82 protein-coding genes and 1 pseudogene are annotated in these 47,859 nt (G+C 38.5%); 76 read left to right on the top strand and 7 right to left on the bottom strand.

The annotated features are described in order from the left end of the window. Positions 1–209: pseudogene (locus BMZ99_RS26785) on the bottom strand (hypothetical protein); the annotation flags it as partial. A 255-nt stretch (positions 210–464) separates the two neighbouring features. On the opposite strand from BMZ99_RS26785, the gene BMZ99_RS26460 reads away from it, so the two are divergent. Continuing rightward, on the top strand, positions 465–605 hold the full coding sequence (locus tag BMZ99_RS26460) for a hypothetical protein (protein ID WP_175490619.1): 141 nt from the start codon (positions 465–467) through the stop codon (positions 603–605). A gap of 12 nt (positions 606–617) precedes the next feature. Here BMZ99_RS26460 and BMZ99_RS18655 read toward each other — a convergent pair whose 3' ends face one another. Next, entirely contained in the window at positions 618–1,019 is a 402-nt protein-coding gene (locus tag BMZ99_RS18655; RefSeq protein WP_090940941.1) for a helix-turn-helix domain-containing protein, read from the bottom strand. A 153-nt stretch (positions 1,020–1,172) separates the two neighbouring features. On the opposite strand from BMZ99_RS18655, the gene BMZ99_RS18650 reads away from it, so the two are divergent. After that, positions 1,173–1,409 (top strand): helix-turn-helix transcriptional regulator, encoded by a 237-nt coding sequence (locus BMZ99_RS18650; protein ID WP_175490618.1) that lies wholly within the window; start codon positions 1,173–1,175, stop codon positions 1,407–1,409. A 2-nt stretch (positions 1,410–1,411) separates the two neighbouring features. Here the strand turns inward: BMZ99_RS18650 and BMZ99_RS25990 are convergent, their stop codons facing one another. Next, positions 1,412–1,585: an Arc family DNA-binding protein gene (locus BMZ99_RS25990; RefSeq protein ID WP_139214797.1), complete on the bottom strand. Its 174-nt coding sequence runs from the start codon at positions 1,583–1,585 to the stop codon at positions 1,412–1,414. Between the two features lie 96 nt (positions 1,586–1,681). Between BMZ99_RS25990 and BMZ99_RS18645 the strand changes: the two genes are divergently transcribed. From BMZ99_RS18645 to BMZ99_RS18635, 5 genes are all read left to right on the top strand, one after another. Further along, entirely contained in the window at positions 1,682–1,957 is a 276-nt protein-coding gene (locus BMZ99_RS18645) for a hypothetical protein (protein WP_090940935.1), read from the top strand. After that, a complete protein-coding gene (locus BMZ99_RS26455; RefSeq protein ID WP_175490617.1) occupies positions 1,950–2,099 on the top strand; it encodes a hypothetical protein in 150 nt (49 codons plus the stop codon). The genes BMZ99_RS18645 and BMZ99_RS26455 overlap by 8 nt, the downstream gene beginning before the upstream one ends. 132 nt (positions 2,100–2,231) lie before the next feature. Further along, positions 2,232–2,786: a hypothetical protein gene (locus BMZ99_RS18640; RefSeq protein ID WP_090940932.1), complete on the top strand. Its 555-nt coding sequence runs from the start codon at positions 2,232–2,234 to the stop codon at positions 2,784–2,786. Positions 2,787–3,203: 417 nt separating this feature from the next. Continuing rightward, a complete protein-coding gene (locus BMZ99_RS26450) occupies positions 3,204–3,374 on the top strand; it encodes a hypothetical protein (protein ID WP_175490616.1) in 171 nt (56 codons plus the stop codon). Next, positions 3,367–3,600, top strand: coding sequence for a hypothetical protein (locus BMZ99_RS18635; protein WP_090940929.1), 234 nt, complete (start codon positions 3,367–3,369; stop codon positions 3,598–3,600). Before BMZ99_RS26450 ends, BMZ99_RS18635 begins: the two co-directional genes overlap by 8 nt. Here the strand turns inward: BMZ99_RS18635 and BMZ99_RS18630 are convergent. Further along, a complete protein-coding gene (locus BMZ99_RS18630) occupies positions 3,557–3,868 on the bottom strand; it encodes a hypothetical protein (protein ID WP_090940926.1) in 312 nt (103 codons plus the stop codon). The two genes, BMZ99_RS18635 and BMZ99_RS18630, sit on opposite strands and share 44 nt — an antisense overlap. Before the next feature lie 64 nt (positions 3,869–3,932). Here BMZ99_RS18630 and BMZ99_RS18625 point away from each other — a divergent pair, with 64 nt between their 5' ends. After that, positions 3,933–4,154, top strand: a complete 222-nt coding sequence (locus BMZ99_RS18625; protein ID WP_090940924.1) for a hypothetical protein — start codon at positions 3,933–3,935, stop codon at positions 4,152–4,154. 16 nt (positions 4,155–4,170) lie between these two features. Continuing rightward, the gene (locus tag BMZ99_RS18620) at positions 4,171–4,572 is read left to right on the top strand and encodes a hypothetical protein (RefSeq protein WP_090940921.1); all 402 of its coding nucleotides are present in this window, start codon (positions 4,171–4,173) and stop codon (positions 4,570–4,572) included. On the opposite strand, the gene BMZ99_RS27425 is transcribed toward BMZ99_RS18620, so the two are convergent. Then, complete coding sequence (locus BMZ99_RS27425; RefSeq protein ID WP_281246843.1) at positions 4,565–4,699, bottom strand: hypothetical protein; 135 nt, start codon at positions 4,697–4,699, stop codon at positions 4,565–4,567. The genes BMZ99_RS18620 and BMZ99_RS27425 overlap by 8 nt on opposite strands. A gap of 197 nt (positions 4,700–4,896) precedes the next feature. Between BMZ99_RS27425 and BMZ99_RS18610 the strand changes: the two genes are divergently transcribed. From BMZ99_RS18610 to BMZ99_RS25985, 52 genes are all read left to right on the top strand, one after another. Next, entirely contained in the window at positions 4,897–5,211 is a 315-nt protein-coding gene (locus BMZ99_RS18610; RefSeq protein WP_090940915.1) for a hypothetical protein, read from the top strand. Next, positions 5,204–5,929, top strand: a complete 726-nt coding sequence (locus BMZ99_RS18605) for a hypothetical protein (protein WP_090940912.1) — start codon at positions 5,204–5,206, stop codon at positions 5,927–5,929. The genes BMZ99_RS18610 and BMZ99_RS18605 overlap by 8 nt, the downstream gene beginning before the upstream one ends. Before the next feature lie 58 nt (positions 5,930–5,987). After that, positions 5,988–6,239, top strand: a complete 252-nt coding sequence (locus BMZ99_RS18600; RefSeq protein ID WP_090940909.1) for a hypothetical protein — start codon at positions 5,988–5,990, stop codon at positions 6,237–6,239. Between the two features lie 7 nt (positions 6,240–6,246). After that, the gene (locus tag BMZ99_RS18595; RefSeq protein WP_090940907.1) at positions 6,247–7,272 is read left to right on the top strand and encodes a DnaD domain protein; all 1,026 of its coding nucleotides are present in this window, start codon (positions 6,247–6,249) and stop codon (positions 7,270–7,272) included. After that, positions 7,253–7,615, top strand: coding sequence for a hypothetical protein (locus BMZ99_RS18590; protein ID WP_090940904.1), 363 nt, complete (start codon positions 7,253–7,255; stop codon positions 7,613–7,615). The genes BMZ99_RS18595 and BMZ99_RS18590 overlap by 20 nt, the downstream gene beginning before the upstream one ends. 2 nt (positions 7,616–7,617) lie before the next feature. Next, positions 7,618–7,926 carry a DUF7768 domain-containing protein gene (locus tag BMZ99_RS18585; RefSeq protein ID WP_090940901.1) on the top strand — a complete coding sequence of 103 codons (309 nt, stop codon included), beginning with the start codon at positions 7,618–7,620 and terminating at the stop codon, positions 7,924–7,926. Between the two features lie 9 nt (positions 7,927–7,935). Further along, a complete protein-coding gene (locus BMZ99_RS18580; RefSeq protein ID WP_090940898.1) occupies positions 7,936–8,328 on the top strand; it encodes a single-stranded DNA-binding protein in 393 nt (130 codons plus the stop codon). Between the two features lie 200 nt (positions 8,329–8,528). Beyond that, on the top strand, positions 8,529–8,942 hold the full coding sequence (locus BMZ99_RS18575; protein WP_090940896.1) for a hypothetical protein: 414 nt from the start codon (positions 8,529–8,531) through the stop codon (positions 8,940–8,942). Continuing rightward, entirely contained in the window at positions 8,939–9,262 is a 324-nt protein-coding gene (locus BMZ99_RS18570; RefSeq protein WP_090940894.1) for a hypothetical protein, read from the top strand. The genes BMZ99_RS18575 and BMZ99_RS18570 overlap by 4 nt, the downstream gene beginning before the upstream one ends. Positions 9,263–9,363: 101 nt before the next feature. After that, complete coding sequence (locus BMZ99_RS18565) at positions 9,364–9,576, top strand: hypothetical protein (protein WP_090940891.1); 213 nt, start codon at positions 9,364–9,366, stop codon at positions 9,574–9,576. Beyond that, positions 9,567–9,923: a RusA family crossover junction endodeoxyribonuclease gene (locus tag BMZ99_RS18560; protein WP_090940889.1), complete on the top strand. Its 357-nt coding sequence runs from the start codon at positions 9,567–9,569 to the stop codon at positions 9,921–9,923. The genes BMZ99_RS18565 and BMZ99_RS18560 overlap by 10 nt, the downstream gene beginning before the upstream one ends. A 3-nt stretch (positions 9,924–9,926) precedes the next feature. Beyond that, on the top strand, positions 9,927–10,241 hold the full coding sequence (locus tag BMZ99_RS18555; protein ID WP_090940886.1) for a hypothetical protein: 315 nt from the start codon (positions 9,927–9,929) through the stop codon (positions 10,239–10,241). Positions 10,242–10,506: 265 nt separating this feature from the next. Beyond that, complete coding sequence (locus BMZ99_RS18550; protein ID WP_090940883.1) at positions 10,507–10,719, top strand: hypothetical protein; 213 nt, start codon at positions 10,507–10,509, stop codon at positions 10,717–10,719. 118 nt (positions 10,720–10,837) lie between these two features. Beyond that, positions 10,838–11,611 (top strand): hypothetical protein, encoded by a 774-nt coding sequence (locus tag BMZ99_RS18545; RefSeq protein ID WP_090940881.1) that lies wholly within the window; start codon positions 10,838–10,840, stop codon positions 11,609–11,611. Then, complete coding sequence (locus BMZ99_RS18540; protein WP_090940878.1) at positions 11,608–12,153, top strand: hypothetical protein; 546 nt, start codon at positions 11,608–11,610, stop codon at positions 12,151–12,153. Before BMZ99_RS18545 ends, BMZ99_RS18540 begins: the two co-directional genes overlap by 4 nt. A 3-nt stretch (positions 12,154–12,156) precedes the next feature. Further along, entirely contained in the window at positions 12,157–12,318 is a 162-nt protein-coding gene (locus BMZ99_RS26445) for a hypothetical protein (protein ID WP_175490615.1), read from the top strand. Between the two features lie 15 nt (positions 12,319–12,333). Next, positions 12,334–12,837, top strand: a complete 504-nt coding sequence (locus BMZ99_RS18535; RefSeq protein ID WP_090940875.1) for an ASCH domain-containing protein — start codon at positions 12,334–12,336, stop codon at positions 12,835–12,837. Then, positions 12,834–12,968, top strand: coding sequence for a hypothetical protein (locus BMZ99_RS27420; RefSeq protein ID WP_281246842.1), 135 nt, complete (start codon positions 12,834–12,836; stop codon positions 12,966–12,968). The genes BMZ99_RS18535 and BMZ99_RS27420 overlap by 4 nt, the downstream gene beginning before the upstream one ends. Beyond that, positions 12,969–13,331 (top strand): hypothetical protein, encoded by a 363-nt coding sequence (locus tag BMZ99_RS18530; RefSeq protein ID WP_090940873.1) that lies wholly within the window; start codon positions 12,969–12,971, stop codon positions 13,329–13,331. Between the two features lie 16 nt (positions 13,332–13,347). Further along, the gene (locus BMZ99_RS18525; protein WP_090940870.1) at positions 13,348–13,752 is read left to right on the top strand and encodes a hypothetical protein; all 405 of its coding nucleotides are present in this window, start codon (positions 13,348–13,350) and stop codon (positions 13,750–13,752) included. After that, positions 13,745–14,245, top strand: a complete 501-nt coding sequence (locus BMZ99_RS18520) for a hypothetical protein (protein ID WP_090940867.1) — start codon at positions 13,745–13,747, stop codon at positions 14,243–14,245. Before BMZ99_RS18525 ends, BMZ99_RS18520 begins: the two co-directional genes overlap by 8 nt. Before the next feature lies 1 nt (position 14,246). Then, entirely contained in the window at positions 14,247–14,732 is a 486-nt protein-coding gene (locus tag BMZ99_RS18515; RefSeq protein WP_090940864.1) for a hypothetical protein, read from the top strand. Continuing rightward, a complete protein-coding gene (locus BMZ99_RS18510) occupies positions 14,729–15,139 on the top strand; it encodes a BC1872 family protein (RefSeq protein ID WP_090940861.1) in 411 nt (136 codons plus the stop codon). Before BMZ99_RS18515 ends, BMZ99_RS18510 begins: the two co-directional genes overlap by 4 nt. Positions 15,140–15,281: 142 nt before the next feature. Then, positions 15,282–16,067 (top strand): hypothetical protein, encoded by a 786-nt coding sequence (locus BMZ99_RS18505; protein ID WP_090940858.1) that lies wholly within the window; start codon positions 15,282–15,284, stop codon positions 16,065–16,067. Between the two features lie 126 nt (positions 16,068–16,193). Beyond that, entirely contained in the window at positions 16,194–16,373 is a 180-nt protein-coding gene (locus BMZ99_RS18500) for a hypothetical protein (RefSeq protein WP_090940855.1), read from the top strand. After that, entirely contained in the window at positions 16,360–16,620 is a 261-nt protein-coding gene (locus tag BMZ99_RS18495) for a hypothetical protein (RefSeq protein WP_090940852.1), read from the top strand. Before BMZ99_RS18500 ends, BMZ99_RS18495 begins: the two co-directional genes overlap by 14 nt. After that, positions 16,598–17,365 (top strand): ParA family protein, encoded by a 768-nt coding sequence (locus BMZ99_RS18490; protein ID WP_090940849.1) that lies wholly within the window; start codon positions 16,598–16,600, stop codon positions 17,363–17,365. Before BMZ99_RS18495 ends, BMZ99_RS18490 begins: the two co-directional genes overlap by 23 nt. After that, positions 17,362–17,613: a DUF4176 domain-containing protein gene (locus tag BMZ99_RS18485; RefSeq protein ID WP_090940845.1), complete on the top strand. Its 252-nt coding sequence runs from the start codon at positions 17,362–17,364 to the stop codon at positions 17,611–17,613. Before BMZ99_RS18490 ends, BMZ99_RS18485 begins: the two co-directional genes overlap by 4 nt. Positions 17,614–17,656: 43 nt before the next feature. Next, entirely contained in the window at positions 17,657–18,595 is a 939-nt protein-coding gene (locus BMZ99_RS18480; protein ID WP_175490614.1) for a ParB/RepB/Spo0J family partition protein, read from the top strand. Next, positions 18,592–18,756 carry a hypothetical protein gene (locus BMZ99_RS26440; protein ID WP_175490613.1) on the top strand — a complete coding sequence of 55 codons (165 nt, stop codon included), beginning with the start codon at positions 18,592–18,594 and terminating at the stop codon, positions 18,754–18,756. Before BMZ99_RS18480 ends, BMZ99_RS26440 begins: the two co-directional genes overlap by 4 nt. A 100-nt stretch (positions 18,757–18,856) precedes the next feature. Next, positions 18,857–19,309 (top strand): sigma-70 family RNA polymerase sigma factor, encoded by a 453-nt coding sequence (locus BMZ99_RS18475; protein ID WP_090940839.1) that lies wholly within the window; start codon positions 18,857–18,859, stop codon positions 19,307–19,309. Positions 19,310–19,432: 123 nt separating this feature from the next. Further along, the gene (locus BMZ99_RS18470) at positions 19,433–19,633 is read left to right on the top strand and encodes a hypothetical protein (RefSeq protein ID WP_090940836.1); all 201 of its coding nucleotides are present in this window, start codon (positions 19,433–19,435) and stop codon (positions 19,631–19,633) included. A 66-nt stretch (positions 19,634–19,699) separates the two neighbouring features. Continuing rightward, positions 19,700–20,008: a hypothetical protein gene (locus tag BMZ99_RS18465; protein WP_175490612.1), complete on the top strand. Its 309-nt coding sequence runs from the start codon at positions 19,700–19,702 to the stop codon at positions 20,006–20,008. After that, positions 20,005–20,397 (top strand): hypothetical protein, encoded by a 393-nt coding sequence (locus tag BMZ99_RS18460; RefSeq protein WP_090940830.1) that lies wholly within the window; start codon positions 20,005–20,007, stop codon positions 20,395–20,397. Before BMZ99_RS18465 ends, BMZ99_RS18460 begins: the two co-directional genes overlap by 4 nt. A 91-nt stretch (positions 20,398–20,488) precedes the next feature. Beyond that, positions 20,489–21,232 carry a DNA-methyltransferase gene (locus tag BMZ99_RS18455; protein WP_090940826.1) on the top strand — a complete coding sequence of 248 codons (744 nt, stop codon included), beginning with the start codon at positions 20,489–20,491 and terminating at the stop codon, positions 21,230–21,232. Positions 21,233–21,270: 38 nt separating this feature from the next. Continuing rightward, a complete protein-coding gene (locus BMZ99_RS18450; RefSeq protein WP_090940823.1) occupies positions 21,271–22,062 on the top strand; it encodes a terminase small subunit in 792 nt (263 codons plus the stop codon). Positions 22,063–22,076: 14 nt separating this feature from the next. Beyond that, the gene (locus tag BMZ99_RS18445) at positions 22,077–22,796 is read left to right on the top strand and encodes an HNH endonuclease family protein (protein WP_090940820.1); all 720 of its coding nucleotides are present in this window, start codon (positions 22,077–22,079) and stop codon (positions 22,794–22,796) included. 179 nt (positions 22,797–22,975) lie between these two features. Then, positions 22,976–23,302: a hypothetical protein gene (locus tag BMZ99_RS18440; protein ID WP_090940817.1), complete on the top strand. Its 327-nt coding sequence runs from the start codon at positions 22,976–22,978 to the stop codon at positions 23,300–23,302. 22 nt (positions 23,303–23,324) lie between these two features. Beyond that, positions 23,325–23,879, top strand: coding sequence for a hypothetical protein (locus BMZ99_RS18435; protein WP_090940815.1), 555 nt, complete (start codon positions 23,325–23,327; stop codon positions 23,877–23,879). A 31-nt stretch (positions 23,880–23,910) separates the two neighbouring features. Continuing rightward, positions 23,911–25,695 (top strand): terminase large subunit, encoded by a 1,785-nt coding sequence (locus BMZ99_RS18430; protein ID WP_090940812.1) that lies wholly within the window; start codon positions 23,911–23,913, stop codon positions 25,693–25,695. A gap of 26 nt (positions 25,696–25,721) precedes the next feature. Further along, positions 25,722–25,871, top strand: coding sequence for a hypothetical protein (locus tag BMZ99_RS26435; RefSeq protein ID WP_175490611.1), 150 nt, complete (start codon positions 25,722–25,724; stop codon positions 25,869–25,871). A 16-nt stretch (positions 25,872–25,887) separates the two neighbouring features. Further along, positions 25,888–27,129, top strand: a complete 1,242-nt coding sequence (locus BMZ99_RS18425) for a phage portal protein (protein WP_090940809.1) — start codon at positions 25,888–25,890, stop codon at positions 27,127–27,129. 14 nt (positions 27,130–27,143) lie between these two features. After that, positions 27,144–27,764: an HK97 family phage prohead protease gene (locus BMZ99_RS18420; RefSeq protein ID WP_090940806.1), complete on the top strand. Its 621-nt coding sequence runs from the start codon at positions 27,144–27,146 to the stop codon at positions 27,762–27,764. An 11-nt stretch (positions 27,765–27,775) separates the two neighbouring features. Next, on the top strand, positions 27,776–29,029 hold the full coding sequence (locus tag BMZ99_RS18415) for a phage major capsid protein (RefSeq protein WP_090940803.1): 1,254 nt from the start codon (positions 27,776–27,778) through the stop codon (positions 29,027–29,029). 65 nt (positions 29,030–29,094) lie between these two features. Next, positions 29,095–29,496, top strand: coding sequence for a hypothetical protein (locus BMZ99_RS18410; protein WP_090940801.1), 402 nt, complete (start codon positions 29,095–29,097; stop codon positions 29,494–29,496). Between the two features lie 9 nt (positions 29,497–29,505). Beyond that, positions 29,506–29,826: a head-tail connector protein gene (locus tag BMZ99_RS18405; RefSeq protein WP_090940798.1), complete on the top strand. Its 321-nt coding sequence runs from the start codon at positions 29,506–29,508 to the stop codon at positions 29,824–29,826. Positions 29,827–29,869: 43 nt separating this feature from the next. Continuing rightward, complete coding sequence (locus BMZ99_RS18400) at positions 29,870–30,184, top strand: phage head closure protein (RefSeq protein WP_090940795.1); 315 nt, start codon at positions 29,870–29,872, stop codon at positions 30,182–30,184. Then, a complete protein-coding gene (locus BMZ99_RS18395; protein WP_175490610.1) occupies positions 30,181–30,573 on the top strand; it encodes an HK97 gp10 family phage protein in 393 nt (130 codons plus the stop codon). The genes BMZ99_RS18400 and BMZ99_RS18395 overlap by 4 nt, the downstream gene beginning before the upstream one ends. Continuing rightward, a complete protein-coding gene (locus tag BMZ99_RS18390) occupies positions 30,570–31,028 on the top strand; it encodes a DUF3168 domain-containing protein (RefSeq protein ID WP_090940788.1) in 459 nt (152 codons plus the stop codon). The genes BMZ99_RS18395 and BMZ99_RS18390 overlap by 4 nt, the downstream gene beginning before the upstream one ends. A 4-nt stretch (positions 31,029–31,032) precedes the next feature. After that, entirely contained in the window at positions 31,033–31,743 is a 711-nt protein-coding gene (locus tag BMZ99_RS18385; RefSeq protein ID WP_090940784.1) for a phage tail tube protein, read from the top strand. Positions 31,744–31,794: 51 nt separating this feature from the next. Then, positions 31,795–32,169 (top strand): hypothetical protein, encoded by a 375-nt coding sequence (locus BMZ99_RS18380; RefSeq protein WP_090940781.1) that lies wholly within the window; start codon positions 31,795–31,797, stop codon positions 32,167–32,169. 122 nt (positions 32,170–32,291) lie between these two features. Beyond that, the gene (locus BMZ99_RS25985; protein WP_139214796.1) at positions 32,292–32,495 is read left to right on the top strand and encodes a hypothetical protein; all 204 of its coding nucleotides are present in this window, start codon (positions 32,292–32,294) and stop codon (positions 32,493–32,495) included. A gap of 20 nt (positions 32,496–32,515) precedes the next feature. Here BMZ99_RS25985 and BMZ99_RS18375 read toward each other — a convergent pair whose 3' ends face one another. Beyond that, positions 32,516–33,229, bottom strand: a complete 714-nt coding sequence (locus BMZ99_RS18375) for a hypothetical protein (protein ID WP_090940778.1) — start codon at positions 33,227–33,229, stop codon at positions 32,516–32,518. 137 nt (positions 33,230–33,366) lie between these two features. After that, positions 33,367–33,726 (bottom strand): hypothetical protein, encoded by a 360-nt coding sequence (locus tag BMZ99_RS18370; protein ID WP_090940775.1) that lies wholly within the window; start codon positions 33,724–33,726, stop codon positions 33,367–33,369. Positions 33,727–33,811: 85 nt separating this feature from the next. Between BMZ99_RS18370 and BMZ99_RS18365 the strand changes: the two genes are divergently transcribed. From BMZ99_RS18365 to BMZ99_RS18300, 15 genes are all read left to right on the top strand, one after another. Further along, positions 33,812–37,174, top strand: a complete 3,363-nt coding sequence (locus BMZ99_RS18365; RefSeq protein ID WP_090940772.1) for a hypothetical protein — start codon at positions 33,812–33,814, stop codon at positions 37,172–37,174. Beyond that, positions 37,171–37,749, top strand: coding sequence for a DUF2460 domain-containing protein (locus BMZ99_RS18360; RefSeq protein WP_090940769.1), 579 nt, complete (start codon positions 37,171–37,173; stop codon positions 37,747–37,749). The genes BMZ99_RS18365 and BMZ99_RS18360 overlap by 4 nt, the downstream gene beginning before the upstream one ends. Continuing rightward, a complete protein-coding gene (locus BMZ99_RS18355; RefSeq protein ID WP_090940766.1) occupies positions 37,746–38,606 on the top strand; it encodes a DUF2163 domain-containing protein in 861 nt (286 codons plus the stop codon). The genes BMZ99_RS18360 and BMZ99_RS18355 overlap by 4 nt, the downstream gene beginning before the upstream one ends. Continuing rightward, on the top strand, positions 38,606–39,043 hold the full coding sequence (locus BMZ99_RS18350; RefSeq protein WP_090940764.1) for a C40 family peptidase: 438 nt from the start codon (positions 38,606–38,608) through the stop codon (positions 39,041–39,043). Before BMZ99_RS18355 ends, BMZ99_RS18350 begins: the two co-directional genes overlap by 1 nt. Beyond that, entirely contained in the window at positions 39,044–42,484 is a 3,441-nt protein-coding gene (locus BMZ99_RS18345) for a phage tail protein (RefSeq protein ID WP_090940761.1), read from the top strand. It begins immediately after the preceding gene. 1 nt (position 42,485) lies between these two features. Then, positions 42,486–42,767 (top strand): hypothetical protein, encoded by a 282-nt coding sequence (locus BMZ99_RS18340; protein ID WP_090940759.1) that lies wholly within the window; start codon positions 42,486–42,488, stop codon positions 42,765–42,767. A gap of 1 nt (position 42,768) precedes the next feature. Next, positions 42,769–43,407, top strand: coding sequence for a hypothetical protein (locus BMZ99_RS18335; protein ID WP_090940756.1), 639 nt, complete (start codon positions 42,769–42,771; stop codon positions 43,405–43,407). A 17-nt stretch (positions 43,408–43,424) separates the two neighbouring features. Next, a complete protein-coding gene (locus BMZ99_RS18330; protein WP_175490609.1) occupies positions 43,425–45,341 on the top strand; it encodes a tail fiber domain-containing protein in 1,917 nt (638 codons plus the stop codon). 18 nt (positions 45,342–45,359) lie between these two features. Further along, entirely contained in the window at positions 45,360–45,530 is a 171-nt protein-coding gene (locus BMZ99_RS26430) for a hypothetical protein (protein WP_175490608.1), read from the top strand. Beyond that, positions 45,511–45,774, top strand: coding sequence for a hypothetical protein (locus BMZ99_RS18325; RefSeq protein WP_090940749.1), 264 nt, complete (start codon positions 45,511–45,513; stop codon positions 45,772–45,774). Before BMZ99_RS26430 ends, BMZ99_RS18325 begins: the two co-directional genes overlap by 20 nt. A gap of 45 nt (positions 45,775–45,819) precedes the next feature. Next, entirely contained in the window at positions 45,820–46,080 is a 261-nt protein-coding gene (locus BMZ99_RS18320; protein ID WP_407670198.1) for a hypothetical protein, read from the top strand. After that, positions 46,081–46,425 (top strand): hypothetical protein, encoded by a 345-nt coding sequence (locus tag BMZ99_RS18315; RefSeq protein ID WP_090940747.1) that lies wholly within the window; start codon positions 46,081–46,083, stop codon positions 46,423–46,425. Beyond that, the gene (locus tag BMZ99_RS18310) at positions 46,426–46,953 is read left to right on the top strand and encodes an N-acetylmuramoyl-L-alanine amidase family protein (RefSeq protein WP_090940744.1); all 528 of its coding nucleotides are present in this window, start codon (positions 46,426–46,428) and stop codon (positions 46,951–46,953) included. Position 46,954: 1 nt separating this feature from the next. Beyond that, on the top strand, positions 46,955–47,518 hold the full coding sequence (locus tag BMZ99_RS18305) for a hypothetical protein (RefSeq protein WP_090940740.1): 564 nt from the start codon (positions 46,955–46,957) through the stop codon (positions 47,516–47,518). Positions 47,519–47,613: 95 nt separating this feature from the next. Next, positions 47,614–47,859, top strand: a 246-nt coding sequence (locus BMZ99_RS18300; protein WP_139214795.1) for a helix-turn-helix domain-containing protein, incomplete at its 3' end; no start/stop codon positions are given.

Here is a 47,859-nt window from a genome sequence, read left to right as displayed (position 1 = left end):
ATTTTGAAAAGCATTTTAGGTGAGACTACTGATTTTCTGCCTTTACGAGAATACGCTTTGTATAACAGCGAATAATCAAGTTGATCCATTATCTTACTTAACAGCCTGACCGAATCGTTTTCTGGTATGAGGATTTCGATAGGAAGCGGTAAAACTAGTTGATATGAATTTGTTTTTGTTGTAGGATTTATATGTGTAAAGTTTTTCATAGCAGTTTAATTCTACACCAAGAGGCAGGTTCTTCGGAACCTGCCTCTTGTATTTTTAATACATATAAGGGACTATCTCAATTTCTTATTGAGACAGCCCCTTTTCTTATTTGTCGAAAAAAAGTAGATATTGTAATAAAAGGTAGTTTAATAGTATGTTGAATTATTCCATTATAAGATGTAAAATTAAAACAATACAAATCGAACGTATGTTCGATAGTGTTCGATGTATTTGAAGAAATTTTGGAGGTTTCGATGATGCAATATTCAGCTAAGGAATGTGATAATGACGAAGAGCAAGCTATTATTTATTGCGAATTAACAAGTCTTTGTGATTATATAGAGTATGATGATGGTATGGTACTTATTGATAAAGATTATATAGACTTATTATAAAGAGAACAGGGGTTAATCCCCTGTTCTTTTATTTCGCAATAATTCACCTAATTCAACTAGTCTCTTTAAATCATCTAAAGAATAACCTTTCATTAACTGAAGTTTTTTAATGCCGTTGTCGCGCAATAGTTGTGCTATTTCTGGGTTTTTATGGTCTTGAGTGACTATCTCTTTCCCGTCAGGAGTAATCATATCTGTAAGTTTATAATCAATATTTGATCTTCCTAATAAGAAATCAGTATTTACGTTAAAATAATCGGCTATAGTTTTGACGCTTTCAATATCTGGCGTCGCTCTTCCTACTTCCCAATTTGCTAATGTATCCCTAGTGGTATTAATAAAAGGTGCCAATTCTTTTTGAGTTAATCCTTTTTTACTCCTTAATTCTTTTAATCTTTTGCCGAATGTGCTCAAATATCACACCTCCAAAATAATAATAATCGTTATTGTGCATATAAACAACATTTGTGAAAAAAAAACACTAAATAGAAAAAATACTCTTGACTGTGCATCTTATACACAATATAATATGTGTATAAGATGCACAAAAATATAAAGGAGGTAATAATGTTGAGACGTGAAAATCTTTTAAATGCTAGAAAAAAGGTAAACAAAACACAAGCACAAGTTGCCTTAGAGTGTTGTATTGACAGAACTGTTTATAGTCGAATTGAGACAGGAGTTATAAAAAGGGTTGATTATGAGCTTGCTATTTTAATTGCAAGAGCCGTTAAATCAACGGCTGACCATATTTTTTTGCCAATTGATGTGCATAATATTCACAATAAAAATATTGTAGCATAAATTTAATATTCAAATTTAATATCCCCATTTTCCTTTTCGTATTCTTCCACGAATTGTTCTAAGATTGTAGAAATTTGAGCATTTCTAGAACGGGATTTACGATTCGCGATTTCAGCAATTTTGTTTGCTGTTACCTCGCGCAGACGCAGTGTAAACTCTATTTTATCGGTTGCCATTGACATCCTCCTAATAAGTGATGTCAAGAGTATAGCAACCAAAGTGGTATCAGTCAGTAACCAAAATGGTATCAGTTTTTTGTAGGAGGTAGTAATATGGAAATCCCCTTATTAATGACGCCACGAGAGTTTGCGAAATACTCCGGCATGTCGGAGCATGTTATACGTGAAAAATGCATTCTTGGTCTTTATCCACATACTAAAAGTTATTCTACGGATGGTAGACCATTTTTAAAGGTTTTAGTTAGTAAGACACTGGCTATCATCGAAAAAGAGTGCCTAAATAATGCTCCTTTTATGGCAAAAGAAAAACCATCTTCAAAATCCAGTGGAGCCGTAAGCGTCATGGCGAAGGCTTTAAAATATGGATAATTCAAAGGCAGAAGTAGAAGTAATCAATATTCGTTTTAATTCATCTGTAAAACAGTTAACTCATGAAAGTGAGATCTTAAAGTGCATATTCTTATCTATACTATTTCTGCTAGTTCTATTCTTGGTTCCTGGCGATTTATAAAAAGAATGCCTATCCAAAGGACAGGCTAAAGTGGGGTGAGGAACGTTATAAAGTATTGTCCTCTAACTTGAGTATAGCAAATAATTCTGTGTAAAGGGTTTATGATTTTTACACAAAGAAAGGGGTAGAAAATTGATAGATATTACGCTCTTAGATCCTAGCTTACTAGAAAATATTCAGGATATGCTGCAACTCTCTATGATGTGCTGCGATAGACCACCAAAAGCATTAGCTGCAGATATTGGTTATTCGGTCAATTCGATATATGGGGCACTAACAGGAGAGCGAAGTATACCCGCAAAGGCAAGGCGCAAGTTGTCTCAACTTAATTTTATTGCTGCCGCGACTGTTGCCTTAGAAGGGACAGGGTTTACTAGATTGTTTGGGTATCAGAAAGTAGATAGGCATATACAATCGATGATCATTCGATTGAAAAAGCAAGACAAAGAAGTTACGGGATTGATCGATGATTTACCAATTATTCTTTTAGATAAAATTTCAAAAGATGACTTATCAGAAGATGACTTGCTAATCCTTAATGAAATAATGGAAAAGCTTGTTGATCGGACAAATTCAACTTTTAATCTCGTAATGGAACTAGAAAGTAAATATGGTTTAGGTGTTACTGAGTATATGCAAGGAAAAGAAAAATCGCCTGTGTTGGCGCACAGACGATTAAGTAGTTAAAAAATTTATTTGTTACCTTCATTATATCACGCTGGTATAGTGGCGGTCAATCGGAGGATTGGAAAAATGAAAGAACCAGTAAGAGGAAATCTTTGCACAAAAGCAACTGCTCGTGAATGGCGGATATGGTTTAAAGCATGTTCATTTGTTAAGAAAGTGAAAGCGTAGTTATGGTTAAACGTAATGTGCGTAAAAACTGCCCATATTGTTCTGCTCCAGGCAGGGCAACTAGTATGCATAATAAAACGGATACCCGTATGAGGTGCTTTGTCTGTAAAGAAATATGGTACTCCAGATCTGGTATATACCCAGATTGTAATAAACCAAATGGATATGTTAGTGACAGTCCGTGTGCTAAATGCTATGAAGTGCGGTTAAAACGGAAACATCGTAATGCGGTATAGGAGGTGAGAAACGATGGATAAATTGTTAGAAGTGCAAGAGGCATTAAGTCAATTTGTTATTGACACCGCAAAAAACAAAAACCCTGGCAATGCTGTTCAAGTATTACCAGAGGCTGTAAAGGTTCTTATCGACTTAAATAAATTTACTCGGAATCTGCTAAGGGGGAGGTGTGAAGGTGAATAAAAGAAGGAAGAACAAGAAAAATAGCGGCAGAAAAGAATTTTATTTAATCGTAAAAATGTTAACAAAAATAGAAAAAGAAATGGTCGAAATCAAGCAGCAACTTGAAGATCGACCTAAGAGCATTAACGAAACTATTCATATTAATGCGATTTCGTCAGAGAAAATTGCGGAATGGTTAAAATCTAACTCCCTACGAATACAGCAATTATTTGATCAGAGAAAATAGTCAAAGCATCTAATGAAATTTTAGTTTGATTCCCTGATGGAATAATGGTCACATCCTTAAGAGCGATAACATTAAATTCGCTTATCGGTTCTACCTTATCTTGATTTTCGGCTTTAATAACGTGCCTCTCATTATTTAAAGAGTTTACTACAGTACCGTCAATTTTACCTCTTATTAATCCATATGCCGTTAAAAGATTCAAATATTGGTTAGTATCTTTTGACATCACAACATTAGCAAGTAATGTAAATTGTTTAGCAGAAATCATAATTATCACCTCCCTTAAGTGATAATTCGATAAAAGCCAATAATTTCCTGTAGGAGGTGTAAAAGTGAATTGCGTTAAAGGACAAGAGCAACTTGATGAACGGCTAATAAGCATACTTGATAAAACAAAAAAAGCTGTGCAAACGGGTATAGTAAGTCTTCCGCGAAACAGCGAGTTTGTTTACGCAGTAAAAATTAATGATGAAACCTACGTTGTGCAAATTGAGAAGTATACACATGCAAATCAATTAATAGAAAAGCATAGTTCTCTTTTAACTAAGCTGTAATCAAGGATGAATCAAAGTGAATGAAGAGAGGCAGGTGAAAGCAATGGAAAATTTAAAGAGTCGCTTGACTTTTCTAGAAAAAGAAGTGTCTGACCTCAAAGAGCAATTTGAAGGACAGCCAGTAAAAGTACATGAGTGTGATTGTGGTCGAAGCATCCACCATGAAGATGCTAAATTCTGCGGCAATTGCGGATCTTGTTTGACTTACCAAAAATCAATCACGATCGAAGGAAGATTGATGACTCATGAAGATTCTCTTTGTATAGCAACTAAAGAGGGAATTTATTTTGTGAATGGCACTATCGCAGATCTGGCAAATGAAATCGGACTTGACCGTAGTAAGTTTGTACGTCTTTTGTTTAAAGAAATTGATGAAAAAGCAATCGAAGTGGATTATTTAAAAAAATCATCTAAATAATCTTTACTCCCGCCAACGAAAATGCAGTCAGATCTACTACATCCATATGAATCACGGCAACTGGATTGGCATTGTTGTGGCTTGGATGGTAATTTGGTATAGCGTTTTTCAATAGAAACATAGTCATCAATTCTGGAACAATGGTATTTGGTAGACGTAATTTTTTTCAATGACAATATAAAACACCTCCTTCGAGGTGATAATTCGTTGAAAACTTAAAAAATCCCTTGATAAGTTTTATTTTCTTAACCAATAAGAGACAGGAATACTCCATATTTATAGCCTGTCCCATACCTAAAAAAATATACAAGGAGTGAATAAAAAATGTCTGAAATACTTGTAACTCTATCTAGTGTTTGCGGTGGCAGTCTTGAAGAGCAATTTCAGAAGCTTTATCCTGCTGTGATCTCACAGTTAAAACCAGGAAATTCTGGATCAATCTCTTTTACAGTTAAATTCAAACGTATGGAAGATACCGCAACAATGGTAAACACATCATTTAGTTTAACCCCTAAGTTCCCAGCTATTAAGAAGGCAAGTATCTGTCAAATCACTGGCGAGGGTAAGCTCAAAACGGATGCTCCAATTGAAAACAGAGTAACTCAATTAAATTTAGTAGGAGGAAATAGCAATGAATAATACTGAAAAGCAAATCAACATTACCCCAGGTAGTGATGTCTTGGTAATTCGTACAGGTGAGGCAACTCCAATATATACATATAAAGGATTTGCGTACACCGCCGATTCGACTGACAGTCTGATTGCCTTAGTAAAGGCTAAAGGATCAAAAAAGGATGCTATTGTTGCTTATAACGCTGATGGTATCGAAGTAATTCTCGACGACACAGTGACCGATCGAAAGCAGGATCGTTTAGCCTATAAGTTCAAAAATTCAATTCAGTATGAAGAATGGGAGAAGATTTTAACTCGTGGACATGCCTTTGACCAAAAAGATTTTATCAAGTTTTTGCAAAGGCGCGAACTAGGTGAGATTGAGAACATCGAAAGCTTAATGGCTTCTGTCCAGCAGTTTAAATATGTTACCAATATTGCTGGTGACTTTACCTATGATGATAACAATAATTACAACTTTGCAATTAAGGTCGGTGAGGCGGAAGGCACTGTAAGATTACCGCAGTTCATACTTGCAAAGATTGCAATTTACTTAGAATCGGGACTCATTCAAACCATGGAAATTGAAATGGAAGTCATTCGCCCCCGAGGTGAAGGGGAAAAGCCAATGTTTAACCTAAGTTGTCCAAAACTCAGTAGATACCTACAGGAAGCCGTTGACCATGAGATCAAAAAACTAAAAAAAGAATTAGATGGTTATCTCATAGTAGCTGGCAATATCTAAAATTTTTAAAGAGCTGGGTAACACCAGCTCCTTTCATTAACTATAGGAGGGTAGGATTATGTGTCAATGTAAAAAATGCGCTTATAGTGATAAAACGCCGATAGGCAGAAGTTGTTCTAAAGGCGTACAATTTTGTACCGTTTCAGCTTGCAAGACCTGCCGTCTAGTAATGGCTAGATGCCTAGCATACGAACAAGAAACGGCATGCACAGCCTTTATTGCTAATAGTAAACAGGCAAGGCGATTATGTAAGTTTTGTATTAATTTTAAAGGCGGTAAGTGCCTTGTTTTGAATAAAAAGGTTGGGTGATTCCTGGATGATGCAAACAAAAATATTATTTGATGAACAGCCCTTAGTAATAGCTCCATCATTAGCAGAATTAGTAGGGCTTAATGAAAGCATTATACTGCAGCAATTGCATTATTGGTTAAGTAAAAGCCCTAAAGAAATAGATGGTCATAAGTGGATCTATAACACCTACGATGATTGGAAAGATCAATTTCCTTTTTGGTCTATATCCACAATCAGAAGAATTATTTCTACGCTAGAGAATTCAGGGATTATTTTAACTGGCAATTACAATCAGCGAAAATTTGATAAAACAAAGTGGTATTCTCTCAATTATGAAAAACTTGAACAACTTGAAAAAAGTAGGGGTGTGAACAGTGCATCTGTTCAAAATGAACAGACGAGCTGTTCAACTTGGGCAAAGGAGCTGTCCAACTTGAACACACCAATACCAGAGACTACTACAGAGACTACTACAGAGACTACTACAGAGATAACTACTGCTGGTAACGCAGTGGTCAGTGAACAGAGAGCAGACGCAAACGAATGTAAGTTAAAAGTAAATCCTGTTAAAGAAGATGAAGGGATTGCAGAAGTAATGACCTTGTATCAAAACAACATACATCCTATTTGCGGAAGTATCGAAGCTGATAACCTAGCGGATCTCGTCGAAACTTATTCTGCTCGATGGGTGAAGGCTGCTATTGAGGAGTCAGTAAAGAATAGCGTTAGGAAACTAAGTTATATCAATGCAATTCTGCATCGTTGGCGGACAAGCGGAATTGATGAACCTTGGCTAAATAAAAAAAGCAGTTCTGAGACTGCTTCACCTGGCAATAAATCCTTTCATCCACCTGCCCAGATAGCTTGGGAGGAAGTACATATTAAGTTAATTGTTAATAAGCAAAAAGGCGTTCAATGGTCCAATAGTGTCATAGAGGATACTGTTAAGAAAGTCGGATATATGAACCTAATGAATCATGGAGCGTCATGCATGGCTAATTTTATAACTCAATATAACGAGGTGATACGTAATGGAAAGCTTGGCAAATAATCTGACAGATTATCGATCTATCGCAAGAGCAAGACTTGAACCAGAAGTAGTAAGTTTCGCTTATAAAAAGTTCCCAGATATCAGCGAAGAACTGATTCAGCAAAATATTTGTGAACTGATAACGGCTCAAGATGCAGAATGGAAATGCTCCGCTTGTTGTGTAGGACTTGGCATGTGTCCTGAATTGTTAAATACCGCTGGGTACACCTACGTTTTAGCCATGCAAGCCAATGGAAAAATCAAAATGGAATATGCTCCATGTGAGTTTAACGGCGGCAAGAAAAACGAAATAGCCGTTGTGAGGGCAGATAATTACAAGCAGCTTGAAATGTTAGGAGGGTAGCTATGGAGCAATTAAAAGTCGTATATGTGGCTCATCCTCTACGTGGCAACGTTCAGGAGAATATCAAGAGGGTAACGACAATTTGTAAAGATATTGCGGACGAAGGCAAAGTGATTCCGTTATCGCCAATACATGCATTCGGCTTTATGTCAGCAGAGGGTGATCAAACCCAAGTCATGCAATATTGCCTTAACCTGCTAAACAGGGCGAATGAATTATGGGTATTTGGTAATTGGCGATGGTCGGAAGGTTGCCGAATGGAAGTAGATTATGCGCTGCAAAATAACATCCCGATTAGGTATGTAGAGTAAGGAGATTTTATGAATAAGGTAATTATAGTCGGTTATTTAACAAGAGATCCAGAGGTTCGATACACACAGACTGGCAAGGCAGTAGCAACTTTCAGTGTAGCAGTTAATACCGGCTATGGTGAAAATAAACGAGCCGATTTTATCCCTGTAGTTGTGTGGGATAAGCTGGCAGAAGTATGCGGTAATAACCTCACCAAAGGACGCCGTGTTCTGGTGGAAGGTCGTTTACAAATTCGTGACTATGAGAAAGATGGTCAAAAGCGTAGAGCTGCTGACGTGGTAGCGCAAAATATTGAATTTCTGGATAGCAAACAGCAACCATCAGCATCAGAGAAAAAAGATCCATCTGATCCTACCCAATTTGGTACAGAAGTTTTCCCAGAGGAAGAGATCCCTTTCTAGTAGAGCCTCCAAAACGGAAGCGTAGCGCAAAGAAGGCTGAAAAGCTTGTGCGGCGGGGGCGTGGTAAATAAATACCATAAGGCGGGATAAAGTGAATATCATCCATATGCTTATTGTATTTGGAATATGTTTTATCGCGGTCACATTGGGAGAATAGTTAGCGTGGATAAAGGCATTTAAGAAGCGGAGGGGATAGAGAGATGAGTTGGAAGGTTTTCTTATTAAATAGTCCTGTAAACTATGAGGACATTAGTAAAAGTAGGACAGGAGATAATTTAAAGCCGATTGGACTTATTAACACAAAGCCTAAAATTAGTGATAACTTGCAAATCAATAACAAAATTTATCACGTTTGCATGCTGGTTTTTGAAGAGAAATATATCGGCGTACGTGAAATAAGTTTTGTTGATGAAGATGAGGTTGATGAAACAGTCGAAGAAAATTTCACTTGTCCTTATTGCCAATATATAGATCCAGATGCTTTTGAATTAGAGGACGAAGGCGAGCGTAATTGTCCTGGCTGCGGTAGTGAGATCAAATATATAAGGCGTGTATCTGTTGAATATGTTGTTGAACCAGTGAAGAGAGCAAAGATATGGAGATCGGATAAATGAAGCTCGATTTTAAAGTATACAAACTTAAAGAATCATCAAAAATGTTTAAGCAACTACTAGCCAATGATGATACAAATGAATTTATTGTAGTTGGTGAAGACGCTGAAGCTGGTTTTTTAAGGGTGCAGCAGTTTGGCAAAAAAGGAATTGTCCTCTTTGGTGGTTTGAATATCGATGAATGTGCCTACTTGGTTAAAAAAGAAGATTTAGAACTTGATTGTGATGATATGAGTCATTCCGTATTTGAAATTGACATACCAAAGAAGTATTTAACACTTGATATAGTAGACAGCATTAAGAGACTAAATGGGGCAGAGTGATGGCAAAAGACCTTATTGTAATAACGGCAATAATTGTGCTTATTGTTTATATTTTAGATGAATTTTCTAAAAGTGATACAGATGATTAGGAGGCAAAGCATATGCAATTTGATCTATTTGCTCCAGTAGAGTTAAAAGATATTCGTCGTGACTTAAAATACTGGCAAGATACTGCAGATAAGATGGCAAGGAATTATCCCAAGTATCAGTATGCAGTGGTTGAGGATATGTTTGGCAGTTATGTTTGCATGCCAATAACGGAAAAGTTTGATCGGGAGATTGTGTATCAGACTGAGGGCGGGATATGTTGCTAGTATTACCTGGTAGTCTTCCAGGTCACAACGAGTATATAAAAGCGTGTCGTGCTAGTAAGTACGCAGGGGCGGAATTAAAAAAGAATGTTGAAGAATTGATTCAATGGCAAATAAAGCGGCAGATAAGAAAGAAATTCACCTCTGTTAGGCTGGAATTCATCTGGTATGAGCCTAACCGTAAGCGGGATAAGGATAACATAGCCTTTGCTAAAAAGTTTATTCTAGATGCACTACAGGCAACAGGAGTACTATCTGGTGATGGATGGGGACAAGTAATAGGCTTTAGTGATGAATTTTTTGTAGATAAGGTTAATCCGAGAGTGGAAATATTTATTGAGGCGGTGTGATATATGGGATATAAACCTAAAGTAATTCGAGGTACCGTTAAGAATACAAATACACCTTTAGACGGTGTAACACTACATCTTTCATTATGGAGCTATGACGATCATTCCAGTTATCACCTATACGGATGGGATAACGAAGTTGATGAAAAGGTAATGCAAGCCATGTACCAAGAGGATGAACTTTGTAACGATGTTTACACAGAAGAAGAGTTTCGTGAACTATGGAAAGCTGGGAAATATGAACCAGACATGGTGTACTGCATTGATCTAGATAAAGTAGATGTAATTGAGGTAGTCCAGGAAGAGGTAAAAGAGTAGTAAGGGAGGCATGAAAATAAAAATACTGACTACTCGCTGAACGAACAGTCAGTATTCTTATAAAATACTGTAGAAAAAAGGAGTCTCCATATTACATAGTATGATATTTTTCAAAAAATGTGATTTTTATAAACAAATTTATTAAAAAAGCCCTCCAACGGAGAGCCGAAAAAAGAATTGTGGATTATGCGACTAGGAGGTCGCAAACCTAGTATGCCTCATAAGTAGGGGTTATATACATTAGAGCGTAAGGGAGGGGTGAGTAATGAGCGGAGGCAAGGCTTGCAATTGTCCAGAGTCAAAAAAGCCAATTAGTGAACGCAATTGGATTGTACCAGGGCTAAAATGCAATTACTCATATTTTGGACATCCAAAAGGTGGATGGAAACGTAGTGAGTATTCACAGGTTAAATGTAAAAGTTGTGAAGCCACTTGGCGTACCAAATCGGATTATGTTTTTAAATTAAAGAAGGTGTGAACATGCGACAGATTAGTGTAAAAACATCATGGAAATGGCTACGTAGAAACTACCGTATCCTAGCCTATATCACATATTTGGATGGTAGTAGAGAGGTAATATTGGGGAGGGCGGGATAATGAGCGAGAAAATCACAGCGGAAGATATCCGCGAATCATTACGCAAAAGGTTTACTAGACCAGAATGGGCGTTATTCTTCGAGGTAGGCAACGGCACTGCTGGAAATTTAAAACGTTGGGCTGATGCTCTAGCAATGAATATGTATCCTTCTAGGGGGCTTGCTATCGTTGGATTTGAAATCAAGGTAAGCCGCAATGACCTTAAAAAAGAATTAGAGCAGCCGAAAAAAGCGGAGGCAGTAGGATGCTTTTGTAATCAATGGTATCTAGTGGTGCCAAAGGGTTTAATCAATGGCACCGACATTATACCTGCAGCATGGGGGATATTGGAATATAACAATGGATCATTACGGCAGACAAAGAAGCCGAGTGAATTGTCTTGTCAGCCTATAACAAAGGAATTTGTAGCTGCTATTCTCAGGCGTGATGATGAGGCACATGCAAAGAACATTGCGCAACAAGTACAAAGTCTTTCTGAGCAAAGAATAACCGAATTAAGGCAGAGACATGAAGAAAATCTTAAAGCAGAAAGAGAAAGAATGAGTGAACGGCACAAACAATTATGGCAATCAATAAAAGACTTTGAAAAAATATCGGGTATCCGCATTAATAGTTATAACGGTGAAGAATTAGGCAAGGCTGTTGAAATATTACAGAAAATAGGGATAACAGGCTCTTACAGTCACTTAAAAGCGGTAAGACGAAACATGGAAATGTTTTTAACTGAGACGGAAAAGATCATACAGGATAATGAGAGGGGCGGGATAACATGAGCGATTACACAGTTAAAAAATCAGTATGTGAAAGATATGATTTAAGGTTTGGCGATTTTGGATGGGCAACATTCACAATCGATGAAAATGGCGGTCTGTTTAATTGTCAGTCTGATTATGGTGATTATTCTTATTCATGGCCGAGGCATGGCAGAAAAACATTTAAGCATTTTCTAATAGAGATTACGCGCGATTATCATTATTTGCTCAATAAGATATCTGATACAACATACTTCAATTTCGATAAGACAATATCTGAATGGAAAAAGCTAATTATTGAGTGGCGCAAGGATAACGGAATCAACAAAAAACAGGCAAGGGAAGCATTTGACGATATTGTCAATATTGATGATGGTTCAGCGGATTATGTTTATATGCAATTAACTGAAAGCGATATGATTAGAGAAATTTGCCCTGATGCATGGGAAGTATTTGATTGTGTAAAGGAGTTTCCTGCAGCTGCCATGGCGTTTGCAACGGAAGTAATGCCGATGTTTTCCGAGATACTTAAACAAGAAATAGAAGTTGAAAGGGCGGGATAAATAATGAACGGATTTGTAAGCGGTTATACCAGTAGCGCAAATTATTGTCCTAGGTGCGGGGAAATTATACGTACAACATACGGTAATGGTAAGGCAGCCTGCGAGTGTGGATTTGTATTTTACATAGTAGAAGATGATGAAAGCGATCCAAAAGACGATGAATAGGAGTGTGATCAGATCATGAAAGCAATAACCATCCTGCAGCCGTGGGCGAGTCTAATCGCCTGCGGTGCAAAGCAGATAGAGACAAGATCCTGGGCAACTCAGTATAGAGGTCTAATAGCCATTCATGCAGGACTATCACAAAAATTCTATGTATTTCAACAAGAGGAACCATTTGCAAGTGCTTTAGAACAGCATTCTAAAGTTGTGGATATTGGTGGAGCGGTTGAAATCGAATATGAGGATAGGATCGAACTGGAATATGGCAAAGTAATTGCAATAGCTAACCTGGTAGATTGCAGAGAAATTGTACATTTTTATACATTGGCTCCGACAGTGCCACAAGCCAAACGAGCCATACTTGACAATGGGTATACGGTAAGCGGTAATGAAATTGAATTTGGAGATTATACACAAGGGCGTTATGCATGGATATTAAAAGACATACAAGCAATCAAGCCAGTGCCAGCAAAGGGCATGCAAAGACTTTGGAATTGGGCGGGTGAGGTGGTAGCAAAGTGATGAATCTAGATGATGCTATTAAACACGCAGAGGAACAAGGCGAGAATGAGAGAGATTGCCACTGTGCCGCTGAACATAGGCAATTAGCAGAATGGTTAAAAGATTATAAACGGCTCTTGGAGGTGTCATAATTGCTAACTAGACATTGTGATATTTGCGGTGCAAGGTTAATGGAAGAGGATATCGGATTAAGTATTGAAATTAAAGGGTGTTATAAATGGGCAGCAAACCGCTATAAGTTATTTAAAATGGATATTGGTAATTGCTGCGTACACGCATTCAGTGATGATTATGAATTATTTACGGAAAAATTCTTAAGTAGCAAAGATGAATTAATGCTTAAAAAGGCAGAGCGAATAAGTATTGATGATGTAATTAACTGCATGTCTATTATGGCAGATGAAAATTTGCAAAAAGGAAACACATTTTTAAACAAATTCTATTATTTAAAAATATTAGAATACCTAAAGGAATACAAAAAACAATTAATTTAAAAATGGAGGCAGAGTAGTGGGTAATTGTAAACACAACTGGCAGAAGACCAACCACGGCACAATGTACCTAGAATGCACCGTTTGCCATGAAAGATGGAATACAGAGCGATTAGTAAATGCTTTACAAAATAAGGTTGAACAGCAAGAAAAACCAGCTGAGCTTGGACGGTTGGCATTAACCACAAGAGCAATGGTATGCAGTAATAATGATTTTATCAAGCGAGGCGCGAAGCAATGTGAAAATCATTGTACTAACTATCAATTTTGTCGAAAACGAGCCGAATTGTTGAAAAATCAAACGTGTCCTAATTGTGACGGTCGGGGTTATAGCGAAACACTAGGTGGTCATGCTGGTGGCGTAGATTGTTATAGATGTAAAGGTACAGGATTGCTGGTAAAGGGAGTTGACCGAGATGAGTGAGAAAATTATTGAACATATAGTTGATGAACTCATGCAGTTAGGAGAAGAGAAATTCTTCAAAACCTTACAGTTGTTACACATAGTTATTGAAAAAACTGGAGAGAAAAATTCTGAGATAGAAGACCTTCGCGCAAAATTGGAGGCGGCAGAGGCAGTATTAGAAAAGATAAATAACATTCGCAATAGCATCGTTGGAACCCAAACAATTAATTGGTCAGAGCATATTTACCCACTTGTTGCCGCTTTAAATGAGGCTGGATTAAAAGGCATGGGTTATCCCAAAGCAAGAAAATATCTTGGGACCTTAATTGAACGCACTGTGACAGCCGAGAAAGAGTACGAGAAGTTACAAGCCCATAATGCGCTGCTGGTGAAGGCATTAGAATTTATTTACAATACCGCAGCAAAAGATATTGGATTAGTGAAATTTGAGACAATAAAAATATATATTTGCGCTAGGGATGCCTTGAACAGAGCGCGGAAGGGTGAGTAAAATGAAAATCATAGTAGCTAATCAAGCTGAAAAAGACTTGATAACAAGGCTTTTCAACGCAATGCATGAGTTTGGAATCTTAGAATATATCCATAAAGAAACCACAAAAGATACTAGTCCTAGAGATGGCACTGTTAATGATGATGATTTTATTATATGGTCGAACGAAGCTGATATTCTTCGAGAAGAAATATGCTATCCCCGGATTGAAATTGATAAAAACGAAAGCGATATAAAGGTCGAAGGTGAGTTGGTTACAGGTACTTGCAGGTTTTGCGGAATAACAACTAGAGGTATAGGCGAAGATTCAGAAGGTTGCACCTATGAAGAATATGTAGACTATCAGAGTCAAGAAAGCCAGAATAATTGGCGTTGTACCGAATGTGAAAGTAGAATTTGTGAATGTTGCGGAGAAAAGTTGACCGATAACGACGATGAAACAGAGTGCGCTGATTGTTTAACCAGCAAAGCGGAGGTAAAGCCATGAAAGCTGATTATGAGCAAATAGATCAATTAGTTGCCAGAGAGCAGATATTAAAAATGGTTCCAGGGCGTGAACTAGATAAACAAGTAGCCGCAGAGGTAATGAAGTGGGAAGATACTGGATTTGGAAATTCTACGTTTTGGGACAGTAATCGAAGACTAAGAATGCTACGCGGGTTAGGTAATACAAGGAAATTTAATCCAAGCACTGATATTTCAGAGGCGTGGGAAGTTGTAGAGGCGTTAAAAAGAAAAGGTTTATATATGGCTTTTGCTATGAATCGCGATACGTATAATTTTTCTGTTTGGGATAGCAATGGTATCGAATTAATAATTGATTGGGTTAGATGCAAAACAGCACAAGAGGCAATATGTAAGGCAGCCTTACTAGCCGTATTGGGGGCAGAGTGATGAATGTTAAAAATATTAATTGCGAATTGTGCGAAAAACATACTGCTACTATGGCAATTAAAAATAAGCATAATGGTAAAGTGTTTAGAGTTTGCAAGTGTTGTGCGGATTACGTTATAGGAAAACAGAGGGAGGCAGAGTGATGGAATTAGTAAGAGGTTATGATGAAGAAATTTTTGAGGGCAATGCCATAAAAAAAGATAACGAATATGAGTTTCCTTGCCCTATATGCGGGGAAGAGGTTATAGTAGATGATTTTGGACCTGCATACCGTTGTGGCACATGCAAAAAGCCGATCAGATTCCGAGAGGAAAACATTAAAACGGGTTATTATTTATGCGACTGCTGCAGAGATACTGACAATCCAATTGATGAAGATATCTATAATTGTAAAAAATGCGGAGGGCAAATATGCAATGCTTGTGTGATTAATCTTCAAGTAGGGGAAGAAATCCCTTGTGATGGTCAGCACGATATTAATCCTAAATATTGCCCATTCTGCGGAATCGTTAGCTATACTACCTATACAGAAGTAACCAAAGAGCTATTAGACACTATCAAGGTAGGAGATTTGATCAAGGTCAACGACTGGAAGAAGCCTATGAAGGTGCGAGGCGTATCCCCAAACTACGCTGTAATGACCGAAAACAATTTTGGCAAGACATATTATTCGGTTATCGAGAAAAAACCATGGGACGGGGATAGACGCAATGCTATGCGGGGCGGTCGCTATCACTGCGGAAGAGATAACTGGATATTCGGAGCACCGCACTTTGAATATAAATTTGATGATGAAAAAGCCGTTGCCGCTTATCTCCAAACATTCGAACGGGGAGAAACTGAATTATCAGTACGTAATGCAATTCCAATCCTGGAGCTACACATTAAACATGTGAAGGGAGAATCGAAATGCAAGAAGCTAGGATAAAGGAGATACCAAAAGGATTCGATTATCGCAAAGCGGCTTTCCATCAACCTACTAAAATAATCAGTAAGTGCGTGGATGTTTTTATAAATCAACCAGGGAAGCACTCAAACAGGAGGGACAAGCATAATGTCATGTAAATGTGCAACATATGATCCAGATAGTGGGCGTTGGGATTGTTCTGTGTCAGGCAGTGGGTGCATGTATTTGCATCCTAGCTCGAAAAGGTGTGCAGAAGAATATGGCGAAGGACCAGACGCATATAGCGAAGCAGAGTCACTGGAGGAAAATGACCATGGCAATGACTAGAGAAGAAATAGCGGAGCTACGTGGGCGGGATAAAAAAGAAGCTAGGCATGCAAGGCTAGGTAATGCAGTAGAAAAAAGGTTTGAAGAATTAAGAGAATATATCCCATGTAAGGGAGTCTATCAATCTAACCCATGCAGAAAAGTAGAAAATGATAAAAGTGGATGCGTACTGAAATATTACTGCGAGTTTAAGTTACTTGAAAAATCACAAGGAGTTGCTTTCCATGGAAATAACAGTATTCAGTAATTTAAAAGGCGGGATAGCCAAGACTACAACATCTGTCAATAAGGCACACATATTAGCTACAGTTCATAATAAACGCGTATTGCTTATAGACGATGATAAGCAAGGCAATGCATCTAAATTTTATAGATTACATGGTTATGATCACCCAAGTATAGCTGATGTGCTTATTGAAAAGAATTATGATATTCATAACGCTATTCAACACACACGATATGCGAATTTAGACATGATTGCTGCAAATATGAATTTGCTAACTGCTAACCTTAAGATAAGTATGGATGAATCAAGGGAACAGCAGACCATATTGAAAAAAGCCTTAGAACAAGTTGAGTCAGAATATGATTATTGCATAATAGATAATGCTCCCGATATAAATATCAGCATAATTAATAGCCTGGTAGCTGCTCATTCGGTTATAGTGCCAATCAAAATAGATCAGTATAGTTTTGATGGACTAGAGATACTCGTTGACCAATTTGAAGAAGTTAGAAAATTTAATCCAGATCTTAACTTTAGAGGTTGTCTCGTGACTCAATATGTCAATAATGAAGTAAATCGCCAAGGAAAAGCGTATTTAACTGACCAAACACAATACCCCATATTTGCAACACATATTCGTAGAACAGCAGATAAGGTAGATGAAAGTACATTTGCAGGTTTGCCAATTGTTGAGTATTCCCCAAGATGTGGAGCGGCAAAAGATTATCTGTCTTTCGTGGAAGAGTATCTAGGGGATAAGCAATGAAAGAAGTTTTAATCAATATAGGCTCTATTGTTGAGGTAGAGCATCATGGAGAAGTTGGGAACTATCTTATCACTGGAAAAAGAGTCATTCATTTTAAAACAATGAAAGCATGGGATTATTATTCTGTACCATACCCAGAGGGCGGGAAAAGGGATAAAGAAGGGAAAGATGATAACGGCTTTTACTTCAATCATCCTGATATAGATAAGATAATTCATGTTTGCAAAGTAAAGATAAACGACCAATAGAAAAATGTGTCCAATTCGGACACATTTACAGAGGGGTGGAGAAGTGGCGAAGAAAGGTTTCAGCCTAACAGATTTATTAAATTCAAATTCAAAATCTAATAAGGAATTAAACACAGATGCTACAGGGGTGGGTAATGCTTTTAAAGTGGTATGGCTTAGTGTGTATGACTTGAAACCATCGGAAGATAACTTTTACTCAGTGGAAGATGTTGCAGACCTAAAGGACTCAATAGAATTGTTTGGGGTACAGCAGAACCTAATAGTTAAGCCTATAAAGGACAGTAATAAGCATAAAGTCGTTGCAGGGCATCGTCGCAGAATGGCAAGCATAATGCTAGTGGAGGAAGGCAAAAAGAAATTTGAGTTAGTCCCTTGCTTGGTAACCAGCAGTAACGACATAGAAGAAAAAATGCTTCTTATCAGTACTAACTATACCACGCGGGAATTAAGTGATTGGGAAAAGGTCGAGCAGCTATCACGGCTGAAAGAATTATTTGCGGAATATAAGAAAGAGCATGATCTGCCAGGGCGGGTAAGAGAACTATTAGCAGGAGCGTTAAATATATCTACTACCCAAGTAGGGCGAATGGATGCTATAAACAATAACCTAGCTCCTGAATTTAAAGAAGAACTTAAGAAAGATAATATAAACATTTCTACTGCCGCTGAATTATCAAAAATGCCGCAAGAAAAACAGAAAGAAGCCTATGAGCAGCATAAAGTCAAAGGAGAAACAAGTTTAAAAGATGTAAAAGAAAAATCTGCCAAGAAAAGTGCATCGAAAAAACAGGCAAAGGCAACAATAACTGAACAAGAGCGTAAGAATGCTGAAAATGCAGGTAATTATATCAGAGGTATTTTAAAGCATTTGATAGCAAGGACTCCTACCATGCAAGCGGAGATTAAACAATGTTTTATAAAACTATCAGTAATAGAACAGTATTTGCCAGAGGTTAGTAATGATAAAGAAGGTGCATTATGAGTATAGAATATGATCTTGAAGATGCAGTGGATTTGCTTGAAGCATTCAATCGGGCGGGTATCAGTTATCGAATATGCCACGATGGAAAGTTCTCCTTTCATAGTGATAATGACCGAGAACGTGCCAAAAAGGTTATTGAAGAATTAAAGAAGAAAGCATAATAATATAAGATTAAAAAGGGAGGCTAAGACCTCCCTACAGGTGTTTAATGAACGCATTATCTGGAATGTAGTAATTGAATAATAATGTGGGGGTAATTATATGAATTGTATTAGGGAGGCAGAAAATTATTTACGATATTACAGGGAATTGTATCAAAGCATAAAACATGCTAATTATATGATTGCAAAGTTGTCATGGCAGACTGCTCCAAAAGAAATATCTGCTGTGTCTATGGATGTGACGGGTATACGAGCAGGTAAGCCATGCAACACGCTTAATCAAATGTATGAATTGCAAATGTGGAAGAAAATGAAAGATGCTACGATAGAAGAAATTGATAAAGTAGAATCTGTATTAAGTATCATTAGTCAAAATGAAGGCTGTGAGCGATATAGAGATATATTATTCATGTATTATGTGGAGAAAAAGAGTATGACATATATTGCAGAGGAAGTGCAATATACCGAAAGACATTTATGGAGGCTTAAAAAAGAGATTATAAAGAAGTTTGCTGTGGCGTTGTTTGGTGTAACGGCTTTACAGGCTGTATAAATGTCAGTATTATGTCATGGAAATTTGACTTAGGTCGTGGTAAATTGATAGTAAGTAAAAGAAGATCGAAGTAAGCCGTCCTATACAGGGACGGCTTTTGTCATATGAAAAGAGAGGTGACACATGAAAGGCTTAGAGTGTGATGATGCTCAGTGTATATATTCTAATCAAGCAGAAATTAAAGATAGGGAATGTACTGCAACTAAAGCAAGGATCATAGGCGGTAAGTGTGTCACCAAGTGCCATAAAGAAGAATTGAATGGTCTTATGACAAAGTATAAAGGTGGGCGTTGTGATCAACGAATAAAGGGCATGTTGAAATAACGCCTTAGAGGTAGGATGGTGATGTAGATGTTGGAAAAAAGGAAAAGAGTTGTAGACCCTAAAGGGATGAAGAAAGTAAAAGCCATTGATTACTGCGAAAGATGCGGCAGGATGAATGGCTTTTATTGTTTAGAAGTAGCTCATGTAAAAGGTAAAGGATGCAAGGGACCAGATATAAAAGAAAACTGCTTGAAATTATGTGGACCCGCATCTATGGGTATGGGGTGCCATGGTGCCGATCATAGGGGTGAAATTACTGACGATGAACTATTTAGTATTATTGCTAAGCGAGAGAATAAACCATTAGAAGTTATTCAAGAGATAGTTCATAAAGCATGGAGATTTAGAGAGTATCAAGCGGGTGAAGAAATATGACGTATGATCCTAATACATTACCTGAATATATATCAGAGGAATTAGAAGCACCTCAGTTGCATCAACTAGGGTGCAAGTTATCCAATGAGGTTGCACGTTTAACTAAAATAGTAGGTGGATATGAAATAGGCTTCAAGTCTGCAGAAAGAAATTATAAAAGGTCATTAGCTAAAGCTATGGTAATGCATAAGGATTATAAAGTAGCAACAATAGTCAAAGCCATGGCGGATAATGAACCATATATAATTGATCAAGCAGCTTTATTAGAGAAGGCAGAAGTTTTGTTGATCATGGGTAAAGCAGAATTAGAGGGACGTGATAAACAGTATCAAGCAGTCAAGAAGTTAATTGATTTAAAGGTTCAGGAATTAAGGACATTTAGAGGTTAATAAAAAAGCACCGTGTAAATATCGCCTCACAGTGAATGTAAATAAATGTAGCATAACTTTAGCTACTATAAGAAATAGTGAGGTGATTAAAATGTTAGATTTAAATGTAATACATCAAGGTGATTGCTTAGAGCTTATGAAAGAAATTAATGATAAGTCAATTGATTTAATTCTTTGCGATCCACCGTATGGAACAACAGATTGTAAATGGGATACGGTAATTCCTTTTGAATTATTATGGGAGCAATATAACAGAATAATCAAAGACAAGGGTGCAATTCTATTATTTTCTCAGCAACCATTTACAACGGATTTGATTAATAGCAATAGGAAGTTCTTCCGTTATGAACTTATATGGGAGAAGAATAGAGCAGTAGGTTTTTTAAATGCTAAGAAAATGCCTTTACGGTGTCATGAGGTTGTACTGGTATTCTATAAAAAACTACCAACATATAATCCTCAGATGAGCGAAGGGAAGCCATATAAACGTAAGGTAGATTCAGGAACGAGGAAAGCTACTGTTTATAGACAATTCAAGTCAATATCAAGGGATAATACTGGTACCAGGTACCCGCGAGATGTCATTAGGATCAATGGTGGAGATGGTGGGAGTTATCATCCAACACAGAAATCAGTATTCCTTCTTGAATATTTGATCAAAACCTACACTAATAAGTTTGATACGGTATTAGATAATTGTTCAGGAAGTGGCAGTACGGGGGTTGCTTGTGTAAATACAGATCGTAAATTTATTTGTATTGAAAAGGGTGCAGCATTTGTTGAGATGTCTCGACAAAGAGTTGAGGGTGCAAGAAGGAAATGTACGGGCGGGTAGGATGGTGGAGGTTTTAGGGAGGTGGTGAGGATGAGATAATGGCAGATATGCATGTAGATGCTGAACGAGATTATGTACTTGGCATGAAATACCAAGAGATTGCTGATAAATATGGGGTATCTGTTAATACGGTTAAGTCCTGGAAGCGAAGACATAATTGGAAAAGAGTCAAAGCAAACAGTGCACCTAGAAAAGAAAAAAAGGTGCAAATGAAAAAAGGGTGCAAACAGGTGCATATTGCACCTGTTATTCTTTTACAAGATGATAATGTATTAACGGACAAACAAAAACTTTTCTGCCAATTTTTTGCTAATAATAGAAATGCAACCCAAGCGGCTATTAGGGCAGGGTATTCAAAAAATACAGCGACAGAAATTGGATACGAAAACCTCACCAAACCTCATATTAGAGCAGAGGTTGATCGAATTAAGAAACTTATATCACAAGCTGTCATGCTTTCGCCCGATGATATTGTTGAGCGTTATATGCGGATTGCTTTTTCTGATATGACTGATGTTGCAGAATGGGGAACGGAAGAGATACCTGATATTGATAAGGCTGGTAATATCCAAATAGATCAAAATGGTAATGTGAAAATGGTTAAAAGAATTTATTTTAATATAAAAGATCATGATCAAGTGGATGGTGGATTAATCAGCGAAATCAAAATGGGTAGCCAAGGTTTAAGTGTTAAGTTAGAGAATAGGCAGAAAGCCTTAGACTGGCTATCTAATTTCTTTAATATGAACCCGATGAATCAGCATAAGGTGCGGTATGATAATGCTGTTCTTGCCTTACGTGAGAAAGAATTTAATCTAAAGAATTTTTAAATGGTGGTGGGATTGTGGCTCGTGCGGCGGTTATTCAAAGTTTTTATGCTTCATCGATATATCAGAAATTTAGATCAAATATTATATTGGAACGTTGTGTTCCTGTTGACGTTGATGGAGTTCTTGTTAGTGGGTTAATATGTGAAAGATGCAATAAATTGCTTGCAAGTAAAGGGGATGTAACTTTACATCATACTTGTGAACTGACAGTTCACAATGTATCTGACGCTATGATCTCTCTTAACCCTGATAAAGTTGAATTGATTTGTAGAGATTGCCATGACATAGAACACGAGAGGTTTGGGCGCAGTAAAGGTAAACAGGTATTTATTGTTTATGGACCACCTTGTTCGGGTAAGGGAGATTATGTATATCAGAACAAAAAAAGAAATGATTTAATTGTTTGTCTTGATAGTTTGTTCGAAGCTATCACAGGGCTGCCGAGATATGATAAGCCTGATAATATGCTGTCCAATGTTCGTGGTGTATATAATTTACTAATCGATCAAGTTAAGACAAGGTATGGCAGATGGCAAACAGCTTGGATTGTTGGGGGTTTTGCTGATAAATATAAGCGTGAGAAACTTGCCGATGATCTTGGTGCTGAGTTGGTTTATTGTGAGTGCAATGAAGATGATGCAAGGTCTAGAATATTGAATGATGATCGGAGGCGCAACATGGAGATTGAATATAATAAATATATTGATGATTGGTTTAACAAATATAGGGAGTAGTGGGTGTAGGCATATCCCCCCGGTCAAACGAAATTTTCGCGGAAAATATAAACCGAGGATGACTCCCAATTTTCATACACACTATATTTTTTGAAAATGTCTGGATGGTTTTAGAAATAGTTTACACTTTCCAGATGTTTTGAGAAAACTATAAATATTACCAGAAAGTAGATGGTCAAATGAGCAAACAAAAACAATATCAATTGGAACTTGATAAATGGAATGAGCTATTTTCTTTAACGACTCCTGAAACACAAAAGGCTGCATCTGGCTTAATTGCAAAAGCAGCCTATGTGCATTCGTTATGTTGGGAACTTGAACAAGCAATTATTGTTTCAGGTGCTATAAAAATTCATCCTGAGAATCCTACGATGCAAAGGGCAATCCCTGCACTGAAGGAGTATTCCCGAATGACTGACAACTACGCTAATATCGTTAATAAGCTAAATGGATTAAGAGTTGGCAATGTTATCGAGGAAGACGATGAACTTGGAGAATACGAATAGGTACAGGAAAGGGGGATACTACATGACATGTGTTGCAGCGGTTGTTTATGACAATGTGGTATATATGGGAGCTGACAGTGCAGGGGTAGCAGGGACAGATCTTACAGTAAGAGCCGATCAAAAGGTATTTACTAATGGCGAATTTTTAATTGGTTTTACTTCGTCGTTTCGAATGGGGCAACTACTAAGATATGCTTTTACACCACCTAAATATTATGCAGATGAAAAAGACTTATATGCATATATGGTAACTGATTTTATTAACGCCGTCAGAACTTGTCTGAAAAATGGTGGTTATGCACAGATAGACAAGGGAGAAGAGATTGGCGGCATTTTCTTGGTAGGCGTTCGCGGTAGGTTGTTTCAAGTTGAATCTGATTATCAAGTTGGTGAGTCTGCGTATCCATATAGCGCAGTCGGATGTGGTGAAGCCTACGCGCTAGGGGCATTGTCTGTTACTCATACCATTGATCCTGAAAAAAGGATTCAATTGGCGTTGAGTACGGCAGAGAATTTTAGTGCGGGGGTGCGGGGACCGTTTGTTGTACTTAACACATCAATGGTAAACCATGTATAAAGAAGCAAGTGAGTGAAAGTGTGGTGATTGCATGGTTGCTGATTTGCTATTAAAATACCCGCAATCTCATCTGATTAATTATATTTATAAATGCCAAACGGAAGAGATAATAATTGGTCACGAAATAACACAGCAACATGATTTATTGTTGGAACATTTTAGTGATCCAGATATTAGAGTTGACTTCACTGAAGCAAATAAGCGAATTAAGTTTATTGAAGAGAAATGTAAACATTCTGAGGCTCCCTTTGCAGGGAAGCCTTTTTTGTTAGGACTTTTTCAAAAAGCATTTATTGAGTCAATCTATATTTTTTATATTTACGATCAGGAGATATATGATCGGCATACCGATGATGAGCGCAGTAAAAGCAAGGAATTAAGTTGTGATTATGGATGGGTGAGGAAACACCAAGACGTACTGCTTTTGGTAGCTAGAAAAAACGGGAAAACTCCCCTAATTGCGGCGTTGTGTTTAGCTGAATTTTTCTGTGGTGAAAAAGGCACTAAAGCGTTATGTAGTAGTAATGATTATGCACAAGCTGATCTTGCATTTCAGGCAATTAATGCAATGCGTGAAGAAAGTCCGGCCCTTGAAAAGGTAACTAGAAAAAACATTAAAGGTATTTTCTTTGGTAATCCTAAAAATCCAAAACGGAAAGGGAAGTTTAGCTATGCGAATAAAGGAAATATATTAAAAATTTCTGCCAAGACTGGAGCTAAAGAAGGTAAAAATATTCGTGTTGGGATGGCTGATGAGATCCATGAGATGAAAGACAAAACCCCTATAATGCCCATCAGACAAGCATTGTCAACACAAGATAATCCAGTTTATTTTGAATTGACGACGGAAGGATTTGTGAATGATGGCTATCTTGATGAGCGATTAAAAGAAGCGAGGCAAGTATTAAACAGAGAACTAGAAAGACCACGTTGGCTAATATGGCTTTTTACACAAGATAGTGAGGCTGAAGTTTGGCAAAATGAAGCCTCATGGGTAAAATCAAATCCTGGCTTGGGTTTTATAAAAAAACGCAGTTTTCTACGTTCGATGATTGAAGAGTCAAAAACAAGTAATTCTACTCGTGCTTTTGTAATGTCAAAGGATTTTAATTTCAAACAAAACAATGCATCCGCTTGGCTAATGTCCGATGATATTAATAATACTGAAACCTTCAATATTGAAGATTTTAGAGGATGTTTTGCAATTGGTTCCGTTGACCTTTCAAAATCTGGTGATTTAGCAAGTGCGAGAGTCACTATTATGAAAAAAGGCAGTCGTAAAAAATATACGTTGCAGAAATATTTCATACCAGAATCGAAAATTGCAGATCTAAACAAGGATGATAAAGAAAAATTTCTGGATTGGATCAGAAAAGATTTGGTTACAATTTCACCTGGAAACGAAAATGATTTTAGTCTTATTACGGCATGGTTTGTTGGTTTATATAAAGATTATGGGCTTCGAATATATAAAGTTGGATATGACAAATGGTCTGCTGTCTATTGGGTTAAAGAAATGGAAGACATGGGATTTGAATGTATTCGAGTAGATCAGAGTTTTGGTAGTATGTCAGAACCAATGAAGCTGGTAGAAGCTGATTTAAAAGGGAAGCTGCTGAATTATGGAGACAATCCAATTGATAGATATTGTCTGGAAAATACAGCTTTAAACATAAATTCTAAAGCGGAAATTATGCCAGTTAAAATTCAATCAAAAGAAAATAAGAAGATTGATGGTTCTGTTACCATGATTATTGGCTATCGAATTTATATTGATAATCGGTCGGAATTTATCAGACTGGTTGAAGGGAGTTGAGTCATATAAAAAAAATACTTACTCGCATGTTACCAATTATTGAAGACCTATTACTGCTTATAGGTCTTAGTTTTATTTCAGGCGGTGTGTTTTTGATCTATTATCCGGCGGGATATATTGTAATTGGTTTGGGATTGATTAGCTTTGCAGTACTGTTGGCTCGGAGAAATACGTGATATCGGTGGTGATGAAATGCTGTTAGATAGTCTCTTTGGCAAAAAGAATAATAGCCAAATGTCATACGCGAAAATGCTTGATGGGTCATGGCCGATATTTTCACAATTTGGTAAAGACATTTATATGTCAGATGTAGTTCAGAATTGTATCGCCTGCATAGCCGATGAAATTGCAAAGTTGCAGCCCAGGCATATACGTACCGATCCGTCAGGGATGCAGTCGACTCCTAATAGCAGTATTAACAGATTGTTAAAGTTTGCTCCCAACAAGATCATGTCAACGTCGGATATGCTACAAAAAATAATATGGACACTATATAAAAACTACAATGCGTTTATCTATCCTGCATACAATTTAGTGCCTAATAACCGTGGTGGATATAGCAAGGAATACACAGGGATTTATCCTCTTGATCCAATTAACGTAACCTTTCTACAGGATGAGGCAGATCAATTATTTATAAAGATGGATTTTGCTGGGGGAAGCAATTTTACTTTACTGTACGATGATGTGATTCACTTACGTAAAAAATTTGGTGAAAACAGCATCATGGGTGGCAGTAGTAACGGCAGGCCGGATAATGCAGCCTTATTGAAAACGCTGTCTACAAATGATCAAATTACTGCAGGACTAGGTAAGGCTATTCAATCAAGTATGTCAATTCGAGGCGTATTGAAAATCAATACGATGCTTGACGATGAAAAACAGGCTGCGGAAAGAAAACGCTTTGAATCTGCTATCAATGACAGCAAAAGCGGTCTTCTGGTGCAAGATTTGAAGGGTGAATATACTCCATTGAATACCGACCCAAAGGTAATAGATGCCGACACAATGGCTTTTATCCAGTCTAAAATTTTAAATTGGTATGGGGTATCTTTACCAATACTGAATGCTGATTTTACGGATGTACAGTATGAGGCATTTCAGGAGAAGACACTTAATCCTGTTGTTGTTGGATTAAATCAAGGTTTTTCCAGGTGTATATTTACGGATAATGAACTTGCCCATGGCAATGAAATACAATTTTTTCAGCAGGATTTAATATTCTTGAGTGTGCAATCTAAGTTGAACTTAATAAAAACTGCTGGTGAAATGGGTATTCTTACGGATAATCAAAAGCTTGCTATTCTTGGCATGCCTCCTATCGAAGGGGGCGAACGCAGAACGATGAGCTTGAATTATGTTGATGTTACGATGGCGAATGAATACCAAATGAAGCGTGCGGGAGCTGCTAAAATTGATACAAATATTACATAAAGGGGTGAACTGATTTGATAACAAAAGATAGACAATATCGAAGTTTTGACTTTGAATTGCGAGAAAAAACCGAAGACGGAAAAATGATTATCGTCGGTAATCCGATTGTATTTAATCGTGAAACTGTTATTTGGGAATATGATGGTGTGCAGTATAAAGAGGTTATTGATGCAAAGGCATTAGATAGTGCCGACATGTCAGATGTCGTGCTAAATATCGATCATAAAGGTAAGCCTGCAGCAAAGACAAAGAATCGCACATTAATTCTTGATAAACGCATTGATGGATTATATATCGAAGCGGATTTAAGCCAGAATGCGACTGGCAGAGAATTATATGAGGACATAGATAACGAGTTTTATGATAAAATGTCATTCGCCTTTTCCGTATTAGAGGACAGTTACAATCAAGAGACTCATACACGTACGATACTAAAAATTAAGAGGTTGTATGATGTAAGTGCCGTAACGTTTCCGGCATATTCGGAAACATCAATTTCAGCTCGATCCTGGGCGGAGGCTCAGCATGATATAGAGGTAGCGGAGGCTGCGGCAACGGAGGTTGCCAACAGGGAAGCGGAGGCATCCCAAGTAGAAGTAATGAGATTAAGAACACAAATATTATTAAAGGGATAAGGTGATTGATAATGAAAAAGAAACTATTGAAAATGCTTCAAGCGAAAGAGGCTCGTAAGGCAGAACTCGGAACCAAGGCTAATACAACGGAAGATGTAAAAGAGTTACGCTCGATCAATACTGAGCTAGATGGACTGAATACAGAAATTGCGGAGCTGCGCGGGATGATCGACGGAATGCAAGATGATGATCCGCCTCCACAAACGGAACAACGTGGACAACAGTCGCCTGTGGGAACTGCGCAAATTTTAGGGTCATATGGAATAGGAGCACCGCCAAAACAGCCGGAGCAGCGTTCCGAGGAAGATCCATTTGCAACCATGGAATATAGAAAGGCTTTCATGGAATATTGCAAGTCAGGTACTATTACTCCTGAACTTCGCGCAAACGCTATGACAACAACTTCTGATGCGGCGGCGGTTATTCCTACGACAATTCTGAATGAGGTTATTAAAAAAATAACTAGCTACGGTCAGGTATATAGCCGTGTGCGCAAATTAGCGATTAAAGGCGGCGTAACGGTTCCAATTCTGTCTCTTAAGCCGGTCGCTACATGGATTGGTGAAACTGCTCCATCTGACAAACAAAAAGTATCGGCAAACACTAAGGTTACATTTAGCTATTACGGCTTAGAATGCAAAGTGTCCACATCTTTATTAGCAGATACTGTCTCACTGCCTATGTTTGAAAATACGATTATTGATGTAATTACGGAAGCTATGATTAAAGCTTTAGATCTAGCAATTGTAAAGGGAACCGGGGTTGGGCAGGCTCTTGGCATTACAATTGATACTCGTGTGCCAGTATCACAGGTTGTTACTTTGGCAGCGGCTGATTTTACTGACTGGTCTGGATGGAAAAAGAAAGTTTTCGCTAAAATGCCTTTAGGATATAAGGCTGGTGCTACCTTCCTTATGGCTAGTGGAACCTTTGAAGGGTATATTGATGGCATGGTCGATGCCCAGGGGCAACCTGTAGGGCGTGTGAATTATGGAATTGCTGATGGTCCAGTCTCGCGTTTTGGAGGTAAAGAGGTAATTGAGGTAGAGGATGACATTATCTCTCCTTATGATGATGCTGCTACTGGTGATGTTGTAGCTATTTATTGCAATTTAAGTAACTATGTAATCAATGGTAACATGCAAATGACAATGTTCCGCTATCTTGACCACGATACCAATGAGTATATTGATAAGGCAATCCTTATTATTGATGGTAAATTACTAGATCCAAACGGCGTTGTAATTGTAAAAAAAGGTGCATAAGTAAATTGATTCTGAGTAGGAGTAATGTCATGTTACTCCTACTTTTATTTCAATAGGAGGAAATCATGGCAAATATACACACGATATTAGGGACTAAATTTGGGACGTTTACAGTCATTCGCAGAACGAAAAACGAGCGTGGGAATAGAGCAAGATTTATTTGTTTGTGTGATTGCGGTAAAGAATATATAAAATTTGCGGATGAATTATTTACTGAACGTTACTCCAAATGCGAATGTGAAAGTAAGCAGAGTCAGGAAGCGAAAGCAACTGACATAATCGAAAATGCCGTAACAGAAGTATCCGTTCAGCCAGTTAATCCAATTGCAGATATTATAGCGGCTGTTGATGTAGACACAGCCACAGCTTCTGAGGCTGTAGAAAATGCGGCAGCAGAAGTATCTGTTGAGCCAGTTAATCCAATTGCAGATGCTGTAGCGGCTGCTGATGTAGACACAAAGAAATGAGGGTTTTGAATGCCTATATTAAGCGAAAAAGAGGCTTGTGAAGCACTAAATTACACGGAAATCGCAGAAATGCCGCCTAAAGTGCTGTCGATCTTATTACCAGGTGTTGATGAATTTCTAAAGTCGGCTACGGGTAAAGATTGGGGAACGCCAACAGATTCATATACAGTGATTGATCCCGTCGCTAAAATGGCTGCAGGAATCTTATTAGTAAGATGGTTTGAAGATAGTAGCGAAGTGGGTACTGCAAGCGGTATCGGGGTAATTGGTTTGATTGCTCAACTAAATGCAAAGCATTTACAAGAGTTGCAAAAATCTGCAGAGGAATAAGGAGATGATCTCCATGTCTACGCATGGTCAATGAGGTGATAATATGGGTGTAAACCGAAAAACAAAATTAATTGTATTAAAAAAGCCTGTTAAGCCGCCGGATGGTAGGGGTGGATCTAAACCAACGTATGAGACGGCTGCTACTGTGTGGGCAGAGTTTTGGAAGCCTACCATTACTGCAGTTGAAAGTACTGGCACGATAATAAGTGAGTTAATCCGAAAAATAGCGATATGGCGTAGGAGTGATATTCGTAAAGGATGGCAGGTTGTTTATAATAAGCGCACTTATAACGTGGAACATGCTTACGATCATGAAAAGAATGAAACCATGTTGGTATGCAAGGAAGTAGTACGATGAGTCGTGGTTTTAAAGTCAATTTTAGTTGTCCTGAATTAAAAAACGATTTACGCAATATCGAAAAGTATGATAATCAAACCACCGTAAAAATTGAGAATGCAATACAATCTTCTACGAGCGCGATTGCTAAAGGTGCAAAACAGCGTGTACCAGTGCGTACAGGGAACTTAAAGAAATCTATAACATCAAGCTTTAATGTAAAAGCAATGCAGGGTACTGTCAAAGCGAAACAATATTATGCACATCTGATTGAATTTGGGGCGAAGGTACATGATGTTGGTCCACCATTTATGAAAGCATGGACAACGGAAAGACCTTTTCTTCGACCAAGCTTTGAGCAGGAAAAGCCTAACCTTATTAAAAATATCAAGGATGCGATTAAACCATGATCATAAGAAAAATACCCATGGACGCCATACAAAAAGGCGTTTTTTCTATTTTATCTACCAAACAGTCAACACCTGTTTATGATGATGTACCAAGTGTGATGTATGATGAAGATGGGAATCCGATATTAGATGAAGATGAAAACCCTATTCCAGTAAGACTCCCATATATCACGTTAGGTGCATTCACTTGCAAGCCAAGTGGCAATAAAACTGTTGATATGTCTGAGATATCACAACAAATACATATCTGGTCTGATTACTCAGGAAAAACAGAGGTTAATGGAATTGCAAATGATATTACTGCGGTTCTAACCTCGTGGCCAATAGATTTATCTGCAGACGGGTTTGAAGTTATGAGCCAGGATGTTGATTTTTTTGAGGCATTTGCATCTAAGAATGATGGGTATCACGGAGTATTAACCTTTGTGTCAAAAATTCAAAATATAGGAGCGTGAAACAATGGTAGAGTTTAAGTTTAATTTACAAAATCATGCGGCTGAACTGCCGACTAACCCAAGCACATCAAAGGCAACAGTAGGTAAAGATTATTTGGCATATATTAATACGGGGACAGTTGATATTCCTGATTGGACGCTAATTGGTGGGCAACGAGGTGCATCCCTCGGTTTAACGGCAGATGAAATCGATGTCAGCAATAAAGGATCTGGTGGTTGGTCAGCTAAATTAGCGGGTAATAAGTCGTGGAGTATTGATCTGGACGGTTTGCTATTGCTCAATAATGATGGTATTGAAGCGTTACGGAGAGTATTTAATCAAAGCATACAAGCAAATATTAAATTCCGTTATCCTGACAATAACTATCAAATTGGTTGGGCATCAGTAACGGACTTTAGTGGTGAAGCACCGCATGATGGAGAAGCATCATTAAAAGCAACGTTGAATGGTGTTGGTCCAATTAGTAATATTTCTGTGCTTGTATCGAAGACTGCGCCAACGGATGAGACTTTCTACTTTGAAAAATTAGCTACTGCAACGGCTGTAAAATTAGGTACGACTTCCGTAACTGCTGAAAATTATATAGCTACGGAAGAAGGGGAAATCACGTTTGATAGTGATTATCTTGCGACACTTGCAGTAGGTGAACATCTATTTTATGTTGATCTATCGATTGGTGGGCAGTCTTTGGTTGCTATTAGAATTAAAGCATAATGAAAGGCGGCATTATGCCGCCTAATATTTATATAAGGGAGAAAGATGAAAATGAAAAGAAAAATACCATTTAACTTATTTGGTGAGGAACAAGAGTTATGTTTCACGATTAAAAAAATTGGTGAACTGGAAAAGGTAACGGGTAAAGGGATTCAGCAATTGATCAGATCTGAGGAAGCAGGAATCAACTTTTGTTTGGGTGCACTGCCAATTTGCCTAGAGAAAAAAAGTCCTGATTTTTATGTTGAAAGAATTGAAGAATATTTGGAGTCTGGCGGCGCAATTGATGATATCGCAACACCTATTGCCCATGCAATTCTAGCTACTGGAATTATAGGTAAAGTGGTATCCGATTCCGTTATGGCTATTTATTATCCTGACTTATATCCGAAGGTTATTGAGGACACAGAACAAAAAAACGAGTAGAGGACGGTGAAACAAAAACCGTCCTCTACTTTTGGGAATGGCTAGAATGGGCAGAGTCAATTGCCTATGGTCCGCTGAATTTAAAACCAAAAAGCTTTAATCGGCTACAGCCATACGAGTTCTTGCAACTATGGGAAGGTTACCAATGGCGGAAGAAAGATAGTGAAGATACGATGGCATATTTCGCGGCTTGCCAAATGTCTGTACATACTAAAAAGCCTGTAGAACCTAGAGAGTTACTAAAGCCTTTACGACAGACATTGGAAGGAAAGTCTAAAAAAGAAGATGAAGAATATCTAAAGGGAGTATTTAAAGAAAGTGTATGAAAAATAGGCGTAGTATACGCCTATTTAAACGAGAGAAGTGCCTTTTGTAACTCGATGTTATCACCAGAATATGCGATCAACTCATCTTTGGTAAAAAATTTACATATTGTTTTTACTTTGATTGCCGCTGCGCTCATTTCATTTGTAATATTCTTAGGATCAGGTGCAGCGTTATAAGTCTGAACATATTTTGTAATTGCATCAGTTAACGATGCGATTAATTGTTCTTTTGTCTGATATTCATAAGGAATAGATATACCTTCATCAGCAATTGTTTCAGTGGTATAGTTTCTTTTTGCATCTTCTATCCTTTGACGATCTATTTCTTCTAGTTTTTTCCTTGCAGCTGCCTCACTTCTTCGGTTAGCCTCTGGATAAGATACATGAATTGTTTGATATGCGAAATCAAAATTAACTGTATTAATGGGTGTGCCGGTATTCTTTTTATTTTTATTTAATATCCATGCGGAATAAGACGTTTGCGTTTTTATATTAAAAAGAACTTTATACCATAGTCCATCTGCATTGATATTTGCTGAATAAGAGTCGCTATATTCAGGGTAAATACCGTGATTTGTGATTTCCCACATTCCAGTCCGGCTCGAACTTTTTTCAATACTATTAATATCTACATATGCTGGTTTCCCATTGTATTCTCCGCAATAAACGTCTTCGGCATATACCGGCATAACGGGGAATAGTAATAAGAAGAAAATTAAGAATTTTTTTTTCAAATAAATCACTCCTTTGGTTACTATTTTACGTAGTTTGTCTTAGCTTAACAATAAATGCCTAAACTCTTGATTTTACGGGAAAAGAGGTGATTGTGATTTGTTAAATATCGGTACACGCTAAAACAAGAGAAGTAACGCTATTTCATGTTGCTCAAAGTGGAACTAAAAACAAAGCCAGTGTCGTTAACGTGCTCACCTTCCAATACTGTTATAAAGTACAAACCTTTAAAAGTTTTATCGGTTGATGCTAATACTTTTACCGGATTTTGAGTTATAAATATCTTTTTATCTTTTGCCAACTTAAGCAGTGCGGGAACGTCTTGAGTTTTAGCTACGGATGAAACCGTCTCAACATCTACTATATCAACAGTTACAATCGTTGGATTTAAGATCATTTCTTTTGATGCTGGTTCTTCTTTTTTACTATTAGAGCATCCTAAAATTAATAAAAAAATAAAAATAAATATCATTGCATGAATCGCTTTTCTTTTAAACATAACGTCATCTCCTGTTTTTTTCTTATATAATACCATGAAGCAATGGAAAGGAGGAATTTAAATTAGCACAATTGCAGAACTCTTAGTGAAAATTGGTGGGAACAATGCGGGACTGAAGAAAACTCTCAATGATAGCCAAGCTGATATAAAAAAAGCATTTGCAGTTAATCCCGTAGCCGAGTTGACAGGCGCTTTAACCAGTGCAACGGGTGGTTTAAGTAGCTTCGTAGGTAAAGTTGGCTCCTTATCTGCATTAGCGGCAGGCGGTTTTGGATTAAAGGCACTTATCGAAGGTGCGGTATCTGGCGGAGAAAATATCTATCAGTTATCTACCAAGATGGGCATAACTGCCTCAGAAGCATCAAATTTAAATAAAATATTGAAGCTGACGGGATCAGATACAGATAGTTTTGCAGCAGCAATGACAAAACTAGATAAATCATACAGTGCATCGGGTGAGGCTGGGGATAAGGTACGAGGTGTATTGTCTACATTTGGAGTTTCTCTCTCTGATAGCACAGGAAAGTTATTGCCCCTTAATCAGCAATTAGCTGAACTTTCTAAAGGTTATAAACTTGCTGCGGAAAACGGACTTGAACAAGAGTTTATCATGTCAACGTTAGGCGTGAAAGGTTTGTCTTTAGTACAAACACTAAAGGATTATACTGAGGCATCCGAAATGGCATCTAAATCTAAAGGCGTTGGTATTGATCCCAAACAAATGCATGAACTTGATAAGCAAATGAAGATAGTATCTATGCAAGCTGGTGCGTTGGGATCAGCGTTTACAGGGGCATTGGCACCAATAGCACAAGAAGTATTTCCGCCAATCATGGAAGGGCTATCTAGTACAGCTAAATTTTTAGCAGAACATAAAAGTGCAATAGGATCAACAGTAACAACATTAGTAGGATTAACGGCTGCGTATAAAACGGTTGGTGCGGCATCAGCAATTATTGCAAGCATAGGTAATGCGTGGAGTGTGGCATCTGCCCAGGCATTAGCGGCATCGACTGCTAGTACGACAGCAACAAGCACTCTGACGATTGCTCAAGAACGATCAATATCTAGAATGGTTGCTCAGAGTGCAAGGGAATATGCCAAATTGGAAGCAGCTGCTATAAAAACGGCACAAGCCTCTGCTGGAAGCACTGTGGCAGCATCTACCGTTATAGCAGGGGAAATAAATCGAATAGCGATAGAAGCAAAAGTTGCAGCCGATACAATACGTGTAAATATGACTGCCGCATTTGTTGCCCAGGCGGAAGCTGCTAAAGCATCTTCTGTGATAACGAGTGAAGCTCTTGCGGCACAAGGGGCAGCAGCTACTGCGACAGGAACTAAGACGGTTTTAGCGGCAGAGGCATCTACTGCAGCAACAGCAGAATCAATCCTCGCACAAGAAAGATTGGCTGCATCTCATGTAGTTACAGGGAATACCGCTGTAGTTGCTGGTGAAAAAACAGTGAGTGCTATGGCTGCGGTTAGAGCAATGGCAGGAAGTACTGCCTCTGCTATTTGGACTTTAGCTGGTGGATGGGTTGGAGTAGCAGTTGCTACAAGCTATGCTCTTTATAAACTCCAAGAGTATCAAGCCGCAAACAGAGAGGATCGGGGACAACGAGAAGCAATAGACAATCCGTTTACGCCTGCCGATGTAAAAGAACGAATTATAAACGAAAGGAATTCTCCAGCCGATTCAAAGCGTGCGGATAATGAGTCTATACAAGAAAAAACGCCTGACATTCAGAAATTTACCGATCCTGATATTTTAGCTAAAATGCAGGCTACTCTTGCTGGATCGGAAGAAAAAACTGGCAAGTCAGATGCTGAAAAAGCTACTGAGAAAGAAGCAAAGGCATATGAAAATTTGCAGAAGGCGGCAAAAGCTACTTCTGATTCCATTAAAGATGAATGGATTAGTCTAACGGGGACGCAATTAGACGCATTAAATAATTGGCGAGATAAAGAACAAGCAGACTTAGATGCTTCCGCCTCTGCCAATGCTGACTATGCGATAGACAAGGGAAGACTTGATGAAATTTACGCTGAGAAGAAGAAGAAAATTTTATCAGAACAACAAAAAAGTACGAATTCAATCTGGGATAAAGCTCTAGAAAGCGCAAAGGAATATCAAGATCGTACCGCTCAAATTGGTATGGGGGATGGCACAAAACAAGTATTTGAAATAAAATCAAATGCTGAAGCTGAATTCACTAAAATTAGAAATGAGGCTAGGGATACCGAACAGTCATTTGCTGATTTATCAAACGAATCAAAACTACAAACCATCCAAGCTATGACTGCTGCTGGAACAGTGTTCACTGTTAGTAAAAATGGAATGGTAATGGATGCCAAAGACCTTGTATCACAAGTTAACGCAGGTGCTGCTGACATGTCCAATACACAGATTGATTTGGCACAGGATACAGCAAATAAGATTGTACTTATAAAACAAGAGTCTATTGAAAAATTAAATGCCCTTAATGAAGCACAGTTAAATTATGAATCAGCCTTAAAAAAGGCGAGAGATCAAGGTAATCTAACAGCATATATGGCCGCTTTAAATTCAGAGAATGCCGCACTGACGAAAAATTTAACAGACCGCCAACTTATCATAGACTCATATGGTGAAGCGTGGAAAGAATCCCACAAATCAACGACGGAATATATCATGGAAGGAATTAATGGGATGTCATCGGGACTTACGACTTTCTTTGCCGATGCCATAAGCGGTACAAATTCAATTGGCGATGCGTGGAATGCTTTAGGTAGTACAGTTAATAATATGATTTCTAACATGGTTGCAGAATGGATCACTGGCAGAATGAAAATGTGGGCCATTGAAAAGATATTTGGAAAACCTGCTGATGACGCAACTAATAAAGGAATTGCGCAGGGGGCAGCGACAGCCGCAGCATGGTGGCCAGCGGCTGTCGCTGTTAGTTTGGCATCATTCGGAGCAAATGCAGGACCTGCCATTGGTGGAATGACAGCAGCATCCTTAGTTGGTATGGGATTAGGATCATATGCTACAGGCGGTAAAATTGTTGGTCCAGGCACAGGCACTTCTGATAGTGTTTTAATGTGGGGATCAGCTGGAGAGTATATGATGAAAGAATCATCTACGCGGTCAATAGGCATTGATAATCTAAATTACATGAATAAAACTGGTAAACTACCAGGCTTCGCCACAGGTGGACTTGTAACAGGACGTTCTTTATCATCTATAAGCGGTAGATATAATTCAGCAATGCCAAATCAAAAAACGTATGAAAAAAGTAGCGGACAAGAGGAAAAGGGATCAGTTAATAGTCTATCTTTAAAAATATCTGCATTAGATGGAAAATCAGTAGAAAAATGGCTAAAGACAAGCGGCGGGGCTAAGATTGAGAAATATTTTGCAAAACAAGCAAGTGCCTTTGCAGCGTCGGGGGTGAGGTTGTGAGCCTAGCTATTTTCCCTGCCCTGCCTACAATGGCATGGAACTCTGAAAAAAGACAGATATGGGATGTAACAGTACAAAAGTCAGGTAGCGGACGGCGCAAGACCTTATGCCAACAAGCTTATCCAGCGTGGGAACTGCAATGTTCATACACGGCACTAAGTGATAGCGACATTAAAAAAGCTGCTGGATTTTTTGGCATGGTAAAAGGCATGCACACTCCTTTTTTATGGCGAGACCCAGAGGATTATAAAGAAACAAATGTACGGATTGGTACAGGTAATGGGGTTACAAAAGAATTTCAGCTTCTGCGGAACTTCGGCGGGTATATGGTCGAACCCATAACCGATCCCATTGTCGAGACTATAACCGTATTTAATAATGGGAACAAGGCTGTCATTACACCTTTAACAGATGGATGGGTACAATTCGCGAGTCCTCCAAGTACAGGGGCTGTATTAACAGCCTCTTTTGAGTATTATTGGCGTGTTGCCTTTGATGATGATGGTTTGAGCTGGGCAAATTTTTGGTATGGTTACTATTCTTTAAAAACAATAAAGTTGGTGAGTGCGCGATGAAAGAATGCAGTGATGTATTAAAAAACTATCTACACTCTACAACGAGTTATCTAAAATGTGATTTATACGAAATTACATTGCAGGGCGGAATTGTGCTGCGCTATGCAGACTATGATATGGATATTAAATTAACTGATGGCAGACTCTTTAAAAGTACGGGTCCTATATTTGTGCGAGGGCAAACAAAGCAGACAGCAAAAATCGAAGTCGATAGCATGGACGTTTCAGTACTTGCTGATGCAAATGATATCATAGGATCTGCAACCTGGATGGAGGCGGCACAAACAGGAGCCTTTGATAATGCCGATTTGGTTTTATATAAGTGTTATATGTATAGTCCTGGGGTAGTCGTTGATATTTTGGAATGGTTTGGCGGTTACGTGGACGTGGAAGGTGGTGGCGGTATTGAAATGGAATGGAAAATCAAATCCGACATGCAAAAGCTTAACATTGATTATCCCACACGTAAATATTATCCCACATGTCCCTACAGTCTATATGGTCCTGGTTGCGAGCTGAATATTGCCGATTACACCACATCGGGCACCATAACGCAGGTGGTCAATAAGCAAGAAATACACACAAGCCTAGCCTTTGGTGACGGATATTTCGACCTTGGCGGGGTTGTCTTTACGAGTGGAAACTTAATCGGCAGCGATATGTCAGTAAAAAAATCCTACAGCGCAGGCGGTAGGATCATTTTTATTGTGTCCCTTGACTCCCTGCCCTCTGTGGGAGATACATTCACCATTTACCCTGGGTGCGCAAAAACACCTGCCGTCTGCGCCACTAAATTCGGCAATTTCTCTCGCAATCGATCAACGCCGTATATCCCCTTAAAGGAGACGATTACATAATGAACAATATCGTTGAAATTGCTAAAACATACTTAAATACACCCTATCATTCGGGCGCAAAAATAAAAGGAGTTGGCATTGATTGCGGTCAGCTCCTAATTGCTGTTTACGAAGAGGCGGGATTACTAAAAGATGGAGAATGTGACCCGGGACAGTACTCCAATGAGTGGCACCTGCACCGCTCAGAGGAAAAGTATCTTGGATGGGTAGAAAAATTTTGTGATGTAGTTACAGGAGATCCCCAACCTGGAGATATTGCCACATTTAAGTTTGGCAGATGCGTTAGCCATGGCGGTATTGTAGTAGAATGGTCTACAATCATACACTCGTATGTTGGCATGGGCGTAATTCTGTCTGACATACGCGAAGCCTTACTGCAAGATAACAAGGGGAAATCCAGGCTGTATGCAGTATATCGACATAGGCGGGTGGTGTAAATGGGCGGTCTATTTGGCGGTGGCAAAAATACCACCATTGACAATGGGAGTGTCGCAAATTTTCAAATCAATCAAGCAACCTATGGCATTACAGTGCCGATTATATTAGGCACATCAAGGCAAGCGGCAAATGTACTTGATTTTTATGATTTTACAAAAATTGATCATAAATCGACCCAACGCACAGGTAAAGGCGGGGGATCTAAAACAACTACGATAACCCATACCTACAAAGCGGCGGTGCTGCTTGCCCTCTGCGAAGGGCAAATTGATGGCATTGGTCAGGTTTGGATAGACACGGATACCATTACCACGTTAGTAGATACAGGATTAACCTTGTTTGATGGTTCCATCGGTCAGCCAGTTTGGTCTTACACAACATCAAAAAATCCTGACCATGCAATACCCTATAGTGGTTTAGCATATGTAGCAGGTTATATTGACCTTAATGATAGTGGCGGATTAAAACAATATAACTTTGAAATGCAGGGACAATTGAGAAGTACAGGCGATGGGGAAGACGTAAATCCAGCAAGTGCGATTACATACATTTTGACCGACAGTGTAAACGGGCTTGGATTTACCCTTGATAATATGCATACATCCTCGTTAAATGATTATAAACTATATTGCCAAGCATCGAATCTCTATATCACAGTGCCGCTAACCGATCAATCCAAAGCCTATGAGATCATTAATACCATATGCGAAATCACCAATACCATTGTATTTTGGAGCCAACGCAAAATTAAATTTGTGCCGCGCTGCGAGGAGGTCGTCACGGGAAACGGTGTTACCTATACGCCAAATCTGGTAACAGCATATGATCTTGATACAGATGATTTTATTACCAATGAAGATGGCAAACTGGTTACCTGGGAGCGTACTGATAATGCCGAAACCTATAACCAGGTAACGGTAGAATTTACGAACCGTGAAAATGGATATGAAACGGAAACCGTAGACTATCAGATTTTAGCGGATATTAATAAACGTGGCTTGCATCCCATGCCTACCGTTAGTTATCCCTATATCCATACAAAAGAAAGAGCCGAACAAGTAGCCCAGCAGATTGCCATGGATAGTTGCTATGGACGTAATACATATAAGTTTAAGTTAGGTATGGCGCATTCCTTACTTGAACCAGGTGATATTGTAACCCTTACGGAAGAAAAAGCGGCAGGACTTACAAAATTGCCTGTCATGATCGAAACTGCAACAGAAGATGGCGACGAATATTATGATTTTGAGGCAAAATATAAACCCTACGGAACCTATACTCCTGCACAATATGGAACCTATCCATCGGAACGTGCAGCAATTGACCGATATGTTGACCCAGGGAATATCAATGATCCTGTTATTTTTCATGCTCCGTCTGAATTAACTACATCGGGACTAGAAACATGGATAGCAGTATCGGGGGGAGAAAATTGGGGCGGTTGTGATGTTTGGGTGAGCTACGAAGGGGATGCATATCAAAATATAGGCAGGATAGCGGGACCTGCAAGGCATGGAATTTTGAAAGCGCAAATTGAGGCAGGAGAAGCAATTGATACCGTCAATGATTTGTTCGTTGAACTCATTAGTCCAGGGGAATTGGGCAGTGGCAGTCAATACGACGTTGATAACCTGGCAACATTATGCTATGTAGATGGAGAACTAATGGCATATAAGGCAGCTACCTTACAAGGTGTAAAGCAATATAATCTACACTACTTAGTGCGGGGCGTATATGGCACGGAGATTGTGTCCCATGGAATAGGTTCTAAGTTTGTGCGGCTGGATGAATCCTTGTTTAAATTTCCTTTCACCAAAGACCAAATTGGCAAGACAATCCATATCAAATTTACATCATTTAATGTATTTGGTGTTATGGATCAATCTTTAGCCGATGTTGAAGCATTTACCCATGTTTTATCCGATGTATATGTACAGCAAGTGACTGATTTAAAGCTAGTGCAGCATTTGCGGGAAGTACGAGACGGAACGAACCTATACGAACTAGAAGCATCATGGCAACCGCCGTCAACATCATTGTATGATCATAGTGACGTATATTTAAAAACATCCCAGCCGAATTGGGATGAAATAGAAACGTCCTGGGAGGACTTAGAAGATACTACCCTGGAGGATATGACAAATGCTAATGTATGGAAATACATAGGCAAGGCGTATAATAGCATTCTCATTGCTGGCTGCGCAACGAGTCAGACCTTTACTGTAAAAATTGTTGCAGCTACAGAACAAAACTTTAAAGCGGATTTTGAAGCAGCTCCAACTGTAACCCATGAAATCAAAATCAAGAGCTATACTCCTGCTACCCCTCAAAATCTCAGTGTAAAATTTACGGATGTGTGTACCTGGTCGTGGGAGGACGTAGAAAACACTGATAATGATTTTTACGAATTGCGACTCGATAAATCCTATGGAGATACATACAACCGCCTGGCGAGAACGAATGCAAATACAATAGCAGTAATGCCTCCGTCCAGAAAAGGGACGGTTTATTTATATGCTCACAATAGTAGTAATCAATATTCTCCTGCAACGTTTTTGGAATACAATAAACCTGCGCCAATTGCTCCGCAAAATGTAGCTATAGCCGATATCTTCCAGGGGATTGTAATCACTTGTGATTCGCTGCCGAATTATTGCCTCGGCATCAATGTTTATATTAATGATGGCACAGGCAATACGGTGTATTTCAGTCCTAACAATTCATACAATTTTAAAGCGACAGAAGGAATATTTGATATTCAGGTAGCTTATGTTGATTTATTTGGAGAAGGTGAAAAATCAGCGGAAATAACAAAGGTCATTAAACCTACCATTGATCCTGCTCTAATAGCTGCAGAGTCCTTGTCTCTTGAAATGATGGACAGTGTAGTTAAGGGGGCGATTGAAAAAGCGGAAAGCGCAGTAAATGAGGATTTGTTAAATGCTTCAATTTCCGACATAACCCAAACAACAAATGCTATCACACAGACGGTACAAACGAATAAAGCTACGCAAGACGGAATTAACAGTACTATGCTATCCCAAATAGATCAGCAGGCAGGACAAATTACACAGGTGGTCACAAACTTAAACAATGCTAACACCGTTATTGCGCAAAATACCGCTGCGATACAATTAAGAGCTACCAAAGATAACCTTATTGGACTCATTAATGTATCACCAGAAACAATTACAATAGCATCAAAGTTTAATCATATCGCTGGAGATACGCTGATTGATGACAATGTAATTGTAGGTAAAATGCTAAAAGCTAGCACTATAACAGCAGATAAAATGAATGTAGGATCTCTATCATCTATAAGTGCGACAATAGGCACTTTACGTACAGCAACTACAGGGGCACGTACGGAGATTAAAGATAATTTAATACTAGTATACGATGCTAACAATGTATTGCGCGTAAGAATGGGGGTTTGGTAGGATGCAAGGATTACAGTGTTGGGATGCAAATGGAAATCTTATTTTAGATGTGACTGATAGATTAACCCGTGTATTAGGTCAATTCGAAACTGGCACTACTAGTGGGTCAATAACTGATAATAGCTTAACTACAGGTACACCTTGGATGATATCTCACCGAAAGCCTACTGCTATAGCTGACCATAAGGCTCAATGTGTTGTTACTTTTTCTGGAAAGGTATTATCATGGTCTTTCGGTACTGGGGTAGCTATAAGTCACAAAATAACTTACGGGGTGTTTTAATATGACGGCTGGAATAGAAGTATATAATGATAATGGGTATCTGCAGATAACTGATACTTACAAGAACCTACAGTTCCTAAGAAAATATACTGTAACTATTCCCCAAGATAAATATTGGACTTTTGTAGAAATTGACCCCACAAAAGTATTAGCGGTTAGGGCTGAGTCTGGATATGTCTATACTGAGACACCATATGCCGAAGATGAGTCTGATATCTATGTTCTAAATATTCTTGCTCCCCATGGAACCGTTATTACTATCTACGAGTTTGGGTATCAAGATATACCCAGCGGAAATCATTTTGAGGTACGAAATGCGGATGGTGCGTTAGTTTTCTCGGATGGGGGAAAATGGATGAAAGTACTAGAAGGAAAGTCAGGTGCTCAACCAGCCTATACAGTGGAGGGACAATTAATAGCTAGTACTTTACATTCTTCATCTGTAAAAACAGCAGTAGTAGTAGGAATGTTAGCTTACACCTTGTCTTCGGCTACTAATAGTATCTATTATCAAGTAGCCCAATTTGAATCTTTACAAACAACAACAATATACCGTAAAGACCTTACTGCTTGGGGGCATGTCTCAGATTATGTTAATACATTCTACAGTTACCTAGTAATTGATGTAACAGGATTATAAAAATGGAGGTGAGAAAAATGGCATGGGATAATACAAGCTGGGGTGTGCAATCCTCTCCCAAGGATTCAATCCCTAAAATACAAAGCAACTTAGAATATCTGTATAATTCAATCGGCGGCAGCTCTGATATAACAGCTTTAATAGGAACAAAAGCACCTTTAGCTAGTCCTGCTTTTACGGGCACAGTAGCATTGCCACAAACAACTAGTATTGGCACTACAACCGATACAGAGTTAGGGTATGTACATGGAGTAACAAGCAATATACAAGCACAACTTAACGCAAAGTTATCTTCTTCTGGTGGGGATCTCACAGGGGCGATAAACGAGGCATTTGCAACACTAGCAAGTGCTGCGACAATAGATATAGGCGCAGCAACAGGAAACTTTATAAACATCACTGGGACAGTATCACCAGTTACAAGCTTTGGAACACCTCCTACAGATGGCACTCGTAGAATACTTAGATTTGCGTCTAGCGGTGTTGTTATAGTACATTCCGCAACTTTGATTTTACCAGGATCAACGGACATAAGAACAGTGGCTGGAGATATGCTCACAATGGTATACAGAGATGGAGTTTGGAGATGTGCTAGTTATCAGCCAATAGATAGAACCCTTAAATATAGTAATTTATCATCTGGATTCCATTATAGAGACGTTGCATCTTTTACTAATGCAAGTGCTCCAGCCACAGGAACCATAAAAATAACTCTCCCTCAAACATGGACCAATACGATGTTTACAATTAAATTGCAAGGTCATCTGCATACAGCTAGTGGATCTTGGGAAGCAACTTTAAATGGATTCGTTAGTATTACTAGTAGTTCTTGGGTAAATTCTGGCGCCGTTTTATCTCCAAATTGCCCATTTACTTCAGTAAGATTTGCACATGACGGAACCCATTGTTGTATATTATTAGGCACAACCTCAACAACATGGTTACAGCCTAAAATAAACATCACTGATGTATTTACTTATTTTACAAGTACAGGTTTATATTCTAGCGGATGGGATATATCTCTTATTACTGATGAGACTGGAATAACGGGGGTGGTTACGCCTACGCTAAAAACACTTGCTACATTGGAGAGCCCCTTATTCAGTGGGAATGTCGGAATAGGGAGAACAACTTCACCCACCAAGAAACTAGAAGTAAACACAGCACATGCAGTTAATATTGATGATGAAATAAGAATTGGCTCTTATGCTAGTAGCTCATCATTTTGGGGATTAGGGTTAAATTATCGTATAGATGATAGTGGTAATCCTTCTATGTTCCTCGTTAATTATCGCGGAAATACACGATATAATAACTTGCAGTTTAACGCAAATGAAATTTTAGCATACGGGAAACTATTTCCTTCCACTACCAATGCCTATACTTTAGGAGACTCAACTCATCTTTGGAGCCAACTTTATGCGGCAACAGCTACAATAAACACCTCTGACCGCAATGCCAAAACTGATATAGAGGATCTTGACTTAGGATTAGATTTTATAAATTCTCTTAGACCAGTAGAGTTTAAGTATAAAGTCCGACAAAACGTAGTTACACCGGAGCAAACAGGTACAGAAACCGTAGAGATTGCACCAGAGCGCAAAGAGATTGTCATTGTAACCCCAGCCGTATATGATGAGCAGGGAAAGCTAATCACTGATGCTGTAACAGAAGAAGTTATAATTCCTGCTGAAACAAGAGAAGAGCCAGTATTTGAAGAGGTTGTCACACCATTGCCAGGAATACGTCCTCACGCTGGACTTATTGCCCAAGAAGTCGAAGAAGCTTTAAATGGAAAAGATATAGGTATTTACATTATAGGGGAAGATGGTAGCTATGGATTGCGATACGAAGAATTCATTGCACCTCTTATTAAGTCAGTCCAGGAGTTAACAGTAAGAATTAAAGATTTAGAATCTAAAATAAGTGCATAAATTTAGGAGGAATAAAACATGACAAGTATAGAAATCAAGGCTGAAATTTTTGATATCATAGTATCCCAAGAAAATCTACAGAGTCAAATAAGCCAATTACAGGCAATTAAGCAACAAAAATTACAAGCATTGCAACAGGCACTTGAAGAAGAAAAAAAGGGGGCTGCTGATGTTAAGGAAAATGATTGATTTTTGGTATAGCAAAATGGAAGGGAAATATCTCTCTCGTATGGGACACTTTACTACAGGTTTTATGATTAGCACAATTGCGGGGCATCTAGTTAGCTTGTTAATTGGTCTAATCGCGGCAGTTATAGCAGGAATGGCAAAAGAGTGGATTGACAAAGAGTCTGGAAAAGGGGAAGTATCTTTTGTAGCGTTTTTACTTACTGCGTTGGGCGGGTTACTAGCATATACAATATTGGGGATTTAACGGGAGCCATGAGGCTCTATTTTTATTATCATTTTTGGGGGTGGGGTGTTGGATTTTCAGCGGGAAGTATTAGACCGTATGATTGTATTAGAAACTAAAATGGACGTAGTAATAAGTGGTTGTCCTACGTGTAAAGCCAAAGTGGATGCAAGCGAAATCGCACTAACAAAAACAATAGAAAGTACAAAGGCTGCGCATCACCGCATTGATGAAGTATATAAAACAGCGGGTTACATATCAGCAGGTATTGGGTTAATATTACAGGTTATCGCGTTCGCTGTACAAAATTTCAAGGGGGTACATTAAGTGACAATACCAAATGAATATCAAATTGCACTATTGGTCGCTGGGGCAATCCTAGCGGCTAATATTTTAGCTATGGGGTTGTTTGTGTTATTTGCAAAGCTTCGGGAGGGGCAGTTAAAAGAGTTTATTAGGGGAATTATTTACGAACTTGATCGATTTGCGGACAATATGGAAAACAGCGATAAACGGCGTAATGCTATCCAACAAATTAATGATGTACTAGGCTGGAGAAAATTTATCATTCCTGCTGCGCTCATTGGATGGATTATTGACACGGAAGTATCTGCTATCAGAAGAATGCAGGCAACAACTAATACACCAAATTTACATGAGGAGGATAAATGAATGAAAATAGTAATTAACGGAGGTCACTACCCAGGACTAGACAGCGGAGCAGTTGGAGCAAGCGGATTACAAGAGGCAATTGTAGCAAGAGACATCATGAAACGTACAGCGTGTTTCCTTCGTGCCGTAGGATATGAAGTATTGGAAGTACAGGAAAATGAACTATACCAGATCACAGATGCATCTAACAGTTTTGGTGCTGATTTGTTTGCATCCATTCATTGTAATGCTGCTACTAATACAGGGGCAAAAGGGACAGAAACATTTTATAGTGCGGGCAGTGTTAAGGGTGGGAAACTAGCACAATGTATTCAGAGTCAGATTATAAATAGCTTGGGCACTGTAGACCGTGGGTTAAAGACTAATAATCTATATGTAACAAAGTATACCAATTGTCCTGCGGTGTTGGTGGAAACAGCCTTTATTTCTAATGCAGAGGATGAATCTCTATTAATGAACGAAGGTAAGCGCGATCAATTTGCCGCTGCAATTGCTAGGGGTATTACTGATTATGTGGGAGGATTATAAGATGATCAATCTAGATACAAGTAAGTCTTTTATATCAAACAATTGGAAATATCTTTTAGGGGTAGCTGTGCTGCTATCTCTTTTTTATTTTGGAAATAAAGAGTATCAGCAGTGGAAACAGCACATTATTGATCAAGCGCAGAACGTCAATACGCAAACCGTTGTCACGTTACCACCACAAGTTATAAATACCAAGACGGAAACGATCAGAGAGGTAGCCATACAAGCACCAAGTCAAGAGGGAGCTATCCTTCAATTTGTAGAGCGTCAAGGCAAGGTTATTGCTATAGTAAACGGTCAAGAGGTTGAGGTGCCTAATACATCTGGTCAGCCAGACGTTAAGATAGGCGAGAATGGGGAACTTAGATTTTCTACTTCTTCTACTACTAAGATAGACGTTACCGACATGGCAAATGCGCAAGCAAGACTGATTGCAAATCAAGAATTAGAAAAACAAGCAAAAATAAATGCTGAAGAAATGAAAAAAGAAAAAGCCTCCAGGCAGAAGGAACGTATCGGATGGATAATTGGGACTGCTGCAGGGGGATATTTACTTACCCGCTAATAATTAAGAGCCGTCTACCTTTGATGATATGCTCCCCTTGTAATAGACAGTTGAAATAATAAAACTGTCTATTGCAAGGAAGGAGCATATTTTTTATGGGAAGCAAATTTACGGTTTCATATGAAGAACGCATTGATGCAGTTGAAAAGTACCTACGGAATGAATACTCCATGAACGATCTGTCAAAGCAATTAAAGGTAGCTAATACAAGCATTAGGCGATGGTTAGCAAGGTATCAGTCTTTAGGACCAGAAGGGCTACAGGAAACCTCGAAAAACCTATCCTATTCTTGGGAGTTGAAAGAAACAGTCGTGATGGATTATCTATCTGGTAGTGGTTCT

It is taken from the genome of Pelosinus propionicus DSM 13327, assembly GCF_900114615.1.
Classification (GTDB): Bacteria; Bacillota; Negativicutes; order DSM-13327; family DSM-13327; genus Pelosinus; species Pelosinus propionicus.
This window is presented reverse-complemented; position numbering and strand designations above follow the sequence as displayed.

Coding starts and splice junctions, on each gene's coding strand:
- BMZ99_RS18505 (WP_090940858.1), top strand. CDS start 15,282: ATGGAATTAGTAAGAGGTTATGATGAAGAAATTTTTGAGGGCAATGCC.
- BMZ99_RS18430 (WP_090940812.1), top strand. CDS start 23,911: ATGGTTGCTGATTTGCTATTAAAATACCCGCAATCTCATCTGATTAAT.
- BMZ99_RS18515 (WP_090940864.1), top strand. CDS start 14,247: ATGAAAATCATAGTAGCTAATCAAGCTGAAAAAGACTTGATAACAAGG.
- BMZ99_RS18520 (WP_090940867.1), top strand. CDS start 13,745: ATGAGTGAGAAAATTATTGAACATATAGTTGATGAACTCATGCAGTTA.
- BMZ99_RS18540 (WP_090940878.1), top strand. CDS start 11,608: ATGAGCGATTACACAGTTAAAAAATCAGTATGTGAAAGATATGATTTA.
- BMZ99_RS18475 (WP_090940839.1), top strand. CDS start 18,857: ATGAATTGTATTAGGGAGGCAGAAAATTATTTACGATATTACAGGGAA.
- BMZ99_RS18485 (WP_090940845.1), top strand. CDS start 17,362: ATGAAAGAAGTTTTAATCAATATAGGCTCTATTGTTGAGGTAGAGCAT.
- BMZ99_RS18630 (WP_090940926.1), bottom strand. CDS start 3,868: ATGATTTCTGCTAAACAATTTACATTACTTGCTAATGTTGTGATGTCA.
- BMZ99_RS18570 (WP_090940894.1), top strand. CDS start 8,939: ATGAAGCTCGATTTTAAAGTATACAAACTTAAAGAATCATCAAAAATG.
- BMZ99_RS18510 (WP_090940861.1), top strand. CDS start 14,729: ATGAAAGCTGATTATGAGCAAATAGATCAATTAGTTGCCAGAGAGCAG.
- BMZ99_RS18460 (WP_090940830.1), top strand. CDS start 20,005: ATGACGTATGATCCTAATACATTACCTGAATATATATCAGAGGAATTA.
- BMZ99_RS18565 (WP_090940891.1), top strand. CDS start 9,364: ATGCAATTTGATCTATTTGCTCCAGTAGAGTTAAAAGATATTCGTCGT.
- BMZ99_RS18545 (WP_090940881.1), top strand. CDS start 10,838: ATGAGCGAGAAAATCACAGCGGAAGATATCCGCGAATCATTACGCAAA.
- BMZ99_RS18425 (WP_090940809.1), top strand. CDS start 25,888: ATGCTGTTAGATAGTCTCTTTGGCAAAAAGAATAATAGCCAAATGTCA.
- BMZ99_RS18440 (WP_090940817.1), top strand. CDS start 22,976: ATGAGCAAACAAAAACAATATCAATTGGAACTTGATAAATGGAATGAG.
- BMZ99_RS18405 (WP_090940798.1), top strand. CDS start 29,506: ATGCCTATATTAAGCGAAAAAGAGGCTTGTGAAGCACTAAATTACACG.
- BMZ99_RS18325 (WP_090940749.1), top strand. CDS start 45,511: ATGTTAAGGAAAATGATTGATTTTTGGTATAGCAAAATGGAAGGGAAA.
- BMZ99_RS18310 (WP_090940744.1), top strand. CDS start 46,426: ATGAAAATAGTAATTAACGGAGGTCACTACCCAGGACTAGACAGCGGA.
- BMZ99_RS18305 (WP_090940740.1), top strand. CDS start 46,955: ATGATCAATCTAGATACAAGTAAGTCTTTTATATCAAACAATTGGAAA.
- BMZ99_RS18645 (WP_090940935.1), top strand. CDS start 1,682: ATGGAAATCCCCTTATTAATGACGCCACGAGAGTTTGCGAAATACTCC.
- BMZ99_RS18470 (WP_090940836.1), top strand. CDS start 19,433: ATGAAAGGCTTAGAGTGTGATGATGCTCAGTGTATATATTCTAATCAA.
- BMZ99_RS27425 (WP_281246843.1), bottom strand. CDS start 4,699: ATGACTATGTTTCTATTGAAAAACGCTATACCAAATTACCATCCAAGC.
- BMZ99_RS18390 (WP_090940788.1), top strand. CDS start 30,570: ATGATCATAAGAAAAATACCCATGGACGCCATACAAAAAGGCGTTTTT.
- BMZ99_RS18435 (WP_090940815.1), top strand. CDS start 23,325: ATGACATGTGTTGCAGCGGTTGTTTATGACAATGTGGTATATATGGGA.
- BMZ99_RS18370 (WP_090940775.1), bottom strand. CDS start 33,726: ATGTTTAAAAGAAAAGCGATTCATGCAATGATATTTATTTTTATTTTT.
- BMZ99_RS26445 (WP_175490615.1), top strand. CDS start 12,157: ATGAACGGATTTGTAAGCGGTTATACCAGTAGCGCAAATTATTGTCCT.
- BMZ99_RS18385 (WP_090940784.1), top strand. CDS start 31,033: ATGGTAGAGTTTAAGTTTAATTTACAAAATCATGCGGCTGAACTGCCG.
- BMZ99_RS18575 (WP_090940896.1), top strand. CDS start 8,529: ATGAGTTGGAAGGTTTTCTTATTAAATAGTCCTGTAAACTATGAGGAC.
- BMZ99_RS26450 (WP_175490616.1), top strand. CDS start 3,204: ATGGATAAATTGTTAGAAGTGCAAGAGGCATTAAGTCAATTTGTTATT.
- BMZ99_RS18495 (WP_090940852.1), top strand. CDS start 16,360: ATGGCAATGACTAGAGAAGAAATAGCGGAGCTACGTGGGCGGGATAAA.
- BMZ99_RS26440 (WP_175490613.1), top strand. CDS start 18,592: ATGAGTATAGAATATGATCTTGAAGATGCAGTGGATTTGCTTGAAGCA.
- BMZ99_RS18500 (WP_090940855.1), top strand. CDS start 16,194: ATGTCATGTAAATGTGCAACATATGATCCAGATAGTGGGCGTTGGGAT.
- BMZ99_RS18330 (WP_175490609.1), top strand. CDS start 43,425: ATGGCATGGGATAATACAAGCTGGGGTGTGCAATCCTCTCCCAAGGAT.
- BMZ99_RS18465 (WP_175490612.1), top strand. CDS start 19,700: ATGAAGAAAGTAAAAGCCATTGATTACTGCGAAAGATGCGGCAGGATG.
- BMZ99_RS18555 (WP_090940886.1), top strand. CDS start 9,927: ATGGGATATAAACCTAAAGTAATTCGAGGTACCGTTAAGAATACAAAT.
- BMZ99_RS18350 (WP_090940764.1), top strand. CDS start 38,606: ATGAACAATATCGTTGAAATTGCTAAAACATACTTAAATACACCCTAT.
- BMZ99_RS18380 (WP_090940781.1), top strand. CDS start 31,795: ATGAAAAGAAAAATACCATTTAACTTATTTGGTGAGGAACAAGAGTTA.
- BMZ99_RS18410 (WP_090940801.1), top strand. CDS start 29,095: ATGGCAAATATACACACGATATTAGGGACTAAATTTGGGACGTTTACA.
- BMZ99_RS18600 (WP_090940909.1), top strand. CDS start 5,988: ATGTGTCAATGTAAAAAATGCGCTTATAGTGATAAAACGCCGATAGGC.
- BMZ99_RS26435 (WP_175490611.1), top strand. CDS start 25,722: ATGTTACCAATTATTGAAGACCTATTACTGCTTATAGGTCTTAGTTTT.
- BMZ99_RS25990 (WP_139214797.1), bottom strand. CDS start 1,585: ATGGCAACCGATAAAATAGAGTTTACACTGCGTCTGCGCGAGGTAACA.
- BMZ99_RS18450 (WP_090940823.1), top strand. CDS start 21,271: ATGGCAGATATGCATGTAGATGCTGAACGAGATTATGTACTTGGCATG.
- BMZ99_RS26430 (WP_175490608.1), top strand. CDS start 45,360: ATGACAAGTATAGAAATCAAGGCTGAAATTTTTGATATCATAGTATCC.
- BMZ99_RS18400 (WP_090940795.1), top strand. CDS start 29,870: ATGGGTGTAAACCGAAAAACAAAATTAATTGTATTAAAAAAGCCTGTT.
- BMZ99_RS18490 (WP_090940849.1), top strand. CDS start 16,598: ATGGAAATAACAGTATTCAGTAATTTAAAAGGCGGGATAGCCAAGACT.
- BMZ99_RS18550 (WP_090940883.1), top strand. CDS start 10,507: ATGAGCGGAGGCAAGGCTTGCAATTGTCCAGAGTCAAAAAAGCCAATT.
- BMZ99_RS18340 (WP_090940759.1), top strand. CDS start 42,486: ATGCAAGGATTACAGTGTTGGGATGCAAATGGAAATCTTATTTTAGAT.
- BMZ99_RS18585 (WP_090940901.1), top strand. CDS start 7,618: ATGGAGCAATTAAAAGTCGTATATGTGGCTCATCCTCTACGTGGCAAC.
- BMZ99_RS18590 (WP_090940904.1), top strand. CDS start 7,253: ATGGAAAGCTTGGCAAATAATCTGACAGATTATCGATCTATCGCAAGA.
- BMZ99_RS18535 (WP_090940875.1), top strand. CDS start 12,334: ATGAAAGCAATAACCATCCTGCAGCCGTGGGCGAGTCTAATCGCCTGC.
- BMZ99_RS18605 (WP_090940912.1), top strand. CDS start 5,204: ATGAATAATACTGAAAAGCAAATCAACATTACCCCAGGTAGTGATGTC.
- BMZ99_RS26460 (WP_175490619.1), top strand. CDS start 465: ATGATGCAATATTCAGCTAAGGAATGTGATAATGACGAAGAGCAAGCT.
- BMZ99_RS18455 (WP_090940826.1), top strand. CDS start 20,489: ATGTTAGATTTAAATGTAATACATCAAGGTGATTGCTTAGAGCTTATG.
- BMZ99_RS18335 (WP_090940756.1), top strand. CDS start 42,769: ATGACGGCTGGAATAGAAGTATATAATGATAATGGGTATCTGCAGATA.
- BMZ99_RS18345 (WP_090940761.1), top strand. CDS start 39,044: ATGGGCGGTCTATTTGGCGGTGGCAAAAATACCACCATTGACAATGGG.
- BMZ99_RS18395 (WP_175490610.1), top strand. CDS start 30,181: ATGAGTCGTGGTTTTAAAGTCAATTTTAGTTGTCCTGAATTAAAAAAC.
- BMZ99_RS18560 (WP_090940889.1), top strand. CDS start 9,567: ATGTTGCTAGTATTACCTGGTAGTCTTCCAGGTCACAACGAGTATATA.
- BMZ99_RS18650 (WP_175490618.1), top strand. CDS start 1,173: ATGTTGAGACGTGAAAATCTTTTAAATGCTAGAAAAAAGGTAAACAAA.
- BMZ99_RS18610 (WP_090940915.1), top strand. CDS start 4,897: ATGTCTGAAATACTTGTAACTCTATCTAGTGTTTGCGGTGGCAGTCTT.
- BMZ99_RS18595 (WP_090940907.1), top strand. CDS start 6,247: ATGATGCAAACAAAAATATTATTTGATGAACAGCCCTTAGTAATAGCT.
- BMZ99_RS18355 (WP_090940766.1), top strand. CDS start 37,746: ATGAAAGAATGCAGTGATGTATTAAAAAACTATCTACACTCTACAACG.
- BMZ99_RS18580 (WP_090940898.1), top strand. CDS start 7,936: ATGAATAAGGTAATTATAGTCGGTTATTTAACAAGAGATCCAGAGGTT.
- BMZ99_RS26455 (WP_175490617.1), top strand. CDS start 1,950: ATGGATAATTCAAAGGCAGAAGTAGAAGTAATCAATATTCGTTTTAAT.
- BMZ99_RS18415 (WP_090940803.1), top strand. CDS start 27,776: ATGAAAAAGAAACTATTGAAAATGCTTCAAGCGAAAGAGGCTCGTAAG.